Here is a 56,758-nt window from a genome sequence, read left to right on the forward strand (position 1 = left end):
CCGGGCAGCGAGTTCTGGCCGCACTTCGTACGCAACCGCTCCGAGCAGTTCGAAGCGCGCGTGGCGATGGTTCAGGTTCAGGAATCGAACTCGATCTTCCTGCAGGGCATGGCCGGTTCGCGCATGCCGATCGCCATCGCTCACGGTGAAGGCCATGCCGAATTCGAAAGCGAAGAGGCACTGCTCGAAGCCGATCTGTCCGGTTGCGTGGCGATGCGTTTCGTCGACAACCACGGCAAGGTCACCGAAGCCTACCCGGCCAACCCGAACGGTTCGCCGCGCGGGATCACCGGCCTCACCAGCCGCGACGGTCGCGTGACGATCATGATGCCGCACCCGGAGCGCGTGTTCCGCGCCGTGCAGAACTCGTGGCGTTCGGAAGACTGGAACGAAGACGCACCCTGGATGCGTATGTTCCGTAACGCTCGTGTGTGGGTGAACTAAGCGCTGTGTACAAGCTCGCGTTTTTTGTTCCCGACAGTCATGTCGAGGTGGTCAAGGAGGCTGTATTCGCTGCCGGTGGTGGGCGGATCGGTGACTATGACCACTGTGCCTGGCAGGTGCTTGGATCTGGTCAGTTTCGGCCTTTGGACGGGAGTCAGCCGTTCGTGGGTGAGACGGGGCGGGTTGAGCAGGTCGAGGAGTGGAAGGTTGAACTTGTTGTTGGTGATGAGTTGATTCGTGGGGTGGTGGCGGCATTGAAGGCTAGCCATCCTTACGAGACGCCGGCTTATGAGGTTTGGCGGTTGGAGGATTTTTGATCCGGCAGCCGCAAGAAAAAACCGCTGACCTTGACGGGGCAGCGGTTTTTTTTTGTTCAGTATCCGGACTACAGATCTTTGACATAGTCGGCAAGAAACTCCATCCAGCTGATTTTGCCATCGGCGTTGGGGTTCACTTCTTTCATCAGGGCCTTGAGGTCTTCTGGCGTCAGATAGGGCTCTAGGGCTTTTCGAAATTCGGTGGTACTCAATGTGCCGTCACCGTTGGTGTCGTAACGTTCGAAATCTTTCCTCGCGCGCTCCAGTTGTGCTGCAGTCAACTGCTCTTCAAGCGATTTGGTTTTGGCTGACTTTCCCATGGCTACCTCGTCCTGTTTCGTTTCAATGATGAATCGAGAAGGCGACGGCTACGTTCAAAGTACTGCCCTTCCGAGATGAAACTAAATGCAGGTGGATTGACCGTCAACTGTCAGACCTGACAGTTGACGGCACATGCATTTTAGGGAGCATGGGGGGGCGGCTATCGCTCAGACCTTTGCACTCACCTCACTCCGATTAACCAACCCCTCAAGCGCCGCACTCAAACTCTGCGCCCGATCCCCCACCAGCAAGTGCCACACGCCATCCTCCAGCGCGCTCACGCCCAAACATCCAAGCTCTTTCAATCGGCTTTCCGACAGCGCTTTGCCATCGGCCAGTTGCAGGCGAATCCGGCTCATAGCGATGCAGTCGAGTTGTAGCACGTTGTCGCTGCCGCCCAGGGCGGTCAGCCATTGTTGGGCCTGGGGCGCGGAGACGGCGACGAGCTCGCTGGTTTCGACGACGGCGACAGGAGCAGTCGTCGCTGCGGCTCGGCCCAATGCGGGCATCGCCAGGCGGATTTCGTCGGCAATGCTGTCGGCCATCGGCCCGACAACCACCTGCAGGCTCCCGCTCTTGCCCGGACGTACCACGGCCATTGCGCCCAGTGCTTTCAAGTCCGCATCGGAGGCTTTGTTGCGATCAACCATTTCCAGTCGCAGTCGCGTGGTGCAGGCGCCGACGGTGAGCAGATTCTCGGCACCTCCCAAGGCTTTTATGTACGCAGCGGCGCGCTCGTTTTCTGTCAGCACGGATTTCTCGGCAGTGGCGACGTCTTCACGTCCCGGGGTTTTCAGGTTGAAGCGGCGGATGCAGAAATCGAACACCGCGTAGTAGATGACCGCATACGCAAGGCCTACCGGTACCACCAGCCAGCCGTTGGTCGAGCGTCCCCAGCCCAGCACCATGTCGATGAAGCCGCCGGAGAAGGTGAAGCCCAAGTGGATGTTCAGTGCGTTGGTGATTGCCATCGACAGGCCGGTCAGCAGCGCGTGCAGCAAAAACAGCAGCGGTGCGAGGAACATGAAGGCGAATTCGATCGGTTCGGTGACGCCGGTGAGGAACGCGGTCAGGGCCATCGACAGGAAGATCCCGCCCATGACTTTGCGCCGCTCCGGCAGGGCGTTGCGGTACATCGCCAGGCAGGCGGCGGGGAGGCCGAAGATCATGACCGGGAACATGCCGGTCATGAACTGGCCGCCCTTCGGATCGCCGGCGAAGTAGCGGGACAGGTCGCCGGTGACCAGTGCGCCGGTGGTCGGGTCGGTGAAGTTGCCAAACACGAACCACGCCATGTTGTTGAGGATGTGGTGCAGGCCGGTGACGATCAGCAGGCGGTTGAACACGCCGAACACGAAGGCGCCGAAGCTGCCGCTTTCCATCAACAGGGTGCCGAAGCTGTTGATGCCGTGCTGGATCGGCGGCCAGATGTAGCCGAACAGCACGCCCAGGCCGACTGCGCTGAATCCGGTGACGATGGGCACGAAACGCCGGCCGCCGAAGAATGCCAGGTACTCCGGCAGCTTGATGTCCTTGAAGCGGTTGTACAGCGCGCCGGCCATCAGGCCGCTGACGATCCCGGCGAGCATGCCCATGTTGATGCTGGCGTCGAGCACCTTGAGGGTGGAAATCATCACCAGGTAACCGATCACCCCAGCGAGGCCGGCGGTCCCGTTGTTGTCACGGGCGAAACCGACCGCGATGCCGATGGCGAAGATCATCGCCAGGTTGGCGAAGATCACCTGGCCGGCGTCGTGGATGATCGCGATGTTCAGCAGGTCGGTGTCGCCCAGGCGCAGCAGCAGGCCGGCGATCGGCAGGATCGCGATCGGCAGCATCAGCGCGCGGCCGAGGCGTTGCAGGCCTTCGATGAAGAGTTGGTACATGGCGTTTGTCCTTGTTGTTTTTGTTAGCGCAGAGGCCAATGTTGATGACAGGCATGACGCACCGCAGCGGCGCTGCTCAGCTTGAGCAAGTCCCGGGCGAGGCGTTGGCATTCGGCTTCGTGCAACTGGCGCACGCGGTCCTTGATTTCGCCGATCTGTACCGGGCTCACCGACAGTTCGCTCACGCCCAGGCCGATCAACACCGGCGTCGCCAGCGGGTCCGAGGCGAGGGCGCCGCACACGCCGACCCAGCGTTTATGCACCGCCGCGCCTTCGCAGGTCATGGCGATCAGGCGCAGCAGCGCCGGGTGCAAGGCATCGACCCGCGCGGCGAGGCCGGCGTGATCGCGGTCCATGGCCAGGGTGTATTGCGACAGGTCGTTGGTGCCGATGGACAGGAAGTCGGCGTGCTCGGCCAGTTGTTCAGCCTGCAATGCAGCGGCCGGGACTTCGATCATCACGCCGATTTCCGGTCGTTGATTGATGCCCAGCTCCAGACACAGCGCATCGACCTGCTGGCGGATGTGCAGCAGTTCGTCGACTTCGGTGACCATCGGCAGCAGGATCCGGCAGCGCTGCAACGGGCTGACTTGCAGCAGTGCGCGCAGTTGCTGGTCGAGGATTTCCGGGCGGGCCTGGGCCAGGCGAATGCCGCGCAGGCCGAGTACCGGGTTGGCTTCCACGGGCAGCGGCAGGTAGTCGAGTTGTTTGTCGCCGCCGACGTCGATGGTGCGGATGATCACCGACTTGTCGCCCATGGCATCGATCACAGCTTGATAGGCGGCGCGTTGTTCTTCGACGTCCGGCGCAGTGTGGCGATCGACGAACAGGAACTCGGTGCGCAACAGGCCGACGCCGTCGGCGCCGTTGGCAAATGCATCCGCCGCTTCATGGCTGGAGGCGACGTTGGCGACCACTTCGATGGCCACGCCGTTGCGGGTTTCGGCTGGCAGATGGGCCTGAGCTTGCTGGGCGTCGCGCCGTTGTTGGCGGTCGATCTGCGCTTGTTGGACTTCGGCCAGACGCTCGGCATTCGGCGTCAGTTCGAGGCGACCGCCGTCGGCGTCGAGGACCACCGATTGGCCTTGCGCTTGATCGAGCAGCGCCGAGCCCAGTGCAACGATGCACGGCAGGCCTTTGCCCCGGGCCAGAATCGCCACGTGGGAAGTCGCGCCACCTTCGGCCATGCACAAACCGGCGACGCCTTGCGCGCTCAGTTGCAGCAAATCCGAAGGCGTCAGTTCGTGAGCGGCGACGATGGCGCCGGCCGGCACGTCGTAATGCCAGGCTTCGCCGAGCAGGGCGCGCAGCACCCGTTGCTTGAGGTCGCGCAGATCGTTGGCGCGCTCGGCCAGCAGCGGGCTGCCGGTGTTTTGCAGCACTTGGCATTGCGCATCGATGGACTGGCTCCAGGCGTGAGTCGCCGCCGTGCCGGTTTCAATCGATTGCCGGGCGGCGTCGAGCAGGGCCGGGTCTTCCAGCAAGGCCAGGTGCGCAGCGAAGATGGCTTCTTCGTCGGCATTGCGCTGTTTTTTCGCCTGGGCGAGGGTGCCGTCGATTTCGCTGCGAACCTGATTCAGCGCCGTGTCGAGAATCTGTAGTTGTTGCTCGGGCTGATGATTGCTGCTGTCGGCTGGCAGGCTGATCGCGTTCAGGCGAAACAGCGGCCCGCCGACCAGACCCGGTGCGGCGCACACGCCGTGCAACACGCCGGCCTCGGCCGGGCGATTGCGTGGAGTGGCGGCAAGCGGTGCAGCGGCGTGATGATCCTCCGGCAGGGCTGTTGCCAGCGCGGTGAGCAAGGCTTGCAACGCAGCCTGTGCGTCCGGACCCTGGCAACTGACCTGCACTTCGTCCTGTTCGCCAATCGCCAGGCCCATCAAACCGATGAGGCTGTTGCACGGTGCCGATTTGCCGGCGAAATGCAGCTGCGACTGGCTCTTGAACCCTTGCGCTGTCTGGCGGATCAACGCCGCCGGGCGCGCATGCAGACCGCCGCGATGGGCGACCTGCACGTGACCGTGAACTTGCGGGCCGCCGAGTTCTTCTGTGTTCGCCGCTGCGCTGTGACGAGCGACGATGTGCAGCAGCGGTTCGCCGACCTTCACCGTTTTCAGGGTGATGGGGCGCGCCTGGAAATCCTGGCTGTTGGTCAGGATCAGCAGGCTGACCAGGCTTTTGCACTGGCGGCCGACCTTGTCCAGGTCATAGCGCAGCAGCGGCTGGCCATTGCTGACCCGCGCGCCTTCCTTGACCAGCATCGAGAAGCCTTCACCCTGCAACTCCACTGTGTCCAGACCGAGGTGCAGCAACAGCTCGGCACCGTTGTCGGCGCGCACGGTCAGTGCATGGCCGGTGCGGGCGACGTGGATCACCACCCCGGCGCAGGGCGAATACAGGGTGTCGTTCAGCGGATCAATGGCAATGCCGTCGCCCATCGCGCCGCTGGCGAACACCGCGTCCGGGACTTTGGCGAGCGTGAGCACCGGGCCGCTGAGCGGGGCGCTTAAAGTCAGCTCTTTATTGTTGTTGTGCATGGCTCGGTCTCATCAGGAAAACGTTCGGTTCGGACTCAGTGCGTACGGGTGACTTTGCTCAGGTGTCGCGGCTGATCCGGGTCCATGCCACGGGCCACGGCCAAGGCGGCCGCCATCACGTAGAAACTCTGGATCGCCAGGATCGGATCGAGGGCCGGGTGCTCGGCACGGCTGAGGGTCAGGTCGCGTTCGCTGACGTCATCCGGCGCAGCCAACAACACGCGGGCGCCGCGCTGACGCATTTCGGCTGCCAGGCTCAGCAGGCCGGCCTGTTCGGCACCGCGTGGGGCGAACACCAGCAGCGGGTAATGTTCGTCGATCAGGGCCATCGGGCCATGGCGGACTTCGGCGCTGCTGAAGGCTTCGGCCTGGATCGCCGAGGTTTCCTTGAATTTCAGCGCGGCTTCCTGGGCGATGGCAAAACCGGCGCCACGGCCGATCACCATCAACCGCTCGCAATCGCGCAGGGCGTCGATGGCCGGGCTCCAGTCCTGTTGCGCAGCTTCGCGCAGGCCTTCGGGCAGGGCGTTGTGCGCCTCCAGCAATTCGGCGTCTTCTTTCCAGTGCGCGATCAGACGGGCGCTGGCGCTGAGGGTGGCGATGAAACTCTTGGTCGCGGCGACGCTGCTTTCGGTGCCGGCCAGCAATGGCAGGCTGAATTCGCACGCAGCCTCCAGCGGCGAATCGGCGGCGTTGACCATCGACACACTGAGCGCGCCACGCTTGCGCAACAGGCGCAGGCTGTTGACCAGATCCGGGCTCTGGCCCGACTGGGAAAACGCGAACGCAACCTGACCGCTGACCTTCAACGGCGCCTGTTGCATGGTCACCACCGACATCGGCAACGACGCCACCGGTACGCCGAGTTGCTGCATGGTCAGGTAGGCGAAGTAGCTCGCGGCATGGTCGGAGCTGCCACGGGCAACGGTCATCGCCACTTGCGGTGGCTGACGGCGCAGGCGTCCGGCAATCTCGATCATTGAGCCATCGAGCTGTTGCAGTTGGGCTTGCACGGCCTCGAACGAGGACAGCGCCTCCTCAAGCATTTTTGAAGTCAATGTCTTCTCCTTCGACCATGACGGCGGTCAGTGTGAGTGAGCGATCCAGCCGCACGCAGTCGGCCCAGGCGCCGGGTTGCAGGCGCCCGCGTTCGGTGATGCCGAGGTAGTCGGCGGGGAATTGCGAAAGACGTTGCGAAGCCTCGGCGATCGGCAGACCGATTTTCACCAGATTGCGCAGGGCCTGATCCATGGTCAGGGTGCTGCCGGCCAGGGTGCCGTCGGGCAGGCGCACGCCGCCCAGGCATTTGGTGACGGTGTGGCTGCCGAGCTTGTATTCACCGTCTGGCATGCCGGCGGCGGCGGTTGAATCGGTGACGCAATACAGGCACGGGATCGAGCGCAGAGCCACGCGGATCGCGCCGGGGTGTACGTGCAGCAAGTCCGGAATCAGTTCCGCGAATTTGGCGTGGGCGAGGGCCGCGCCGACGATGCCCGGTTCGCGGTGATGCAGCGGACTCATGGCGTTGTACAAGTGGGTGAAACTGGTGGCGCCGGCTTCGAGGGCGGCGACGCCTTCCTCGTAACTGCCGAGGGTATGACCGATCTGCATGCGGATGCCACGGCGGCTCAGTTCACGAATCAATCCGTCATGGCCGGCGATTTCCGGGGCGATGGTGATCACCCGGATTGGCGCGAGTGCCAGATAGTCTTCAACTTCGGCCATCAACGCGGTGTGGGCAAAGTTCGGCTGGGCGCCGAGTTTGCCGGGATTGATGTACGGGCCTTCGAGGTGAACGCCGAGGACTCGGGCGGCGCCTTTCGGACGCTGCTCGCAGAACTCGCCGACCTCCTTGAGCACGCTGGCAATCTCGGCACTCGGCGCGGTCATCGTGGTGGCGAGCAGCGAGGTGGTGCCGAAGCGCACATGGGTCTTGGTGATGGTCTCGAACGCGCTGGCGCCTTCCATGATGTCCTTGCCGCCACCGCCGTGGACGTGCAGGTCGATGAAACCCGGCAGCAGATACGGCAAGTCATTGGTCGCCGGATCGCAAGGCTCGCCTTCGATCGACACGACTCTGCCGTGTTCGTGGATCAGCCGGCCGCGAATCCAGCCGTCAGCGGTGAGGATGTTGTCTTCGGACATTTCGCTTCTCTCGTTTGGCCTGGCTGCTGATCAGCGGCGAAGCTCTGCAACAAAGTCGTAGTAGTCGTTGCGGCAATAGGTGTCGGTGACTTCGATCGGCGTGTTGTCTTCCAGGTAGCCGACCCGGGTCATCAGCAGCATCGCGGTGCCGGGGGCGATGCCGACGAGTGCGGCGAACTCGTCCGAGGCGTTGATCGCCTGGATGTGCTGCAAGGCGCGCACGATCGGTTTGCCGATGCTGTCGAGGTGTTCGTAGAGGGAGTCGCCCACCACCTGTGGCTTGGGCATGATCGAGGCGGGCAGGGTGCTCATCTCGATGGCCATCACCGTGTCGTCGGCTTTGCGCAGGCGTTTCATGCGCGCGACCTTGTCGTTCGGCGACAGGCCGAGGCGGATCAGTTCTTCGTGGGTCGGCAGGGTGATTTCCCGCTCCAGCCATTGCGAGCCGGGCACGAAGCCCTTGAGACGGAGCATTTCGCTGAAACCCGACAGACGCGACAGCGGTTGTTCGAGGCGTGGAGTGATGAAGGTGCCGGAGCCTTGCAGGCGGCGGATCAAACCTTGATCGAGCAGCACTTCCAGCGCTTTGCGCGCGGTGACCCGGGAAATCCCCAGCATCTCGCTGAGATTGCGCTCCGAGGGCATCGCCTGTTCGGCTTTCCACTGGCCGGCATGGATCGCCGCTTCCAGGTTGCGCGCCAGTTGCAGGTACAGCGGCGTCGGCTGGGAGTCGTCAGGGCGCAGGGCGTGGAGATCGTTCATGCAGGCACTTCCGGAGCTGATATTGGAATGTTGTCGCTCGCTGTTTCGGCGAAAACTAATACCACTTGCATACCATGTCAACGCGGCGGAAATGCCTGTAGGCCCATGGCTCAGAAGGTTTCAAGGTGGGTGGTTTCAAGTGGTATTAGAGGTGCGCTGTAAAACGCAAAAAATCGCGGTCTGCGGCAGTTCTGGCGAGTGAAAGTGGTATCACCGTTCAGACGTTGCCGCAGGCGGCGATCTTTTGAATTTATTTTTTACGGGCGACCAATGGTCAGGAGAAAGGGCCGTTTTAAGGCCCCTCGGGAGCGTGCTCCCTGGATGACAGAATCAGGGGCGGATTTCGATCATCGTGCCGTCCGGCACCAGGTTCCAGACTTCGCGCATGTCGACGTTGCGCATGGCGATGCAGCCGTCGGTCCAGTCCAGGGTGTGGAACAGTTGTTCGGGGTTGTCCTCGGAGTCCGGCGTGCCGTGGATCATGATCATTCCGCCAGGCTCGACGCCTTCGCGGCGGGCGCGGGCGGAGTCGCTGATGTTCGGGTAGGAGATGTGCATCGACAGGTTGAATTTTTCGCTGGTCTTGCGCCAGTCGATCCAATAGAAACCTTCCGGTGTGCGTTTGTCGCCTTCAATCAGCTTCGGGCCTTTTTTCGCGCCTTTGCCCAGGGAAATGCGATAGCTCTTGAGGGGCTTGCCGTCGGCGATCAACTGCAGTTGATGGGCCGATTTGAGCACCAGTACTTTTTCGATGAGCGGGGTGTTCGAAGGCGTCACGGTGGTCACGAATGACGCTTGGGAGACGGTGACGAACGACAGGCAGAACAGGGCAAGCAACCAGCGCATTGAAACGATTCCCCAGAAATGAAGCAGATACTTTATTTATAGATAGTGTGCAGGCGCTGTCGCGGTCTGCGTCAGCCGGTTATCGGCCGGCCGCCGTCGAAATCAAGTGATGGCCGGTTGAGCGAGTGGCGGGATCGATTCGGAGCGAACCGGATAAACCTCGACACGCCGGTCAGCGAAGAAGCATTCCAGGGTACGGCCCACCGTGCGGAAAGCCAGTTCGTCCCAAGGAATGTCTTCCTCGTCGAACAGTTGCACTTCCAGGCTTTCGGGGCCGGCGGCGAAGTCCAGATCCGCCAGCTCGGCGCGGAAAAACACATGCACCTGACTGATGTGCGGCACGTCGATCAAGGTATAGATGCTCAGGTTGCGCACCCGGGCGCAGGCTTCCTCGGCGGTTTCGCGGATGGCGGCCTGTTCGATGGTCTCGCCGTTCTCCATGAACCCGGCGGGCAGCGTCCAGTAACCGAGACGTGGCTCGATGGCGCGGCGGCACAGCAGGACTTTGCTGCCCCAGGTCGGTACGCAACCGGCCACGATATTGGGGTTCTGATAGTGAATCGTCTGACAGCTGTCGCAGACGAATCGCAGCCGCGAGTCGCCTTCGGGAATGCGCTGGGTCACCGGGTTGCCGCAGTGGCTGCAAAATTTCATGCTGGGGTTCCTGAATGCTGCGCCTATCTTGGCGTGCAGCGGTGTCAGTCGGCAAGTTGTCGTTTCGCGACATGACCGCCGTTCGGGGCTTGGGCGGTCGCAATGATTGGTGCATGATGCAGGGTAAGGCACCGATCGAGAACACTTATGCTGGACGAGCTACTGCACCGGGTAAGCAATCACACGCCGCGCACGCTGGAGACCGACACGCGTTTCCCCGAGGCCGCTGTCCTGGTGCCGATTACTCGCAGTGACGAACCCGAACTTGTCCTCACCCTGCGCGCCAGCGGGCTCTCGACCCACGGCGGCGAAGTCGCCTTCCCCGGTGGGCGACGCGATCCCGAGGACCCGGATCTGGTGTTCACCGCCCTGCGTGAAGCCGAAGAGGAAATCGGCCTGCCCCCGGGACTGGTCGAAGTGATCGGTCCGCTCAGCCCGCTGATTTCCCTGCATGGCATCAAGGTCACGCCGTATGTCGGGGTGATTCCGGATTTTGTCGAATACCAGGCCAATGATGCCGAGATTGCTGCGGTGTTCAGTGTGCCGCTGGAGTTCTTCCGCAAGGATCCGCGCGAACACACTCATCGCATCGACTACCAGGGTCGCAGTTGGTACGTGCCGAGCTACCGTTACGGCGAATACAAGATCTGGGGGCTGACGGCGATCATGATCGTCGAGTTGATCAACCTGCTCTATGACGCCAAAATCAGCCTGCATCAGCCGCCTAAAAGCTTTATCAACACCTGAAGCCATCGCTCGAATGGCCAGCCATCGTGAGCCCTGAGGAAAACAAGATGAAATACCGCTTGGGCGACGCCCGTGTCGAAACCCATCCGCAGAGCTGGGTCGCCCCCAACGCCGTGCTCGTGGGCAAGGTCAGACTGGAAGAGGGCGCCAACGTCTGGTTCAACGCCGTGCTGCGCGGCGACAATGAACTGATCCTGATCGGCAAGAACAGTAACGTCCAGGATGGCACTGTGATGCACACCGACATGGGCTATCCGCTGACCATCGGCACCGGCGTGACCATCGGCCACAACGCCATGCTCCACGGCTGCACGGTCGGCGACTACAGCCTGATCGGCATCAACGCGGTCATCCTCAACGGCGCGAAGATCGGCAAGAACTGCATCATCGGCGCCAATTCGCTGATCGGCGAAGGCAAGGAAATTCCTGACGGTTCACTGGTGATGGGCTCGCCGGGCAAGGTCGTGCGCGAACTGACCGAGCAACAGAAGAAGATGCTCGAAGCCAGTGCTGCGCACTATGTGCATAACTCTCAGCGCTATGCGCGCGATCTGGTCGAGCAGGAAGAATGACAACCCCGGAAAGACCTGTCGCCTCGCCGTGCGTGAGCATTTGCGCGCTGGACGAAGACGACATTTGCACCGGTTGCCAGCGCACGGTCGAGGAAATTATTCGCTGGAGCCGGATGACCAATGATGAGCGTCGGGTTGTACTTGGGCTGTGTCATGAGCGGGCAAAGGCCAGTGGCCTGGTCTGGATGATCGGCAAAACGCCGGGGCAATAGCCGATTTGATTGGCGTCATCGAAGGGCTGAAGTAACCTGTGCGCCAAATTGACAGGTCACGCCCATGATTTTCCTCATCGCTTACATCAGCAGCGTCGTGCTGATCAACTTCGCCTTCTCTACCGCGCCGCACCTGGACATCATCTGGTCGGCCTGGGGCGGGTTGGTGTTCGTGCTGCGCGACATGGTACAGACCCGTTTCGGTCATGGCGCGATCGTGGCGATGCTGGTGGCACTGGTGCTGTCCTATGTCACATCCGATCCGTCGATTGCGCTGGCCAGTGCCACGGCATTCGCAGTCTCCGAGTGCATCGACTGGCTGGTGTTCACCATCACCAGGCGCCCGTTGCGCGACCGGTTGTGGATCAGCTCGGCGCTGAGCATTCCCCTCGATACCTTCATCTTCTTTGGCATGATCGACCTGCTGACGCCGCCGGTGCTTATCACTGCTCTGGCCTCGAAGTTCGCCGGTGTTACCGCCGTCTGGCTGATCATGGCCTGGCGCGAACGCAAACAGGCTGTCGCCAGCTGAAGCCAAACCCTCAGGTTCATGTAAAATGCCGCGCTTTCTCCCCATGGAAAGCGCGTCTGGCGTTGCTTTCCTCGATGATCCGCTTCTTTGAGGACCTGAGATGACCCGTATCGGAACTCCATTGTCGCCGACCGCGACCCGCGTATTGCTGTGTGGCTGTGGTGAGTTGGGCAAGGAAGTGGTGATCGAGCTGCAACGCCTGGGCGTTGAAGTGATCGCCGTTGACCGTTACGCCAACGCGCCGGCCATGCAGGTTGCCCATCGCAGCCACGTGATCAACATGCTCGATGGTGCCGCCCTTCGTGCAGTGATCGAAGCCGAGAAGCCGCACTTCATCGTGCCGGAAATCGAAGCCATCGCCACTGCCACGCTGGTCGAACTGGAGGCCGAAGGCTTCACCGTGATCCCGACCGCTCGCGCCGCGCAACTGACCATGAACCGCGAAGGCATCCGTCGTCTGGCTGCCGAAGAGCTGGACCTGCCGACTTCGCCGTACCACTTCGCCGATACCTTCGAGGACTACAGCAAAGCCGTTGAAGACCTGGGTTTCCCGTGCGTCGTCAAACCGGTGATGAGTTCGTCGGGCAAGGGCCAGAGCCTGCTGCGCAGCGTCGATGACGTGCAGAAAGCCTGGGATTACGCCCAAGAGGGCGGTCGCGCCGGCAAAGGTCGCGTGATCATCGAAGGTTTCATCGATTTCGACTACGAAATCACTCTGTTGACCGTGCGTCACGTCGGCGGCACGACGTTCTGTGCGCCGGTCGGCCACCGTCAGGAGAAGGGCGACTATCAGGAATCCTGGCAGCCACAGGCCATGAGCCCGGTGGCGCTGGCTGAATCCGAGCGTGTAGCCAAAGCCGTGACCGAAGCATTGGGCGGTCGTGGTCTGTTCGGCGTCGAGCTGTTCATTAAAGGCGATCAGGTGTGGTTCAGTGAAGTGTCGCCACGTCCACACGACACCGGTCTGGTAACCCTGATTTCCCAGGACCTGTCGCAGTTCGCCCTGCACGCCCGAGCCATCCTCGGCCTGCCTGTGCCACTGATCCGTCAGTTCGGCCCATCGGCTTCGGCGGTGATTCTTGTGGAAGGTCAGTCGACCCAGACTGCATTCGCCAATCTTGGCGCTGCGCTGAGTGAACCGGATACCGCTCTGCGTCTGTTCGGCAAGCCTGAAGTCAACGGTCAGCGCCGCATGGGTGTGGCACTGGCCCGTGACGAATCGATCGAAGCCGCTCGCGCCAAGGCGACCCGTGCTTCCCAGGCGGTCGTTGTAGAGCTGTAATCTCGCAACCTGATCGCTCCCGCCTGTGCGGGAGCGATCATTGCGCTTACGACACCTGATTCAAATCGTTATTGCGCGTTTCCTTCAGGCACAGCACAGCGATCAAGCTGAGCACCGCGGCCGCAGACACATACCCGCCGACGTAACTCAAACCACCCATCGCCACCAGTTTCTGCGCGAAGAACGGCGCCGCCGAGGCCCCGACAATCCCGCCGAGGTTGTAGGCTGCCGATGCGCCGGTATACCGAACGTGTGTCGGAAACAGCTCCGGCAGCAGCGCGCCCATTGGGGCGAATGTCACCCCCATCAGAAACAGCTCGATGCACAGGAACAGGGCCACGCCCCAGGTCGAACCCTGAGTCAGCAGCGGCTCCATCAGAAACCCGGAAAGAATCGCCAGCACACCGCCGACGATCAGCACCGGCTTGCGCCCGTAACGATCGCTTGCCCACGCCGACAACGGTGTCGCGGCTGCCATGAACAGTACTGCGAAGCACAGCAGCCCGAGGAACGTCTCACGGCTGTAGCCCAATGTGGATACGCCGTAGCTCAGGGAAAACACCGTTGAGATGTAGAACAGTGCGTAGCACACCACCATGGCAGCGGCGCCAAGCAATGTCGGTGCCCAGTATTGGCTGAACAGCTCGACCAGCGGCACTTTCACACGCTCCTGACGGGCGATGGCGTTGGCGAACACCGGGGTCTCGTGCAGCTTGAGGCGCACGTACAGCCCGACCATCACCAGCACGGCGCTGAGCAGGAACGGAATGCGCCAGCCCCAACTGCGGAACTGATCGTCGCTCAGGCTCATGGCAAGGGTCAGGAATAGACCGTTGGCGGCCAGAAAACCAATCGAAGGCCCGAGTTGCGGGAACATGCCGAACCACGCCCGTTTGCCTTTCGGCGCGTTTTCGGTCGCCAGCAGCGCTGCACCGCCCCATTCGCCACCCAATCCCAGGCCCTGGCCGAAGCGCAGCACGCAAAGCAGGATCGGCGCCCACGCCCCGATGCTGTCGTAGCCCGGCAGCACGCCGATCAGCGTGGTGCAGACGCCCATCAGCAGCAGCGAAGCGACCAAAGTCGATTTGCGCCCGATCCGGTCGCCGAAATGGCCGAACAGCGCCGAGCCCAGCGGTCGGGCCAGGAAGGCGATGCCGAAGGTAAGAAATGCCGAAAGCATCTGCGCCGTGCCGGAAGTCTGCGGGAAGAACACCGGCCCGATCACCAGCGCAGCAGCGGTGGCGTAGACATAGAAATCGTAGAACTCGATGGCCGTGCCGATGAAGCTTGCCGTGGCCACGCGGGTGGCGGAGTTGGTCGGTTGGGCAGGCGTGGTGTCGCTGTAAGCGGTACTGGTCGTCATGCGGTGATCCCTGACAGTCATGAGCTCCGTTGGAGCGAATTATTATGGTCGAACACCCAGGGATGTGGGATGAGGCGCGATCGCTGCTTCAGGTAGGAACAGTCGTCGGTGTGATGCGGATATTGCCGATGAACCGGCCGGAACTTGTCGGGTGCGGGGTAAGCACACGGTTCGGCGGGGCTTGGGTAAGCACCGCGATTATAGGAAGGTGGCTAACGATTGAACAAGGGCCTGTCTAGCGGGCCGTGCCCAGCGTCGGGGTCGAAGTGGTGTGCCAGATCAGGACCTTGCTGACGCGGTTCTCTTCGGTTTCGAGAATCTCCAGCCGGTAGCGGCCGATCTTCAGGCAGACCGCGCTTTCCGGGATGGTTTCCAGCGCTTCGGTCACCAGGCCATTGAGGGTCCGGGGGCCGTCGCTGGGCAGGTGCCAGCCCAGGCATTTGTTCAGTTCGCGGATCGACGCCGCGCCATCGATCACCATGCGGCCATCGGCCTGCGGGTGGATGTGCGGATTGTCGAGGCTGTGCTCGCTTTCGAATTCGCCGACGATTTCTTCGAGAATGTCTTCCAGGGTGACGATGCCGAGCACTTCGCCGTATTCGTCCACCACCATGCCCAGACGCCGTTGCTGCTTGTGGAAGTTCAGCAGTTGCAGTTGCAGCGGGGTGCTTTCAGGGACGAAATACGGCTCGTAACTGGCCGCCAGCAAGGCTTCGCGGGTCAGGCTGCCGTTGTCGAGCAGGTGACGAATCTGCCTGGTATTGAGCACCGCTTCGACCTGATTGATATCGCTGTGGAAGACCGGCAGGCGAGTGCGTTGGTTCTTGCGTAATTGCTCGATGATTTCCTCGATCGGGTCGTCGAGGTTGATGCCGTCGACATCGCTGCGCGGCACCAGAATGTCGTTGACCGTGATGTTGTCCAGCGCATGGATGCCTGAAACCGGGTGCGGGCGCACCGGATGATCCGGGTCGTCATGACGCTCCGCCGGCACATCGTCTTCGCTCTGTTGCACCACCTGGGCCTTGCGGATGAACGGTTGCATCAGCAAACCACTGGTGCGGCTGAGTAGCCAGGCAAGCGGGTAAACGACCTTCAGCGGGACCGCCAGCAGCGTATTGCCGAACGACAACACCGCATCCGGATAACGCTGGGCGAGGGCGCGGGGGAAATAGTCGGCAAAAACCAGCAGCAGGGCGCCGGCGCCGAGGCAGGCGGCCCAGGGGCCATTTTCTTCACAGAGAAAGATTGCCAGCAGGGTGGCCAGAATGACGGCGAGGGCGCGGCACAGGGTATTGCAGAGGATCAGGCTGTCGAGCGGGAAGTTGAGCTTCGCCAGCGGCTTGTCGCTGGCGCGGGATGCGGTGCGTTGCGCGAGCAGGTACTGTTGCGCCGCTTCGACGGCGGTAAACAGCCCTGACCAGAGAATCAGCAGGACAAATACCGCGAGCATCGGCCCTATGGGCAAACCGTCCATTTATGCCGCCCGTCAGATATGCAGGATGTATTCACGAACCAGTTTGCTGCCGAAATACGCGAGCATCAGCAGGCAGAAACCGGCGAGAGTCCAGCGGATTGCCTTGTGGCCGCGCCAGCCGAGGCGGTTACGGCCCCACAGCAGGACGCTGAACACGATCCAGGCCAGGCAGGCCAGCAGGGTTTTATGCACCAGGTGCTGGGCAAACAGGTTCTCGACGAACAGCCAGCCGGAAATCAGCGACAGCGACAGCAAAGTCCAGCCGGCCCAAAGGAAGCCGAACAGCAGGCTTTCCATGGTTTGCAGTGGCGGGAAGTTCTTGATCAGCCCGGACGGGTGCTTGTGCTTGAGCTGATGATCCTGCACCAGCAGCAACAGGGCCTGGAACACCGCGATGGTGAACATGCCGTAGGCGAGGATCGACAACAGGATGTGTGCGAGGATGCCCGGTTCTTCATCGATGATCTGCACCGTGCCGGCCGGCGCGAATTGCGCCAGCAGTACGGTGATCGCACCCAGCGGGAACAGCAGCACCAGCAGGTTTTCCACCGGGATCCGCGAGCAGGCCAGCAGGGTCAGAGCGATGACGGCCGCAGCAATCAGGCTCGAGGCGCTGAAAAAATCCAGGCCCAGACCGATCGGCGTCAATAAATGAGTGAGCAGGCTGGCGCTGTGGGCCAGCACGGCGAGGACGCCGAGCGAGACCAGCAGGCGCTTGTTGGCCTTGGCGCCAGTGGCCAGGCGGGTGCCCTGATAGAGAGTCGCAGCGGCGTAAAGAAGGGCGGCGGCGAGGGTGGTCAGCAAACTCGGTGACAAGGGGAGCATAAATCCTGTTAGGCAAGCCCGAAAGGCGCTGAGTTTGGCATAGAACCGCCGTTGCACGAAAGACCGGCAAGCTGACAGCGAGGTGTCCGCCAGTCGCAGTCTTCGCTATAATCCGCGACCTGCCCACGCCGCAGGCTCGCCGAGCACATGTTGATTCCGGTCTGGGCCGCCATTATCCCGGTCTACACAGGGCCTGAAAGGATCGCGCAATGTTTGAAAACTTAACCGACCGTCTCTCGCAGACGCTGCGCCATGTCACCGGCAAGGCGAAACTGACCGAGGACAACATCAAAGACACCCTGCGCGAAGTGCGCATGGCGTTGCTCGAAGCCGACGTGGCCCTGCCTGTGGTCAAGGACTTCGTCAATTCGGTCAAGGAGCGTGCTGTCGGCACCGAGGTGTCGCGCAGCCTGACGCCGGGCCAGGCGTTCGTGAAGATCGTCCAGGCCGAACTCGAAAGCCTGATGGGCGCGGCCAACGAAGACTTGAACCTGAGCGCCGTGCCGCCTGCCGTCATTCTGATGGCCGGTCTGCAGGGTGCGGGTAAAACCACCACCGCCGGCAAACTGGCGCGCTTCCTTAAAGAGCGCAAGAAGAAGTCGGTCATGGTCGTGTCGGCGGACATCTACCGCCCTGCTGCTATTAAACAGCTGGAAACCCTGGCCAACGACATCGGTGTGACGTTCTTCCCGTCCGACCTGAGCCAGAAGCCGGTCGACATCGCCAGCGCGGCTATTAAAGAAGCAAAACTTAAATTCATCGACGTGGTCATCGTCGACACCGCCGGTCGTCTGCACATCGACGAAGAGATGATGGGCGAGATCAAGGCGCTGCACGCCGCGATCAACCCGGTCGAAACCCTGTTCGTGGTGGATGCCATGACCGGTCAGGACGCGGCCAACACGGCCAAGGCCTTCGGTGATGCGCTGCCGCTGACCGGTGTGATCCTGACCAAGGTCGACGGTGATGCCCGTGGCGGTGCCGCGCTGTCCGTTCGTGCGATTACCGGCAAGCCGATCAAGTTCATCGGTATGGGCGAGAAGAGCGAAGCGCTCGATCCGTTCCATCCTGAGCGTATCGCTTCGCGGATCCTCGGCATGGGCGACGTGCTCAGCCTGATCGAACAGGCTGAAGCGACTCTCGACAAGGACAAGGCCGACAAACTTGCCAAGAAGCTGAAGAAGGGCAAGGGCTTCGACCTCGAAGACTTCCGCGATCAGCTGCAACAGATGAAGAACATGGGCGGCCTCGGCGGGCTCATGGACAAACTGCCGAGCATCGGCGGCGTCAATCTCTCGCAAATGGGCAACGCTCAGAACGCTGCAGAGAAGCAATTCAAACAGATGGAAGCCATCATCAACTCCATGACCCCGGCCGAGCGCCGCGACCCTGAGCTGATCAGCGGTTCGCGCAAGCGCCGGATCGCCATGGGTTCCGGCACCCAGGTGCAGGACATCGGTCGCTTGATCAAGCAGCACAAGCAGATGCAGAAGATGATGAAGAAATTCTCCGCCAAGGGCGGAATGGCGAAAATGATGCGCGGCATGGGCGGAATGTTGCCCGGCGGCGGCATGCCAAAGATGTAAAAGAACTCGCCGGTCGTCGCACCGGCGCAGTCCCGCAAGGAAGCGGGATCCACAGCAAACCCGCACTCGGCGGGAGCTGACCGGCCGTGTTAAACGACGGCCCCATATGCAAATCTGCACGGCATGCCACAGGCGCCGGAAAAAGTCATTTGCAAAAGTCCGGATATTCCTTAGAATATGCGGCCTTTCGGGCACCCATGCCCGCTGTGCATTTAGATTTGCAGCACCGACTACAGGAACGATGTTCACATGCTAACAATCCGTCTTGCCCTTGGCGGCTCCAAAAAGCGCCCGTTTTACCACCTGACCGTAACCGACTCCCGCAACCCGCGTGACGGTTCCCACAAAGAACAGGTTGGTTTCTTCAACCCTGTTGCCCGTGGTCAGGAAATCCGTCTGTCCGTGAACCAAGAGCGCGTTGCCTACTGGCTGAGCGTTGGTGCACAGCCTTCTGAGCGTGTTGCTCAGTTGCTGAAGGAATCTGCCAAGGCTGCAGCCTGAGCAGTATGAGCGCGACGCCAGAAAAAGCTGATGACCTGATCGTTGTCGGCAAGATTTTTTCGGTTCACGGCGTTCGCGGCGAGGTGAAGGTCTTTTCCTTTACCGATCCGATTGAAAACCTGTTGGGCTATCGCAACTGGACGCTTCGGCGCGAAGGCGTGGTGAAACAGGTCGAGCTGGTCAGCGGCCGATCCACTCAAAAGGATCTGGTTGTAAAGCTCAAAGGCCTCGACGATCGCGATGAAGCCCGTCTTCTGAGCGGTTACGAGATTTGCATCCCGCGAAGCCTTTTGCCCGACCTGACTGCCGACGAGTACTACTGGTACCAGTTGGAGGGTCTGAGCGTCATCAACCAGGACGAACAATTGTTCGGCAAGGTTGATCACCTGTTGGAGACCGGCGCGAACGATGTATTGGTGGTCAAACCCTGCGTTGGCAGCCTGGATGATCGCGAGCGGTTGTTGCCCTATACGGAGCAATGCGTGCTGGCAATCGACCTGGAAGCAGGCGTGATGAGGGTGGAATGGGACGCGGACTTCTAAGCAATGGCCAGCCTGCGCGTAGACGTCATTACGCTGTTCCCCGAGATGTTCTCGGCCATCAGTGAGTACGGCATTACCAGTCGTGCGGTCAAACAGGGGCTCTTGCAGCTGACCTGTTGGAATCCGCGGGATTACACGACGGATCGACATCACACTGTGGACGATCGCCCGTTTGGCGGTGGTCCGGGCATGGTGATGAAGATCAAGCCCCTGGAAGATGCTCTGGTTCAGGCCAAGGCAGCAGCCGGGGAGGCGGCGAAGGTGATTTACCTGTCCCCCCAAGGCCGTCAACTGACTCAGTCGGCGGTACGCGAACTGGCGAAATCGGATGCATTGATCCTGATTGCCGGTCGCTATGAAGGCATTGACGAGCGCTTTATTGAGGCTCATGTCGATGAAGAGTGGTCGATTGGTGACTATGTGTTGTCTGGCGGCGAGCTGCCGGCCATGGTCATGATCGATGCGGTTACACGACTGCTGCCCGGAGCTTTAGGGCATGCGGATTCCGCTGAGGAAGATTCCTTTACGGATGGTCTGCTGGATTGCCCGCACTACACCCGACCTGAGGTGTATGCGGATCAGCGTGTTCCCGACGTGTTGCTGAGTGGCAATCACGCGCATATCCGGCGTTGGCGTTTACAGCAGTCCCTTGGTCGGACCTATGAACGACGCGCCGATCTTCTGGAAAGCCGCTCGCTTTCTGGAGAAGAGAAGAAGCTGCTCGAGGAATACATCCGCGAGCGGGACGATAGTTAACAACGTATCGATGGTAGATCAGACGATTTACCTTAGGAGCACAGCATGACCAACAAAATCATCCTTGCACTCGAAGCAGAGCAGATGACCAAAGAAATCCCTACCTTTGCCCCAGGCGACACCATCGTCGTTCAGGTGAAAGTGAAGGAAGGCGATCGTTCCCGTCTGCAAGCGTTCGAAGGCGTTGTAATCGCCAAGCGTAACCGCGGCGTGAACAGTGCGTTCACCGTTCGTAAAATCTCCAACGGTGTTGGCGTAGAACGTACTTTCCAGACCTACTCCCCGCAGATCGACAGCATGGCTGTCAAACGTCGCGGTGACGTACGTAAAGCCAAGCTGTACTACCTGCGCGACCTGTCGGGTAAAGCAGCTCGCATCAAGGAAAAACTGGCTTAAGTCCAGCTTCCGATGCAGAAAAAAGCAGCCTACGGGCTGCTTTTTTGTTGCCCGCAATTTATCCACCGTATTTCTGTTTCAGGCCTGACCCATGACCCCTCGCGAGCAAGAAATCGAACGCCGCACCGAGCTCTCGGTGACCCGCGTGACCAAGGCGGTTTTCCCGCCGACCACCAACCACCACAACACCCTGTTCGGCGGCACTGCGCTGGCCTGGATGGACGAAGTGTCGTTCATCACCGCCACACGGTTTTGCCGTTTGCCGCTGGTGACCGTGTCCACCGATCGCATCGACTTCAATCACGCGATTCCGGCAGGCTCCATCGTCGAACTGGTCGGGCGAGTGATCAAGGTCGGCAACACCAGCCTCAAGGTCGAGGTGGAAGTGTTCGTGGAAAGCATGAGCTGCGACGGGCGCGAGAAGGCCATTCATGGGCAGTTCAGCTTTGTAGCGATTGATGATGACAAGCGTCCGGTACCGGTGCTGCCGGGTTTCGCGGCCTGATCCAGCACCGAGTCGCGGCATTCGCGGGCTTGCCCGCTCCCACAGATTTTGTGTTGTCCGCTGATGTTGTGTTCGACATGGACACTGTGGGAGCGGGCTTGCCCGCGATTTGATCTGTCAGGCGCTGACGCTCTCAGGCTGAATCAGCGCCAGCAACGTCCATCCCGAGCCCGGTTTCAGCGTGGTCTCCGGCGTCACCACGTGCACCCAACCACTGTCATCGCGCATGAACAGCAGCGTCGCGCGGTTGCCATGCAGCGCCCGGTAATCGTCCCAGCCAAACCCGTCCGTCAGAGTCGTGCTGTACAGCTCGGCGCCCTGGCTCAGTTGGCTGGCCAGTCTGGCGTAAGTCAGCGCCTCGCTCCCCAGTTGATTGCCGCGATGTTCGAGGCTGGCGCGGTGCTTGTCGCTGCGCCGGCTTTCCTGACCACTGGCCAGGCCGAGCAGGCGTTGATGGCCGAAGTCATGACGAAAGCGCATGGCTGCCAGCGTATTGAGTTCGCCGGACGGTGACAGCGCCAGCAGATGCCCCAGCCCGACCAGGTCCAGATGCGCATCGGCGTGCTGCGAGGCCGGATTGCCAAAGTAGGTCGGCAAGCCTTCCATGCGCGCCGCGCGGATGTTTTCCCAGCTTGAATCCGTCAGCAGCACCCGGCTGCCCAGCTGTTGCAGCGACTTGCCGAGCAGGCGCGCAGGCCCGTTCGCACCGACGATCAGGAACCCGCTCGGCGCTGGTTCCGCAACCTTCAACAGACGCGCCAGAGGCCGGGCAGTCGCACTTTGCAGCACGACGGTGCCGATGATCACGGCGAAGGTCAGCGGCACCAGTAACAGCGCGCCTTCATGGCCCGCTTCATCCAGGCGAATCGCAAAGATCGCCGAGACCGCCGCCGCGACGATCCCGCGTGGGGCAATCCAGCACAACAGTGCACGCTCACGCCAACTCAGACTCGAACCGGCGGTACTCAGCACCACGTTCAGCGGCCGGGCGATCAACTGGATTACCAGCAATAGAACCAGCACCAGCGGTCCGAGGCCGATCAACGCCTTCAGATCCAGTCGCGCCGCCAGCAAAATGAACAACCCGGAAATCAGCAGCACGCTGAGGTTTTCCTTGAAGTGCAGGATGTGCCGCACATCCACGTTTTTCATGTTCGCCAGCCACATGCCCATCAGCGTCACCGCCAGCAGACCGGATTCGTGCATGACCTGGTTGGCGGCAATGAATATCCCCAGCACCGCGGCGAGCGATGCCAGGTTGTGTAGATACTCCGGCAACCATTGGCGCCGAATGATCGTACCGAGCAGCCAGCCGCCGGCAACGCCGAATGCACTGCCGCAGGCAATCACCCCGCCGAATGTCAGCAGGCTCTGTTCCAGGCCATTTCCTTCGGACCGAGCAATGATGAAGCTGTAGACCACCACCGCCAGCAGTGCGCCGATCGGGTCGATCACAATCCCTTCCCAGCGCAGGATGTTGGCGATCGAAGCCTTTGGCCGCACCACGCGCAGCATTGGCACGATCACGGTCGGGCCAGTCACCAGGGTCAGGCTGCCGAACAGGATGGCGAGCAGCCAGTCGAAGCCCAGCAGCCAGTGGGTCGCGACCGCAATCACTATCCAGGTCGAGAGCGCTCCGATGGTGACCAGCCGATGCACGACGCTGCCGATCTCGCGCCATTCCGACAAATGCAGGGTCAGGCTGCCTTCAAAAAGAATCAGCGCCACTGCCAGCGACACCAATGGCATCAGTAGCGGGCCGAACATTTCCTGCGGGTCGAGCCAGCCCAGCACGGGGCCCGCCAGAATACCGGTCAGCAGCAGAAACAGAATCGCCGGCAGCTTCAGGCGCCAGGCGAGCCATTGGCAGCCCAGCGCGGCGGCACCGATACCACCGAAAGCCAACAGAATTTGCTGCTCGTTCATTGAAGCTCCCTGTTCCTTGAAATAGCGGGCTATGAAAGACTAGCGGCCATTTCAACCGTTCACTCTTTATTTGCGCGCAGTTCCAAGCCTGCGTGTCTTGAGCGCCCATGCCTGCCATCGACCACCCACTGATCGACCAGTTTCTCGACGCCCTCTGGCTGGAAAAAGGTCTCTCCGACAACACTCGCGACGCTTATCGCAGTGACCTCGCGCTGTTCAACGGCTGGTTGCAGGACAAAGGTCTCGAACTGATCAATGCCGGTCGTGAACTGATCCTTGACCACCTGGCCTGGCGTCTGGAACAGAACTACAAACCCCGCTCCACCGCGCGATTTCTCTCCGGTGTACGTGGCTTTTATCGCTACCTGCTGCGGGAAAAACTGATTTCGGTCGATCCGACCTTACGCGTGGATATGCCGCAGCTCGGTCGGCCATTGCCCAAATCCCTGTCGGAAGCCGACGTCGAAGCGCTGCTGAAGGCGCCAGACCTGAGCGAAGCCATCGGCCAGCGTGACCGCGCCATGCTCGAAGTCTTGTATGCCTGCGGTCTTCGTGTCACCGAGCTGATCAGCCTGACGCTGGAACAGGTCAACCTGCGTCAGGGTGTGTTGCGGTTGATGGGCAAGGGCAGCAAGGAGCGGCTGGTGCCTATGGGCGAGGAGGCGATTGTCTGGGTCGAGCGCTACCTGCGCGACGGTCGCGGCGAGCTGCTGGGCGGGCGTCCCAGCGATGTGTTGTTTCCCAGTCAGCGCGGCGAGCAGATGACTCGGCAGACCTTCTGGCACCGCATCAAGCATCAGGCCAAGGTCGCCGGCATCAGTAAATCGCTGTCGCCGCACACCTTGCGTCACGCGTTTGCCACCCACTTGCTCAACCATGGCGCCGACTTGCGGGTGGTGCAGATGCTGTTGGGCCACAGCGACCTGTCGACCACGCAGATCTACACCCACGTCGCCCGGGCGCGTTTGCAGGATCTGCATGCCAAACATCACCCCCGTGGCTGAGCCCGTTTTGTCTTGCGACAGGCGCATTCGGCCACGCCAGCCTTATGTGGTAGGCTTTGCCGGTTTGCACGATGGGCGGTTATGACCCGGTGTTCCGGCACGGGCGTTCTGATCGTTCCATTTGTCCGCCTTCAGGAGTTCTCATGCGTCTGACCCAGATTTTCGCCGCCGCAGCCATTGCGTTGGTCAGCACCTTTGCCGCCGCCGATGAAGCGGCCGACAAAGCGATTCGCCAAAGCCTGGAAAATCTCCAGCTCGACGTGCCGGTCGATACCATCACCGCCAGCCCGCTGCCCGGTCTTTACGAAGTCAAGCTCAAGGGCAGCCGGGTGCTCTACGCCAGCGCCGACGGCCAGTACATCGTTCAGGGCTATATGTTCCAGCTCAAGGACGGCAAGCCGGTCAACCTGACCGAGAAGACCGAGCGCCTGGGCATTTCCAAACTGATCAATGCGATCCCGGTGGCCGAGACCGTGGTTTACCCGGCCGTGGGTGAAACCAAGTCGCACATCACCGTTTTCACCGATACCACGTGCCCGTACTGCCACAAGCTGCACGCTGAAGTGCCCGAGCTGAACAAGCGCGGCATCGAAGTGCGCTACGTGGCGTTCCCGCGTCAGGGCCTCGGCTCGCCGGGTGACGAGCAACTGCAAGCCGTGTGGTGCTCGAAAGACAAGAAAGCGGCCATGGACAAAATGGTCGACGGCAAGGAAATCAAGGCCGCCAAGTGCGAGAACCCGGTTTCCAAACAGTTCGCCCTCGGTCAGTCGATCGGCGTGAACGGTACACCGGCCATCGTTTTGGCTGACGGACAAGTCATTCCGGGCTACCAGCCTGCGCCACAAGTCGCCAAACTGGCGCTGGGCGCGAAGTAATTCGCATCGTCACGCTCAGGTGTTGACGAGCGTGGTCCGGCGGCAGGATTGCCGGGCCATCAACAGAGAGCCGCGAACCTGCGGTTGTTTTCACGGCCGGCCTCGCGTCGGCCGTTTTATGGGGAGTTCACAGTGAAACCGGTCAAAGTAGGCATCTGTGGGTTAGGGACCGTCGGTGGCGGAACCTTCAACGTACTTCAGCGCAACGCCGAGGAAATTGCTCGTCGTGCCGGGCGTGGAATCGAAGTGGCACAAATTGCCATGCGCACGCCAAAGCCTCAGTTCCAGACGACCGGTATTGCGATTACCAACGATGTCTTCGAAGTGGCCACGAACCCTGAGATCGACATCGTCATAGAGCTGATGGGCGGCTATACCGTTGCCCGCGAGCTGGTACTCAAGGCCATCGAGAATGGCAAGCATGTGGTCACCGCGAACAAGGCTCTGATTGCCGTTCACGGTAATGAAATTTTCGCCAAGGCACGCGAGAAAGGCGTGATCGTGGCGTTCGAAGCGGCGGTAGCCGGTGGCATTCCAGTGATCAAGGCGATCCGTGAAGGCCTGTCCGCCAACCGTATCAACTGGGTCGCCGGGATCATCAACGGCACCGGTAACTTCATCCTCACCGAAATGCGCGAGAAGGGTCGCACCTTCGAAGACGTGCTGGCCGAGGCGCAAGCGCTGGGCTACGCCGAAGCCGACCCGACCTTCGACGTCGAGGGCATCGACGCCGCGCACAAGCTGACGATCCTGGCCTCGATCGCATTCGGTGTTCCGCTGCAGTTCGACAAGGCTTACACCGAAGGCATCACCAAGCTGACCACCGCCGACGTGAACTACGCCGAAGCGCTGGGCTACCGCATCAAGCACCTGGGCGTGGCACGCAGCACCGCCGCCGGTATCGAGCTGCGCGTACACCCGACGCTGATCCCGGCCGATCGCCTGATCGCCAACGTCAACGGCGTGATGAACGCGGTGATGGTCAACGGTGACGCTGCCGGTTCAACCCTGTTCTACGGCGCTGGCGCCGGCATGGAGCCGACCGCTTCGTCGGTGATCGCGGATCTGGTGGACGTGGTTCGCGCCATGACCTCCGACCCGGAAAACCGCGTGCCGCACCTGGCCTTCCAGCCGGACTCGCTGTCGGCTCATCCGATCCTGCCGATCGAAGCCTGCGAAAGCGCCTACTACCTGCGCATTCAGGCCAAGGACCATCCGGGCGTATTGGCTCAGGTGGCAAGCATCCTCTCGGAGCGCGGCATCAACATCGAGTCGATCATGCAGAAGGAAGTCGAGGAACACGACGGCCTGGTGCCGATGATCCTGCTGACCCACCGCGTGCTGGAGCAGCACATCAACGACGCGATCGCCGCCCTCGAAGCGCTGGCGGGCGTGGTCGGTCCGGTTGTGCGGATCCGTGTCGAGCACTTGAACTAAACAGAAACAGCTGCAAGCTTCGAGCTGCAAGCGACAAGAGAAAAGCAGTCCGGCTTTTACTTGAAGCTTGTAACTCGTAGCTTGAAGCTCAAACCGAAGGTTTGCCCCTATGCGTTACATCAGTACCCGCGGCCAGGCACCGGCCCTGAATTTCGAAGACGTCCTGCTGGCCGGTCTCGCCACCGACGGCGGTCTGTACGTCCCGGAAAACCTGCCACGTTTCACCCAGGAAGAAATCGCTTCCTGGGCCGGCCTGCCGTATCACGAGCTGGCTTTCCGCGTGATGCGCCCGTTCGTCACCGGCAGCATTCCGGACGCCGATTTCAAAAAGATTCTTGAAGAAACCTACGGTGTGTTTGCCCACAACGCCGTTGCGCCGCTGCGTCAGCTGAACGGCAACGAATGGGTGCTGGAGCTGTTCCACGGCCCGACCCTGGCGTTCAAGGACTTCGCCCTGCAACTGCTCGGTCGCCTGCTCGACTACGTGCTGGAAAAGCGCGGCGAGCGCGTGGTGATCGTCGGCGCCACTTCCGGTGACACCGGTTCGGCCGCCATCGAAGGCTGCAAGCATTGCGAAAACGTCGACATCTTTATCCTGCACCCGCACAACCGTGTGTCCGAAGTGCAACGTCGGCAGATGACCACCATCCTCGGTGAGAACATCCACAACATCGCCATCGAAGGCAACTTCGATGACTGCCAGGAAATGGTCAAGGCCAGCTTCGCCGACCAGAGCTTCCTCAAGGGCACTCGCCTGGTTGCAGTGAACTCGATCAACTGGGCGCGGATCATGGCCCAGATCGTCTACTACTTCCACGCGGCCCTGCAATTGGGTGGCCCGGCGCGTTCGGTGTCGTTCTCGGTGCCGACCGGTAACTTCGGCGACATCTTCGCCGGTTACCTGGCGCGCAACATGGGCCTGCCGATCAACCAGTTGATCGTCGCCACCAACCGCAATGACATCCTGCACCGCTTCATGAGCGGCAACCAGTACGTCAAGGAAACCCTGCACGCCACGCTGTCGCCGTCGATGGACATCATGGTCTCGTCGAACTTCGAACGCCTGCTGTTCGACCTGCACGGTCGCAACGGCGCGGCGATTGCCGGCTTGATGGATTCGTTCAAGCAGGGCGGCGGTTTCAGCGTCGAACAGGAACGCTGGACCGAGGCTCGCAAGTTGTTCGATTCGCTGGCCGTGGACGATGCGCAAACCTGCGAAACCATCGCCGAAGTCTACGAACAGACCGGTGAAGTACTGGATCCGCACACCGCGATTGGCGTGAAAGCCGCTCGCGAATGCCGTCGCAGCCTGGACATTCCGATGGTGATTCTGGGCACGGCGCATCCGGTCAAGTTCCCGGACGCGGTGGAGAAAGCCGGTGTAGGAAAAGCTCTCGAACTACCTGCACATCTTTCTGATTTGTTTGAGAGAGAAGAGCGCTGCACTGTGCTGCCGAATGAGCTCAAAGCCGTGCAGGCCTTTGTCAGTCAGCATGGCAACCGCGGCAAGCCTCTTTAAGCGCGCAAAGCTGTCACATTTTGAAGCCCGTCTCCTGACGGGCTTTCTTGTTTTTGCATGCCACACTGCGCGCGTTTCGCCTACGAAGGACGGGCGAGTCGATGATGAAGGATGTGGCAATGCGGTTTTTTTCAGGATTGAAACCAGGGCTGTGCTGGTTGGTTTTATTGGGGGGCTTCGGGCTGTCGCAGTGGAGCGAATCAGCCCATCTGGCGAAGCATGCCGATGCGGTGGAGGCTGTTAAGCCCATCGAACTGGATGAGCATGAGCGTCAGTGGATTCGAGATAACCCCCGGGTGACTGTGGCGTCGGTGCAATACCCGCTGTATCTGTTTCAGGATGAACATGGCCAATGGAGCGGTTTGAACAACGATGTGCTCAAACACATCAGCGCCATGACCGGACTGCAGTTCGTCCATCAGGAGTCGTTCTCCACCGATCACATGCTCGAACGGCTTCAAAGTGGTGTCGCGGACATCAGCACGACACTGGCGATGAACGAAGAGCGCCGGGCATTTCTGGACTTCAGTCATGCGTTCGGTGGGGCGGGGTGGGTGTTTGTCGGGCATGCGGGCGAGCCTGCAATTCAGTCGCTTGAAACCCTGGCCAAGCGTGTTCTGGTGCTGCCGGCCAGGCATGCGCTGGAGGAAGGTATCCGGCGCGACTACCCGTCGATTGAAATCCGCTCCGTCAAGACCTATGCCGAAGCGCGCGCGCTGGTCGAGAGTGGAGAGGCCTACGCCACCATCGAAAACGAGATAGGTGCTCAGCTGTTTCCCTCCGGCCTGCTCAAGGTCGGTGGTCTGGTGGAGGGCAAGTGGGAGGCTGATCATCTGGCCGTGCGCAAGGGAATGCCAGAGCTTCTGAGCATCCTCAACAAGGCTTTGGGCGCTTTCTCGGTGGCTGAGCTGCGGTCCATGCGTCTTAAATGGCTGGCAGGCGTTTCCCCTTTGCCCGCCCCCTCGATCGGCGCACGAATGATCGAGTGGGGCTGCTGGGCAATGGGCGTTCTGGGCCTGTTTGGCCTGCTGTCGATAGTGTGGAACCGTCGACTGGCGGCCCAAGTGAAGCAGCGACGTGAGGCGGAAAAGGACCTGGGCGATCAACTGGCCTTTCAGCACGCATTGATCGATGCGATGCCCGACCCGGTGTTCGTTCGTGACCTGCAGGGCCGATTGCTCATGTGCAACCGAAGTTATGAGGATGCGCTTTCGGTCCGGCAGGAGCAGGTGCTGGGACGCATGCTGTTCGAGTTTGATGCACTGCCACAGGCTACCGCATTGATGCTGCACGACGAGTTCATGTTGCAAATGCATACGCGCAAGACGCGCTTCTGCAAGCGGCATTTATTGTTCAAGGGTGGCCTGCGGCAGATTTACCAATGGACGGTGCCCTTTTACAGTGCTGACGGAAAGCTGCGCGGTCTGCTGGGTGGCTGGACGGATATCACCCAGCGGCGGAAGGAAAACGGTTGTCGGTGTCCGCATTGAAGTTGGGAAAAGTCCTATAAAACCTGATTACTTTTCCGATGGGAGGCTTAGGACGACTGCCCTAGAGTGACAGGCCACTGCGGCGAGAATCCGCCCTTGTCGCTTCAGAGGTCGTCCCATGCGCTCGCTCAAAATACTGCTGCTTGAACCCGATCCGTTCCAGTTGATGGCGTTGCACCAGATGCTCAACGCCATCGGCATCTACGATGTATTGACCGCCCCTACGCTGGATTCGGCAAAGCGTTCACTTGAACGACGCGGCGCGGTCGATATCGCCATATGCAATCCCCAGCTCAAGGGCGGTGACGGACTGGCCCTGATCACCCATCTGGTCGTTCGACAAAGGGCACGAGCATTGATTTTGCTGGGGACGGTAGCCCCCAGCCTGCTGGCCGATCTGGAGAGCCTCGTGGAGGACGACGGGGTGAGGCTTCTGGGCAAGCTGCCTACGCCGGTTTCGGCGGTGCTGATGCGCAAGTTGCTGGACACCTACCTGTCGCCACCCCGACATCCGCTCAGTGCATGAGGCGGACGGTTATTTTTCTGTCATCTTCAGCCTGCATGCTTCGTCAGGCCGGGTGACGCTCCGGGAGAGGCCGGTGACCGGCAGAACTTTCCTCTCGGGCCGGTGGTCATTTACAGTGAACACGCCCCAGACACTGTGTTTTCGGACTATTGAGTGGAGATCGAGATGGAAAGTATCAGTCTATTGCTCGGTGAGGCTCTGAGCCCGTATCAGGTGACGTTGACCCCTCGGGGGCGCCACGGCGAATGCCTGGTGACCTTGAAGAATGGCAGCGGCGCGATCGTGGTGGAGCGAGAATTCAATCAGGCGCAACTGAGCGACAAGCGCCAGCTGACGGATGTGGTTGACGGCCTGCACCGTGACATCCTGATTGCCGAAGGCCGGCTGGAACCCTGTGTGATCGCCGCGTTGCGAAACGCAGCCCTCGACAAGCACCCGGCCCTCTGAAACTGATTATTCATTTGTGGGAACCTTCCTGCATCCAGATCAGTCAGACCCCGTAACAGCAGGAGCAAGCATTGTGCTCCGGTGTTTGTCGCTTGCTGCTACGGGTCTTTGATACAGACCACGTTTAACCCCGAGTCGTCTCCCCACTTCTCGGGGTTTCTTTTTGCCCGGATTTCACTGCGCGGCTTGTTGCTGAAAGAAAATCCGCGCCTGTTCCAGATAGTCCTGACGCCTCTCGGGGTCAAGCCAGTCGGCGTAGAGCCGGTCAAGATGCTCGTGGGGCAGGGTGCGCAACAGTTGATTGATCTCGGTAATCGCCTGTCGACCCGCCGTCGTGTCGGTACAGCCGACATGGCCGGACAGGTACTTGTCTGTGCCGCGAATTGCAAAGAACAGCAATTCGTCCTCGGCTATCTCGGCCTGCCGCGCCTGATAACGGATTTCCGGCCAGTAACCCAGGACCACCTGTAAACGCCCCAGGCGCTGCATCGACAACAGGCTGCTGAGTGCGTCGTTACCGTAATGGGGTGTCAACGCGCCATTCGGCGCCTGGCGCAGCAGTGCATCGATGTACTCGCCATAGCTGCGCTCGGCTACCACGCCGACTTTTCGCTCGCCGTTGGCCAGAAATGCCGACAGGTCGACTTCATCGTCGACCAGAAACGGCTCCAGCACTTCGCGATCTTTCCGACGCACCACAAGCCCATTGCTGACAGCGCGAAACGCGGGGATGGAGAAGGCGATCCATTGCGCCCGTTCCTTGTTCCAGATCAGCGACGGATCGCAGGCGAAGGGATGTTCATGCAGCATTTGAGTGCCACGGGCGCGATTGACCCGCATCAAGGTGTGTTCGTATTGCGGCATGCCGGCAATCAGCATCGGCATCAATTGATCGATAACGCCCTGGCCCTTTTTCGGACCCTCGAAGATCGTCAGCGGCGGCAGGTCGCGCAGCAGCCAGATCAGCGTTGGCTTGGCCTGCGCCCACGCCGGCAGCACCAGCAGGAATAGCAGGCCGAACAACCGCCAGGTCCACCAATGGTGGGCGCGGTTCGAGGCCGAGGGCATCAGGCGATTCAGCTCAGATGGCTCCGTCTTCGCGCAGCCGGGCGATCTGCTTCTCGTCGTAGCCAAGATCGTGGAGTACCTGCGCATTGTGTTCACCGAGCTGCGGTCCGACCCATTCGGACGAGCCGGGTGTCTCAGAGAGTTTCGGCACGATGCCTGGCATCTTGAAGGGTTTGCCGTCCGGTAGTTTGGCCTGCAGGAACATTTCCCGGGCCAGGTACTGCGGATCGTTGAACATGTCTTCGGCGCTGAAGATCCGGCTGGCGGGCACTTCCGCCTCGTTCAGCAGGTCCAGCACGGTTTGCAGCGGCAGCGAATTGACCCAGCGGTCGATCACGCCGTATAGCTCGTCGCGGCGAGTGTCGCGCCCGTCATTGCTGGCCAGCGCCGCGTCATTGGCCAGATCTTCACGGCCGATGATCAGCATGAAGCGCTTGAAGATTGCATCACCGTTGGCGCCGATCTGCACGTGTTTGCCGTCGGCGCTGGTGTGGATCGAGGAGGGTGTGATGCCCGGCATGATGTTGCCGGTACGCTCGCGAATGAATCCGAACACATCGAACTCCGGGACCATGCTTTCCATCATGGCGAAGATGGCTTCGTACAACGCCACATCGACCACCTGACCGAGACCGCCGTTGACCTCGCGATGACGCAAGGCCATCAACGCGCCGATCACGCCCCACAAAGCCGCAATCGAATCGCCGATGGAAATCCCGGTGCGTACCGGCGGGCGGTCTTCGAAACCGGTGATGTAGCGCAGGCCGCCCATGGATTCGCCGACCGCACCGAAACCTGGCTGATCTTTCATCGGCCCGGTCTGGCCGAAACCGGACAGGCGCACCATCACCAGTTTCGGGTTCAGCGCGTGCAGGGTTTCCCAGCTCAGGCCGAGTTTTTCCAGTACGCCGGGGCGGAAGTTCTCGATCAGAATGTCGGCTTCACCGAGCAGTTTTTTCAGAATCGCCAGGCCGTCAGGGTGTTTCAGGTTCAGCGTCAGGGACTTTTTGTTGCGCGCCTGGACGAACCACCACAGCGATGTGCCTTCGTACAATTTGCGCCATTTGCGCAATGGATCACCGCCATCCGGCGACTCGATCTTGATCACTTCGGCGCCGAACTCGCCGCAGATGCGCGAGGCAAACGGCCCGGCAATCAAAGTACCCAATTCAATGACTTTCAGACCGCTGAGCGGTTTGTTGGCGAACGGCATGCGAGATCCTGTAGGACAAGGCTGAGCAGATACAGCGTTTTAACATAGCCGGCTGTCAGTCGCGCAAGGTTGATCGCCATCAATTCGTGGATTGCCTACAGCATCGGTTAGACTTGCCGACTTTCCTCGTATCAAGAAGCCCGTTCATGGCCCAGCCGTCCACTACCTACAAATTCGAACTGAACCTCACCGACCTCGACCGTAGCGTCTACGAGAACGTGAAGCAGACTATCGCCCGCCATCCTTCGGAAACCGAAGAACGCATGACCGTGCGGCTGTTGGCCTACGCGCTCTGGTACAACGAGCAACTGTCGTTCGGTCGTGGTCTGTCGGACGTGGATGAACCTGCGCTGTGGGAAAAGAGCCTGGACGACCGTGTCCTGCACTGGATCGAAGTCGGCCAACCGGACGCCGATCGCTTGACCTGGTGCTCCCGTCGCACCGAGCGCACCAGTCTGCTGGCCTACGGCAGCCTGCGCGTCTGGGAAGGCAAAGTGATTCCGGCAATCAAGAACCTGAAGAACGTCAACATTGCCGCAGTCCCGCAGGAAGTGCTGGAAACCCTGGCCAAGGACATGCCCCGCGTCATCAAGTGGGACGTAATGATCAGCGAAGGCACGATCTTCGTCACCGATGACCGTGGCCAACACGAAGTCCAGCTCACCTGGCTGCAGGGTGAGCGCGGTTAAGTCCGCGCTACTCCGGAAAAATCCCACGTATTCAAGAGAAGCTCCTGTCACCCCATGCGTATCGATCCTCGCCCGTTGCCCGCCACTCTGCCGTTTCTCGGTGAACTGCCACCCCTGCTGACCCGCCTGTATGCGGCGCGGGGCGTGCAGTCCGAGGCGGAGCTGGACAAGAGCCTGGCGCGGCTGATTCCGTTCCAGCAGCTCAAAGGGATCGATGCGGCGGTTGACCTGCTGGTGACAGCGCTGGAGCAGCGGCAGCGGATCCTGATCGTCGGCGACTTCGACGCCGACGGCGCGACGGCCAGCACCGTGGGCGTGCTCGGTTTGCGCCTGCTGGGCGCGGCGCACGTCGATTATCTGGTGCCAAACCGCTTCGAATACGGGTACGGCCTGACCCCGGAAATCGTCGAAGTCGCGATGACCCGCGAGCCGCAGTTGCTGATCACCGTCGACAACGGTATTTCCAGCGTTGAAGGTGTCGCGGCCGCGAAGCGCCATGGCCTGAAGGTCTTGATTACTGACCACCACTTGCCCGGCGATGAACTGCCGCAGGCCGATGCACTGGTCAATCCGAACCAGCCCGGCTGCGAGTTCCCGAGCAAGGCGCTGGCCGGGGTCGGGGTGATTTTCTACGTGTTGATGGCTTTGCGTGCACGTCTGCGCAGCCTTGGCTGGTACGAGAACAAGCCGCAGCCAAACATCGGCGAACTGCTGGATCTGGTGGCGCTGGGCAGCGTTGCCGACGTGGTGCCGTTGGATGCCAACAACCGGATTCTGGTGCACCAGGGTCTGGAGCGAATTCGCGCCGGACGTGCGCGGCCGGGGATCAAGGCGATCCTGGAAGTGGCCAAGCGTGAGGCTTCGCGCATTACGTCTACCGACCTCGGATTTATCGTCGGCCCGCGCCTGAACGCGGCGGGACGTCTGGATGACATGAGCCTGGGCATCGAATGCCTGCTGACCCACGACCCTGCGCTGGCCCGGGAAATGGCCGCACAACTGGACGGCATGAATCAGGACCGCAAATCCATCGAGCAAGGCATGCAGCGTGAAGCGCTGGCCCAGCTCAAGGACTTGCCGGTCGAGTCGATGCCGTTCGGTTTGTGCCTGTTCGATCCGGAATGGCACCAGGGCGTCATCGGTATCCTGGCTTCGCGGATGAAGGAGCGGTATTTCCGCCCGACCATCGCCTTCGCCGATGCCGGCGACGGCCTGCTCAAGGGCTCGGGCCGTTCGGTGCAGGGTTTCCATATTCGTGATGCGCTGAGCGTGGTCGCGGCACAACATCCGGATCTGATCAGCAAGTACGGTGGCCATGCGATGGCGGCCGGTCTGACCTTGCCGCAGGAGAATTTTTCGTTGTTTGCCGAGGCCTTCGACGCCGAGGTGCGTAGGCAACTTCGCGAAGAGGACCTGACCGGGCGCCTGCTGTCGGACGGCACGCTGGCGGTCGAGGAGTTTCATCTGGAGCTGGCTCGTGCCCTGCGCCACGCCGGGCCATGGGGCCAGCATTTTCCAGAACCGCTGTTTCACGGGGTGTTCCAGTTGGTCGAGCAGCGGGTTGTGGGTGAGCGGCACCTGAAAGTGGTGCTGAAAACCGAATGCGGTTCGGTGAAGCTTGATGGCATCGCGTTCGGGATTGATCGCGATATCTGGCCGAACCCGACGATCAAATGGGTCGAACTGGCTTACAAGCTCGACCTCAACGAGTTTCGCGGCAATGAGACCGTGCAGTTGATGATTGCTCATATCGAGCCGCGCTAAAGATCATTGCGCCCTTTACTGAAGGGCGCAGGCATCTTCAATTGTGCTGTTTCATTTCGGAACCCTCCCTCATCCCCGGATGTCGACTAGGCTCTAAGCACTGCTTGATTGGCCTTGTGACGTCTTGTCGAATTTTTTGCCCGCGGGGGCGGGTGCTGCACCTTTTTCCTGTCACTCGTCGACTTTTCAAACAGAACCCTGGAGCCTGCCCACTGATTTGAGAGGTGCCCCATGAGTCTGCTGCTTGAACCCTTTACCCTTCGCCAACTGACCCTGTCCAACCGCATCGCCGTGTCGCCCATGTGCCAGTATTCCAGCGTCGATGGCCTGGCCAATGACTGGCATCTGGTGCACCTCGGCAGTCGTGCCGTGGGGGGCGCTGGCCTGGTGTTTACCGAAGCCACGGCAATCACGGCCGACGGGCGGATCACCGCCGAAGACCTGGGCCTGTGGAACGACGAACAGATCCTACCCCTGCAACGCATCACCCGTTTCATCAACGCACAGGGCGCAGTGGCCGGCATTCAATTGGCCCACGCCGGGCGCAAGGCCAGCACCCATCGGCCGTGGATCGGCAAACATGGCAGCGTCAAACCGGAGGACGGTGGCTGGATCCCGGTGGGGCCTTCGCCGATTGCCTTTGACCCGCAACACACCCAACCGAAACAGCTGGATGAAGGGCAGATCGCCCAGGTCATTCAGGATTTCGTGGCCGCAGCCAAACGTGCGCTGACCGCCGGTTTCAGTGTGGTCGAGGTGCATGCGGCGCACGGTTATCTGCTGCACCAGTTTCTATCACCGCTGAGTAATCAGCGCCGCGACCAGTATGGCGGTTCGTTCGAAAACCGTATTCGCCTGGTGCTGCAAGTGACCGAGGCGGTACGCGCGGTGTGGCCGGAAGAACTGCCGGTGTTCGTGCGCCTTTCGGCTACCGATTGGGTGGAAGACGGCTGGAATCCCGATGAAACCGTGGAGCTGGCGCGACGCCTGAAAGCCTTGGGGGCTGATCTGATCGATGTGTCATCGGGCGGCACGGCAGTCAACGCGGAAATCCCCGTGGGGCCGGGATATCAGACGCGCTTCGCCGAACGAGTGCGCAAGGAGTCAGGTATCGCCACCGGCACCGTGGGAATGATTACCGAGCCGGCCCAGGCCGAGCACATTCTGCGGACCTGTCAGGCCGACATCATCTTCCTCGCCCGTGAGCTGCTGCGTGATCCGTACTGGCCGCTGCACGCCGACGATGACCTGGGGGGACGCAAAGCGGTGTGGCCGGCGCAGTATCAGCGTGCGACCCATCGGGATCAGCCGATTCACGAGTCTGATCTGCGGGATTGATTCCGACCCGCCGCAAAGCCTATAAAACCCGCCATTGAACTGGCGGGTTTTTTTCTTGCCTGCCGTACGGAATTGCAAAGGAATGGAACGCGATGTTGATCGAACGTGAGCTGACTGAGTCTGACTTGCCGCTGCTGGCGCTGATCGACCGCAGCGAGTTGGTCGAAGAATGCTATCGCGTGGAAAACGGTGAGTTGATTCTGTATCCGGCGCGTTTCGACATGCGCGGCTGGCCCGAAGGGGAGGCGGAGGAAAATGCGCGGGTATTGGAAAAATGCTGGCGCAGCGGTGGGTGGCTACACGGGATTTTCGATGGCGAGACGCTGGTGGCGGCAGTGGTTGTGGATAACCGGGTTATTCACAATCAGGGTTTGAAGATGCGGCAGTTGAAGTTTCTGCACATCAGCCGCGGCTGGCGTGGACAGGGGCTGGGCGGGCGGTTGTTTGCCTTGGCCTGCGCCCATGGTCGGAGGATCGGCGCCGAGGCGCTGTACGTCTCGGCGACCGAGTCGCGCAATACCGTGGAGTTCTATCAGCGCCAGGGTTGCCGGTTGCTGGCGCAACCGGATCCCGAGCTGTTTGCACTCGAACCTCACGATATCCACTTTTACTGTCGCCTGGAGTGACGCCATCGCGAGCAAGCTCGCTCCCACAGGTTTTCGGTTGTACACAAACTCTGTGATCAATCGATATCCATGTGGGAGCTGGCTTGCCAGCGATGAGGCCCGATCCGACGTCAGAGAATCATCAAGGGTATTTGCGCTTGTCCGGCGCCGGTGGGAAGTACTGGTACAACCAGGTCTCGCTCAGCGTGCGGTCGTTGGTGCGGATGAACAGACGCAGTTCAACCGGCTCCACGCTGTCATTGGTCGGGTACCAGTCGAACAGGATCCGGTAGCCCTTGATGTCATCCAGCACCAGCACGCTGAAGTCCTGCACCTTGCCGTTGGAGCAAGTGACCACCGGTTCGATCCCGGTGCCCTGTGGCAGGCGATCAAGCCCACCACCGGTGAAGTCCACGGCAAAACGACGGGCCCAGACCGGCGGATAATGCTCGCCTGGAGCCCAGCCTTCGACGAAGCCCCCCATGCCGGAACGGGTCGCATGTACCCGCGCCAGTGGTGTGCCGACCGGTGGCAGGGCACTCCAGTAGAGCTTGTAGCCGTAGTTCAGCGAATCGCCGGCGGCTACCGGTTTCTTTGGCGTCCAGAACGCAACGATGTTATCGAGTGTCTCGCCGGTTGTAGGAATTTCCAGCAGATCGATAGAGCCTTCGCCCCACGCGGTTGTAGGTTCTACCCACAGGCTCGGGCGCTTGCTGTACCAGTCGACGGTGTCCTGATAGTTGGCGAATTCGTGGTCGGTCTGCACCAGACCGAAACCTTTCGGATCGGTGTCGGCGAAGGCGTTGAATTGCAGGGTTGCCGGGTTGTTCAGCGGGCGGCAGATCCACTCGCCGTTGCCGCGCCACATGGCCAGACGATCCGAGTCATGGATTTGCGGGTGGATGGTGTCGCACATCCGGCGCTCGTGGGTGCCGCAACTGAACATGCTGGTCATCGGCGCGATGCCCAGTTGTTCGATGGCGGTGCGGGCGTTGATGTGAGCATCGACTTCCATCACCACGCGCTCAGCCTGGCAATCGATGTCGAAGCGATAGGCGCCGGTCGCGCTCGGCGAGTCGAGCAGGGCGTAGACCACAAAGCGGGTCGCGTTCTGATCCGGCGTCTCGAACCAGAACTTGGTGAAGTCAGGGAATTCTTCGCGTTTCCTGGCGTAGGTGTCCACGGCCAGGCCACGGGCGGAGAGGCCATATTGGCCAGTGGCATCCACCGCGCGGAAGTAGCTGGCGCCGAGGAACGACACCACGTCATGCCGATCCAGTTCCGGCGCCTTGAACAGCTTGAAACCGGCAAACCCCAGATCGCCCTTGAGCTGCTGGGTGTCGACCGAGGTGTTCTCATAGTTGAACAGCTGAGGGCGGAAATGCACCTCGCGGGCCGTGCGGGTCTTTGGATCGACGCTGTACATGCGCACCGGCTGACGGAAACCCATGCCGACGTGGAAGAACTGCACATCGAGCTGACCCTTGTTCTCCTTCCACAGCGAATGCTCGCCGTCGTAGCGGATCGCATTGAAGTTCTGCGGGGTCATGGTCGCCAGGGTCGGCGGCAGCACCTGTTTGGTGTCCTGATAGGCGTTGCCGGCCAGTTGTTTGGCCTGACGCTTCAGCGTTTCGAAGTCGAAAGCCTGTGCTTCACCGTCGGCGGCACCGCCAGAGGCGGCCCAGGCGCGTGCGGCGAGCAGGCCGGAGGCGGAAAGGCCGGTGTAAGCCGCAATGGCCATGGACGCTTTGAGCAAATTCCTGCGGTGCATAAATACAACCTGTCGTGGACAATCCCGCGCCGTTCCTGGCACGTACTGGATCAGAAATTACGGTTCGGACAAGCCTTCGGCCAAACGCTACGGACTAGTAACAGATGCCCGCTAGCTTAATCGGTTCGCCGATTTTGCAAAATTCATTGATATCACGGCGACAGCGTCTCAATGAAACAAGACGTTACGGTTACTTATCCCACAGTCTTTTCTGATTTATAGGGCATATCTGCTTTTTTCGACTAATTACTCTAAAAACCACTTTTCAGCGCCGATTTAATTTCTATTCTATGGGCATCGCCGGTCACGACTCATCCGACCGGCAGGGCTCAAATCGCTGCTTAAAGGAGCAGGGCGATGCGGTTTTCGAAAATTTCTGACGTACTGGAAAAGGACATCGTCCATGACAAAAGGACAAGGCATCACCGAAATGTTGGGCATCTTTCCCTGCCTCACCAACGTCCGGCGAAGACGCCGGCTCAGTCCCGATGAACTGAAACTGGTGGAGCGTTATCGGGAGTTGTCGGAAAGCGACCGGATTGCGATGCGGTATCTGGTGGATGCGATGAGGAGTGTTTCGCGGTTTTGAAGTGAAAAACCAAAGGGGCGGACTGTGAAGTCCGTCCCTTTTTCATTCTTGAGGTTTACCGTGGACGCTGTGCCTGCATCAACTCAGGCATGTCCCGCCATTTCACCCAGGCCTGTTGTTGCCAGTGCAGCAGCGGCACAGTGACGCCCGCCCAATGCATCGAGCTCAGGCTCGGGCAGTTTTCCGCTATTGCTGAGCTGGTTTCCCGCAGGATGGGAATCACCTCATTGCTCAGCCATTGGCGCAGATTGCGGTTTTCCGGGATGAAATGATGAACCAGCAGCGCATACATGCCGGATTCGCTGACCATCGGTGTCTCGACAACTTTGCCGTACTTGCGCAGCCGAACGGTGCGGCGTTGGTCGGGGTCGAGTTTGAGCGTGACGCGTGGGTTCAAGGGATGGCCCATCATGCGGCCCAGATCTTGAGCGCAGAACCAGGCTTGATGATCAAGCAGGAGGGCGTGGAGGAAGCGGTTGTGGCGGGTGAAGACCGTAGGGATAAAGTGCGTCTGGGTCTCTGGTGAATTTGGCGCGTGCATAGTCAATTTCTACTCCATGTTGAAATGAGAGCCGCCACTAATCCTTCGACAGATTTGGGTGGCGAACCGTGCGGCGTTCGAAGTCGGAACATTCTCGATCAACATGGAAGCCGAGAGGCCCGCGCCACACGGTCCGCCATAACGCGAATCCGAAAGGCAAAAAAGCCTCGGTTTCTATGGAGGACGCAGTTGCGCCATGTTGATGATGTACCGGCTTCGACCCCGGGCCGCTGATTGGGCAGCGACGGGATAAAGCCTATCGGTCAGGCGCTAGCGGCTCCAAGTCTACGCTGTGGACGCGTAGCGTAGGAAATGTGGCTTCTTCTTGAAGCCTGCATCTGTAGGAAATGCCTGTTTTTGTATGGCCGCCAGCCAGACTGCACCTGAAGCGTGATTTTTCCTTTATGAATCTCCGGCATCCCCCGTGGGGGGCGGCAGCTCAAAGGATTCTTCCGAAGGTGGGGAAGATCTACGTAGCGGCGCTAACCTGGAAGTGAATTCAATGACGACTGTATTTATTGCTGGCTCTATCAATATCAAGAACCTTGATCCGAAGGTTAAGGAGCGTATCAGTAATATCGTTGCGTCTGAATTCGAGGTGGTCGTTGGTGATGCAGGTGGTGCCGATACCTCCATTCAGGAATATCTGCTGAGTCTTGAGCGATCCAAAACTACAGTGTTCTGTAGTGGTCCAGCACCGCGGAACAACCTCGGACAGTGGCCCGCCAGAACAGTGGACTCCAAACACTCCAAAGGATCGAGGGCCTTCTTCACCGAGAAAGACGTGGTGATGGCCGAAGCCGCTGACTACGGCTTGATGATATGGGATGCGAAGAGCACCGGTACGCTCAGCAACGTCATAGAACTGTTGTCGAGAAAGAAGAAGTCCCTTGTCTTCGTCAACAAGGAGAAGGAATTCAAAGTGGTGGGTGACGTCAATCAGCTCGAAGAGTTGATTGCATTCATGTCTGACCACGCCAAGCAAAAAGCCAACGAAAAAATCAAACTGTTCGATCGTATTTCTTCGCTGAAATACGATCAGTCCGAGCTTTTCTTTTGATGTTTTGCGTCGGCTTTCTTGAACCCCGGCACTCTATCGGTGCCGGGGCCAAAATCTTTTACCGACCCACCTTCCAAGCATCCCCAGCCGGCGCCTTCCCATGGTCATACGGCTTGCCAATCCACATATAAACCAGCCCCAGCCCAATCACGATCGCGGTGCTCAGCACCATCGCGTAGTTGATGTACCACGCCGCATCCGGGGTGCGGGGCCAGGCCATGTTGATGATTGCGCCGACGCCGTACACCAGCGCGCCGATGTTCACCGGCCAGCCCCAGGCGCCGAGGGTGAACTTGCCGCTGGGTTTCCAGCCTTTGCTGCGGGCGTACAGGGCGGCGAGGACGATCATCTGGAACGCGAGGTAGATGCCGATGGCGGCGAAGCTGACGATGGTGGCCACGGCGTCTTGCAGGAATAAGCCGAGGGCGATGATCAGGCCGGGCAGGACGCCGGACACGAACAGGGCGGCAACCGGCACCTGGGTCGTAGGAGAAATCTTTTTCAGCAGTCGGCTGCCGATGACCATTTCATCGCGAGCGTAGGAATACAGCAGACGACTTGCCGCCGCTTGCAGGCTGATGACGCAGGAGATGAAGGAAATCATCACCACGCCCATCACCACTTTCGAACCCACCGGGCCGAAGGCATTGTTGAGGATGGTGGTGACCGGGTCTTTGTCGGTGCCGTTGATCACCGCTTGCATGTCCGGCACGGCGAGGATCAGCGCCAGGCAAGCGAACATTGCCGCGATGCCGCCGATGTAGATGGTCATGCGCATGGCCACCGGGATTTTTGCGCTCGGGTTCGGGGTTTCTTCGGCGACGTCGCCGCAGGCTTCGAAGCCGTAGTAGAGGAACATCCCCGCCAATGAAGCGGTGAGGAATGCCGGCAGGTAGGAGCCGTCGACGCTGATATCGAAGGTGTTGAACAGCACGCTGATCGGTTGGTGACGCTCGAAAATCAGCAGGTACACGCCGACGATCACCGCGCCCACCAGTTCGCAGAGGAAGCCGAACATGGCGATCCGCGCCAGCACTTTGGTGCCGCTGAGATTCACCAGGGTGGCGAACAGCGTCAGCACCAGGGCGATGACGATGTTGGTGTTGTTGCTCGGCTCAAAACCCAGCATGGCGGCGAGGTACGGGCCGGCACCGACCGCAACGGCGGCGATGGTCACGCACAGGGCGATGGAGTAGATCCAGCCGACCATCCATGCCCATTTCTTGCCCACCAAGCGACGCGCCCAAGGATAGACACCGCCGGAAATCGGGAACTGCGACACCACTTCGCCGAAGATCAGGCACACCAGCAACTGACCGCAGCCGACCAGCAAATAAGCCCAGAACATCGGTGGCCCGCCAGCGGCCAGACACAGGCCGAACAGGGTATAAACCCCTACAACCGGTGACAGATAAGTGAAGCCCAGTGCGAAGTTTTCCCACAGGCTCATGCTGCGGTTGAAGTTGGAGGTGTAGCCCAGTTGACGCAGTTGTTCGGCATCGCTGTCGGCAACGGCGGCTGAGAGTTCGGGTGATGCACTCATGTGTGTTTGCTCCGTGAAATCGGCAGATTTCGGATGGCCGAAACCGTGGCGGGGCTTGGTGAGCGCCGCCCGGATCGGTAGTTATTGTTTTGAATGCCTGGTGGTGCGTAATGCCGGTTTTCTTCCTGAAACCGGAGTGACGCCATCGCTGGCAAGCCAGCTCCCACTAGAGCTGCACTGAACCCTGTGGGAGCTGGCTTGCCAGCGATGCTTTTAGTGCTTGAACATCACATGCCGAACCGTGGTGTAGTCCTCCAGCCCGTACATGGACATGTCCTTGCCGTAGCCGGACAGTTTCTGACCGCCATGAGGCATTTCGCTGACAAGCATGAAGTGGGTATTCACCCAGGTGCAGCCGTACTGCAACCGCGCGGACAGGCGATGGGCGCGTCCTACATCCGCCGTCCACACCGAAGACGCCAGGCCGTAGTCCGAATCGTTGACCCATTCCAGCGCCTGGGCTTCATCGGTGAATTTGGTCACCGACACCACCGGCCCGAACACTTCGCGGCGGACGATCTCATCGTCCTGCTGGGCGTCGGCCAGCACCGTTGGTTCGAAGAAGAAACCGTTGCCTTCGACAGCCTTGCCGCCAGTGATCAAGCGAATGTGCGGTTGCGCCACGGCGCGTTCGACAAACCCGGCCACGCGGTCGCGATGTTGGGCGGTGATCAGCGGCCCGAGTTCGGTCGACGGATCATCCTGTAAGCCGTACTTGATGCTGCTGACCGCCGCGCCGAGCTTCTCGACGAACTTGTCGTAGATGCCTTGCTGGGCGTAGATCCGGCACGCCGCGGTGCAGTCCTGGCCAGCGTTGTAGAAACCGAAGGTGCGAATGCCTTCGACCGCCGCATCAATGTCGGCGTCGTCGAAGATGATCACCGGCGCCTTGCCGCCCAATTCCATGTGCATGCGTTTGACGCTGTCGGCGGTGCTGGAAATGATGTTCGAACCGGTGGCGATGGAGCCGGTCAGCGACACCATGCGCACTTTCGGATGAGTTACCAACGGGCTGCCCACGCTCGGTCCACGCCCGAACACCAGATTGAGTACACCCGCCGGGAAAATGTCCGACGCCAGTTCGGCCAGACGCAACGCGGTCAGCGGGGTTTGTTCCGACGGCTTGAGTACCACGGTATTACCGGCGGCGAGGGCCGGGGCGATTTTCCAGGCGACCATCATCAGCGGGTAGTTCCACGGCGCGATGGAGGCGATCACGCCCACCGGGTCACGGCGGATCATCGAGGTGTGGCCGGGCAGGTATTCGCCACCGGCCGAACCACTCATGCAACGGCTGGCACCGGCGAAGAAACGGAACACGTCGGCAATTGCCGGGATCTCGTCGTTCAGCGCGGCACTGTAGGGTTTTCCGCAGTTGTCCGATTCCAGTTTCGCCAGTTCTTCGCCGTGGGCTTCGATGGCGTCGGCGAGTTTGAGCAGCAACAGCGAACGGTCTTTCGGCGTGGTCTGCGACCATTCGGCGAAGGCACTGTCGGCGGCGCGCACGGCGGCATCGACCTGGGCCTCGGTGGCCTCGTTGATTTCCAACAGCACGTCACCGCGCGCCGGGTTGAGCACCGGTTGCGCCGGGCCTTCGCCGTTGACCAGTTGGCCGTTGATCAAGAGTTTGGTTTGCATGTTGTTGTCCTCACTAGCACTTTTATTTTTCTGGCCGAATCGAGAATCCTGTGGGAGCGGGCTTGCCCGCGATGAGGCCATCCCGTTCAAAATTGATGGCGGCTGACACACCGTCATCGCTGGCAAGCCAGCTCCCACAGGGAGTTGTGGTGTTTGTTAGATATTCATTTGCCGCCGCTGCCGGCCACGCTCTCGCCACCCCGGGTCAGGTAGTAGGCGCCGAGGATCGGCAGCATGGTCACCAGCATCACGAGCATCGCCACGACGTTGGTCACCGGCACGTCCCGAGGGCGGCTCAACTGGTTGAGCAACCACAGCGGCAAGGTGCGTTCATGGCCGGCGGTGAAGGTGGTGACGATGATTTCATCGAACGACAGCGCAAACGCGAGCATGCCCCCGGCGAGCAGCGCCGAGCCGAGGTTCGGCAGGATGATGTAGCGAAAGGTCTGCCAGCCGTCGGCGCCGAGATCCATCGACGCCTCGATCAGACTGTGCGAGGTACGGCGCAGACGGGCGATGACGTTGTTGTAGACGATCACCACGCAGAAGGTCGCGTGGCCGACGATGATGGTGAACATTCCCGGCTCGATCCCCAACGTCTTGAAAGTCGCCAGCAACGCGATCCCGGTGATGATCCCCGGCAGTGCGATAGGCAGGATCAGCATCAGCGAAATGCCCTGCTTGCCGAAGAAATCCCGGCGATAAAGCGCAGCGGAAGCGAGGGTGCCGAGCACCATCGCGATCAGTGTGGCGATGGCCGCGATCTGCAACGACAGCTTGATCGCTTCCAGCACGTCAGGCCGCGAAAACGCCACACTGAACCAGTGCAGCGTGAAGCCTTTCGGTGGAAAGCTGAACGCCGCGTCTTCGGTGTTGAAGGCGTAGAGGAAGATGATCAGGATCGGGAAGTGCAGAAACACCAGCCCGCCCCAGGCTGCAATGCGCAAGCCTATTGAAGCCTTTTCAGAGTGCATCGAAGGCCCCCAGTCGTTTGACGATGGACAGGTAGATTGCGATCAGCACGATCGGCACCAGCGTGAACGCTGCGGCCATCGGCATGTTGCCGATTGCGCCCTGTTGCGCGTAGACCATGCTGCCGACGAAGTAGCCCGGCGGGCCCACCAGTTGCGGCACGATGAAGTCGCCCAAGGTCAGCGAAAACGTGAAGATCGAACCGGCAGCAATCCCCGGCACCGACAGCGGCAGAATCACCTGCATGAAAGTCTGGCGCGGCTTGGCCCCGAGATCGGCGGAGGCTTGCAGCAACGACGGCGGCAGGCGCTCCAGCGAGGCCTGGATCGGCAGGATCATGAACGGCAGCCAGATGTAGACGAACACCATGAACCGCCCCAGGTGCGAGGTCGACAAGGTGCTGCCGCCGACACCGGGAATCCCCAGAATGAACTGCAGAACCGGCTCCAGCCCCAGGTGCTGAACGAACCACTGCGCCACGCCGCCCTTGGCCAGCAGCAGCGTCCAGGCGTAGGCCTTGACGATGTAACTGGCCCACATCGGCATCATCACCGCGATGTAGAAAAATGCCTTGGTCTTGCCGCTGGTGTAGCGCGCCATGTAGTAGGCAATCGGGAATGCGACGATGGCGCTGGCGATCGACACCACGACGGCCATGCTCAGGGTGCGCAGGATGATGTCGAAGTTCGACGGCTGGAAAAGCGCCGCGAAGTTGGCCAGGGTCAGGTCGGGCGTGACCGCCATGGTGAAGTCGTCGAAGGTGTAGAAACCTTGCCACAACAGCACCAGCAGCGAGCCCAGATAGATCGCGCCGAACCACAACAGCGGCGGCACCAGCAGCATCGACAGATACAGATTCGGCTTGCGATAGAGCAGGTTGGAAAACCTGCGCAACGGCGCCGATTGAGGGAGGGCGAGGGCGGTCATGTCACACCCCGCTCGCAACGGTGTCGTGCAACGGAATCATCGCTTCCCGCGCCCAGCGAGCGCTGATGCGCTGACCGGTCTGGTGCTGCGCGCTGCTGTCGATCCACTGATTGTTGGCCTGGCTGATGCTCAGGGTCTGGCCGTTTTCCAGGGTCAGTTCATAGCGTGTGGCGCTGCCCTGATATTGAATGTCGTGGAGCAGACCACTGACTTCGATCTCGTGGCTGGCCAGCGGACCTTCGGCGAAACGCACGTGTTCCGGGCGGATCGAAAACGGCTGCGGATGACCGCTGAGCTGGCGCGCCAGATCGCCGCGAATCACGTTCGAGGTGCCGACGAATTCGGCGACGAAAGTCGTGGTGGGTTTCATGTACAGATTGCGCGGCGTATCGACCTGCTCGATGCGACCCTTGTTGAACACGGCCACGCGGTCGGACATCGACAACGCTTCGGTCTGATCGTGGGTGACGAAGATGAAGGTGATGCCGAGCTGACGTTGGAGCTTCTTCAGCTCGCTTTGCATCTGTTCGCGCAGCTTCAGGTCGAGAGCGCCCAACGGTTCGTCGAGCAGCAGCACTCGCGGGCGATTGACCAGCGCGCGGGCGAGGGCGACACGCTGGCGCTGACCGCCGGACAACTGCACCGGTTTACGGGCACCGTAGCCGCCGAGGGCGACCATGTCCAACGCTTCTTCGGCGCGTTTGTGGCGTTCGGTTTTGTTTACGCCTTTGACTTTCAATCCGTAGGCGACGTTGTCCAGCACGTTCATGTGCGGGAACAGCGCGTAATCCTGAAACACGGTGTTGACGTCGCGTTGATAGGGCGGCAGACCGGCGGCTTCGGCACCGTGAATGCGGATCGAGCCCGCGCTCGGTTGCTCAAACCCGGCGATCAGGCGCAGGCATGTGGTCTTGCCCGAACCGGAAGGGCCGAGCATGGAAAAGAACTCGCCGTCCTGGATGTCGATGGAAACCCGGTCAACGGCCTTCACCTCGCCGAACTGCCGGGAAACGTTGGTGAACTGGACTGCAAGCGTCATGATGCGGTGCTCCGAAAAGGCGAAGGCCGTCGCAGCGGCCCTGCCTGGACTTCTGAAAAACAGTATTCGAATTGATCGTTCCCACGCTCTGCGTGGGAATGCAGCCCGTGACGCTCTGCGTCAGCTCTTGCGAATGGACGCGGAGCGTCCGGTGATGCATTCCCACGCAGAGCGTGGGAACGATCGGGCTAGAGCGGCGTGTCAGCGACCGCCCATAATCGCAATGTAGTCCTGCGTCCACCGGCTATACGGCACAAACTTCCCACCCTCAGCCTGCGGTGTTTTCCAGAAAGCGATCTTGTCGAACTGATCAAACCCGTTGGTCTTGCACCCCTCGGCACCCAGCAGCTCGCTACCCTGGCAAGCCGCCGGAACCGCCGGCAACGAACCGAACCATGCCGCCACATCACCCTGGACTTTCGGCTGCAGCGACCAGTCCATCCACTTGTAGGCGCAGTTCGGGTGCTTGGCTTCGGCGTGCAGCATGGTGGTATCGGCCCAACCGGTGGCGCCTTCTTTCGGCACGGTCGACGCGATCGGCTGTTTCTCGTTGATCAAGCCGTTGACCTGGTACGGCCAGGCGCTGGACGCGACCACGCCTTCGTTCTTGAAGTCGCTCATCTGCACCGTGGTGTCGTGCCAGTAGCGGTGAATCAGTTTCTGCTGGGCGCGCAACAGTTCCAGCACAGCCTTGTACTGATCTTCGGTGAGCTGGTACGGATCCTTGATCCCCAGCTCAGGCTTGGTGGATTTCAGGTACAGCGCCGCATCGGCGATGTAGATCGGGCCGTCGTAGGCCTGCACGCGACCCTTGTTCGGCTTGCCGTCGGGCAGGTTCTGCGCGTCGAACACCACGTTCCAGCTGGTCGGCGCGGTCTTGAACACGTTGGTGTTGTACATCAGCACGTTCGGGCCCCACTGGTACGGGGTGCCGTAGGTCTGGTTGTTGACCACGTACCACGGCGCGTCTTTCAGGCGTGGGTCGAGGGATTTCCAGTTCGGGATCAACGCAGTGTTGATCGGCTGCACACGCTTGCCGACGATCAACCGCAACGAGGCATCGCCCGACGCCGTCACCAGGTCGTAACCGCCCTTGGCCATCAGGCTGACCATTTCGTCAGAGGTGGCGGCGGTTTTCACATTGACCTTGCAACCGGTTTCCTTCTCGAAACCGGTCACCCAGTCGTAGGCCTTGTCGCTTTCACCGCGTTCGATGTAGCCGGGCCAGGCGACGATATCCAGCTGGCCTTCGCCGGCGCCGACGGCTTTCAGCGGCTCGGCGGCCTGCAGGCTGGCGCTGGCCAGCAGGGCCGTGGTGATTGCACTGAGCAGTGCGGTCTTGTGCACGAACATGGTGAACCCTCTTCTTTAAATTATGGTCGGGGCAGTTGTGAACGCGGTGAAGCATGCCGTTAGCGGCTTGTTATTAACGTAGTCAGAGATGCTGGCCGTGGCGGGCCATGATGTGCCGCACCACGCTGTAGTCCTGTAGCGAATCGCTGGATAAGTCTTTGCCGTAGCCGGAGCGTTTCAGCCCGCCGTGGGGCATTTCGCTGACCAGCATGAAATGGCTGTTGATCCAGGTGCAGCCGTATTGCAGGCGTGCGGCGACCTGCATCGCCTTGTCCAGGTTCTGGGTCCACACCGACGAAGCGAGGCCGTATTCCGAGTCGTTGGCCCAGTCCACCGCCTGCGCGAGTTCATCGAAGCGGGTCACGGTGACCACCGGGCCGAACACTTCGCGCTGGACGATTTCATCGCTCTGTTTGCAACCGGCCAGCAGGGTTGGCTGATAGAAGAACCCTGCGCCGGAATGCACCGCTGCGCCGGTCACCCGTTCGATGTGCGGCTGACCGAGGGCGCGTTCGACGAAACTGGCCACGCGGTCGCGCTGGCGGGTGCTGATCAGCGGGCCGATTTCGTTATCTGCATCGCGTTTGCCGGCAAAGCGCAAGCTGCTGACCGCCGCACCGAGCTCGGCGACCAATTTGTCGTGAATCCCGGCTTGGGCGTAGATCCGGCAAGCCGCCGTGCAGTCCTGCCCGGCGTTGTAGTAGCCATAAGTACGCACGCCTTTGACCACGGCTTTCAGATCGGCGTCATTGCAGACGATCACTGGCGCCTTGCCACCGAGTTCGAGGTGGGTGCGTTTCAGGGTTTTGGCAGCGGCCTGGAGGATTTTCTGGCCGGTGACGATATCGCCGGTCAGCGACACCATGCGCACTTTCGGATGCCCGACCAAGTGACTGCCAACCCCTTCGCCGCCACCGCAAACGATGTTGATCACCCCGCGCGGCAGGATTTCGGCCAGCGCCGGAGCCAGCGCCAGAATCGACAGCGGCGTGTGCTCGGACGGTTTGAACACCAGCGTATTGCCGGCGGCGAGGGCCGGGGCGATCTTCCACGCGGCCATCATGATCGGGTAGTTCCACGGTGCAATCGAGGCGACGACGCCAATCGGATCGCGGCGCACCATGCTGGTGTAGCCCGGAACGTATTCACCGCTGAGCTGACCGGTCTGGCAGCGCACGGCGCCGGCGAAGAAGCGAAACACATCGACCGTGGCGGTCAAATCGTCCTGCCGCGCCAGATGCAGCGGCTTGCCGCAGTTCAGGGCTTCGAGACGGGCGAGGTGATCGGCGTGTTTTTCGACGGCGTTGGCGATTTCCAGCAGCAGGTTCGAACGTTGTTGCGGGGTGGTGCGCGACCACTCGGCAAAGGCGCTGTGGGCGGCAAGGATGGCGGCTTCGACTTGCTCGGTGCTGGCTTCGGCGATCTGAGTCAGGACTTCGCCGGTGGCCGGTTTGAGGATCGGTTCGACAAAACCCTGGCCAGCGACCAGTTCGCCGTCGATCAGCAACGCGGTGTGCATGTGGGTCTGCGCGCCAGCCATTTTCCGTGATCTCTTTTCTTGTATGGCCATGTTGCTCCCTGTTCCGGGAGCCGACCGTCTTATAGATGCAGCAAGACTAGTGCGCGGCTCCGGGGTCGACAAATTCTAAATACTGAAGGTGGCATTCGATTAAATAGATGGCTTGCGTCCGCCGTGCGGCTGCTCGCGGGCCACAGTCAGGAACGGATCGACCAGCGCGGGGCGGGCGGTGCCGCGACGCCAGGCCAGACCGACGTCGAGGGTCTGGTTGAGGTCGGCAATTGGTCGCGCCTCGATGATGTCGCCTTCCAGCGACCACGGTCGGTAGGTCATGTCCGGCTGGATCGACACGCCGAGCCCCGCTGCCACCAGACTTCGTACTGCTTCGGTGGACGCGGTTCTGAGGGTGATCTTCGGTTGTAGTCCGGCGCCGCGCCACAGGCGTTGGGCGTTGCGATCCATCTCGTCGACGTTCAGTTGAATCAACGGCTCCCGGGCGACATCGGCAAGGTTGATACTGTCGTGTTCCAGCAGCGGATGCTGGGCCGGCAGCCACAAACGATGTGGTGAGTGGGTCAGCACTTCGGTCTGCAACGCGTGGCGGTCTTCGAGGTTGGAGAGGATCAGCACCCCTACATCGATCTCGCCGCTGACCAGCAGATGCTCGATGTACGGCCGCTCGTCCTCCATCACCCGGATCTCGACATTGGGATAGGCGCGCTGAAAACGGGTGAGCAAATCCGCCAGGTAATAACCGGCCACCAGACTGGTCACCCCGACGATCAACTGCCCGGCGACCTGATCGGTACTCTGTTGCAGGCTGCGTTTGGCGTTGTCCACGGTCGCCAGAATCAGGTGCGCCTGGCGCAGGAACTGGTGGCCCTGATGGGTGAGCGTCATACCCTTGGCGTGGCGATTGAACAGGCTGACGCCGATCTCTTCCTCCAGTTGCTGGATGGCCAGGGTCAGGGTCGATTGGGAAATGAACGCGGTTTGCGCAGCGGCGGAGATCGAGCCGGTCTCGGCCACGGCGATGAAATGGCGGATCTGACGCAAGGTCATCATGGAAGGTTTACCCGGTGGGCGGTTTTTATAGATTGCCTCGAGTGTATATCTATTTTCGCGAAGGGCTGCGGTGGGCCAGGCAACATCTGGAAGCACACTCGCACCCAAGTGACGGGCACTTTCGAACTAGGCTGAGGGCCTTATTGATCCGGATAACCCCCTGCTTGGAGACGGAACATGAACACCCGTGGATTGCTCGATCAACTCCTCAAGTCCGGCCAGGATCTGCTGCAGAACAAGGCGGGCGGGGCGCAGAACAAACCGGCTGCCGGTGGTTTGGGCGGCTTGCTGGGCGGATCTTCCAGTAACGGCGCACTCGGCGGCTTGCTGTCAGGCGCAGGCGGCGGTGCCTTGGCGGCCGGGGCCATGGGCCTGCTGCTGGGCAGTAAAAAGGCCCGCAAGGTCGGCGGTAAAGTCGCCCTCTACGGCGGCCTCGCCGCACTGGGCGTGATCGCCTACAAAGCCTACGGCAACTGGAACGCCCAAAAAGGCACTGCCCCACAAAGCCAACCGCAAACCGTCGATCGCCTGCCACCGGCGCAAGTCGAACAACACAGCCAGGCGATCCTCAAAGCCCTGGTCGCCGCCGCCAAGGCCGACGGCCACATCGACGACCGCGAACGCCAACTGATCGAAGGCGAGTTCACCAAACTCGACAACGATCAGGAGCTCAAACACTGGCTCCACGCCGAACTCAACAAACCCCTCGACCCCACCGACGTCGCCCGCGCGGCAAGCACACCGGAAATGGCCGCCGAGATGTACGTGGCGAGCGTGATGATGGTGGATGAGGAGAACTTCATGGAGAAGAGCTATCTGGATGAACTGGCGCGGCAGTTGAAGCTGGAGCCGGGGTTGAAGGTGGAGCTGGAGAGGCAGGTGAGGGTGGCGGTTGCGTAATCAAAAGGTTTGACGAGTCCCCGGCGAGGATCGAGCATCGCTCGCCGGATGTTCATCAGTGCAACACTACGGTCTTGCGGGCCTCTATAAAGGTCGCGACTTTCTTGCCCCTGGCGCTTTGACCAACTTATTGGCTTTCACCAGTGCGGCACTGGGTTTCGCCCAGTGCTCCGTGGAGGGGCTGAGCAAATAAATCTGTAACCCATACTTCAGTAGCCGTAAGGTGGGAAAAAATAAGATAGAGCAGGATGCTCTGTTTCCCACTCTCTTGCGAAAGAAATTCCTTTGTTAATTTCTTCTGGAGTCATTTTTTCTGCTATTTCTGGGAGGCTTCTGCGAGCATCTTCCGGAGCGACTCCACCACCCTCTAGTTTCGAGATAAGGTAGGTTATTCCGTAAGCTTTCACTAAATCCAATGGAAAACCGTAGCTGTCAGGAAGATGGGCTACCGTCAAAGCATACCCACCCGCAGCATCGATATGGCCCATCTCAGCAGCCTTCTCAATCCAGTATCCAACTTCTTCTTTACTTGCGTTGTGTTCATACAAGAAGTTTGCATAAAGATACATGCCAGGCGCATAACCACTCTCGGCTGAGGCTTTAAACCATTTCTCAACAGCTTTCTCGCGACTACCTGGAGTCAGGAACCATCCGCCACCGTCTTGGTAAACCCCTGCAAGGACTTTCTGGGCAAACCCGTTACCAGCGTTTGCCGCTCTTTCCAGCCACTCCAAACCTTGCTTCGCTGTGAATAAAACAGTCATTGCTTCAGAATCACCTTTTTCGGCACGTTCTTTTGCAATCCTCAAAGCATGCTCTCGCCACTCTTCACCACTTTTCCCGGCACAGCTACCCATTTCTTTACATAGATCATCTGTATTGCTTAGACGTAGCATTGCGTAAAGGTCACCTTGGCTGGCTGCTGCCTCGTACCATTTCTTTGCGTCTTCTGTTATGTAGCGTTTACTAAGACGAATGGCTTCTCCTAGATAGTACTGTGCAACACTATCTCCACTCTCTGCCGCAATTTTGAGTAGCGGTTGGGAGTCGTACCAGTCACTTTGTTGGTGAAGTAAAATGCCTTTTTCTTTTGCGGCCTCTTGCTCAGTAGTTAGTTTGGCAAAAACTGAGTCGGGAAATAAAATTGAGCATGAAATTATGGCGAGAATTTTCTGAATCAAAGTTAAATCTGTCACCTCTTTTTCTGTTGGGAGTATATTGCTTTTTGAAAATGGCCAGCTTTAGGGGGGGCGCTGGCCTTTCTTGTGTTTGCTAGGTCTTAATAGCCGTATATAGGATCGAAATAGGAGAGTGGCGGGTGTGTTTTTTCCCATTCCTTTGCAAAGGAAATTCCAAGTTCAATTTCCTTGGGTTGCATTTTTTTTGCTATTTCTGGAAGGTTGAGTCTTGCCTCTTCAGGAGAAGTCGCCCCACCTTTAAGGTTTGATATTAAATATGTAAATCCGTAGGCTTTAACTAAGTCTAGAGGGAATCCATAACTATCTGGTAAGTGTGCGATGTTTAAGGCGTACCCTCCTAGTGCCTCAATATGACCGGATTCGGCCGTTTTTTTAAGCCAACGTCCTACTTCCTCTTTGCTTCCATTGTGTTCATACAGATAGTTTGCATAGAGGTACATGCCCGGAGGGTAGCCGCCTTCAGCCGATGCTTTAAACCACTTTTCTATTGCTTTCTCGCGACTGCCTGGAATCAGGAACCAGCCCTGTCCTCTTTTATAGGCACTGGCGAGTAATTGCTGAGCATAGCTATCACCAGATTCCGCAGCCCTTTCTAGCCATTCCAATCCTTGTTTGGCCGTAAACAGCACGATCATTGCCTCTGTGTCACCTTTGTCTGCACGCTCACGAGCGACTTTTATCGCATGCGCCCTCCATTCTTCACTATTTTTACCTGTGCACTCTTCCAATACCGTGCACAGATCATTTTTATTGCTGAGACGTAGCATGGCGTAAAGGTCGCCCTGCTCGGCGGCGGCCTCATACCATTTTTTGGCTTCGTCCGTCATGTAACGATTACTCAGTCGTATCGCCTCGCCTAAAAAATACTGAGCGTTACGGTCGCCAGCTTCAGCGGCGGTTTTTAAAAATGGTTGTGAGGAAGTCCATGCGCTTTGTTGGTAAAGAGCAATACCCTTATTTCTGGCTGCCGTCTGAGTTTCTGTCAACTGTCCGGCAGAAGCACAGGATAGGAACATTAAAATTAGACAGCCTAAAGTAGCTCGCTTAATCAATGTTTGGTCCTTTATAAGTGACGTTTATACCTTGGACTGGCGCGAAAGCAGGCCCTTTATATACGGTGCTATAGTCGCAATGTTTATTTAAACGAAGTCCGAGCTTCGATACCCGATCTTTGTATCTGGCTCGCATTACATTGTTGGTTTCGGTGAGTCCAAGTACTCGCTCGGCCATGAACAAATCAAGTTTTGCTTTGTTTTTACAGTATGCGAGCCCAGCTTGGCCAGGTCGTGCACCGTCTCGATTCATGCAGATAATTGCTTCTTCAAACTGTTGATTTGCATCAGGCTTACTAGATATCCACCCTAGGCATCGTTCAATTGCCTGTTGCTGCAACAGGTGTGCTTGGTCTTCATTGAAGCTCTGTTCTTCCTTTGAATCTTCTTCAACGGTAAATGGTTTTGGTGGGGCACTCAATGCCAGCAAAAGTGGCCCAAAAGCCTGTGGCTGCAGGTTGTAAACCCAATCCTGCATTTCTTGCCTATTTTCATTTCTACCGAGCGTATAAGCAATCTGCCCCCCACGATCCCCCGCAGTAAGAGCATCAAAAATCTCTTTAACAATTGCATACCCACGCACATACGCAAACGCCACATCAATTCCCGTGGCGCCGAGGAAGCTCAGTTTTTTCACGTAGGCCAAGGCTTCGGTTTCCACCCACTCCAGATCCTTGTATTGGTTCGCGGCCATTTCCTGTCGCACCAGTTCCGTCAGGGCTACGATGCTTTCGTATCCGACCTCAAAGGTCAAATAGCCTTTGACCCCAGCGCCCCAAACGAGCGCGCCTTTGATCGACAGCAAAAGACGTCCGTCGTGCACTCGCAGGTTCAGGTCTCCCGAAATACCGGCACCGACCGCCACCGCCATTTCGACTTCCAGTTTTGCCAACGGGCGCCATTGGTTGGCTGCCAGACGGTTCGGCACTGGCGCAGGCGGGAGAACGCCGGGAGGCGGGCACCAGAACAATTTGCCCGTCACCTTGCATCCAGCCTGAGCGCCAGCAAACACTTCGTACTTGCCCACCTCGCCGGTTTTCTCGGCAACGTCCACGCCAACAAGGCTGGTGTAACCGGTTTTTTGATCCAAAGACAGATCGCGTGACAGCATCAGGCTGGCGCCGGCGAAGCCCCAGGCCTTGGCTTCCAGATCCAAAGACAACTTGCCGAAATTGACGCTGCGGATACTGCCATCGTGAGCCTTGTATTTGGCGGTCCAGGGTTCAGCCTTGACCCGTTTTGGCAACTCGACCTTCAGCAGGGTCACTTCTCCGCGCCATGCGGTTACATCCAGAGCGACTTCAACGTTGGCAATTTGCGGGGCGCCATTTTTCCAGGTGGGGCCTTCCATTTTGACTTCTGTCAGCAGGTTGGCGCCTTCTGGGAGTAAGCATCTGACCAGTTGGGCCTGCGGGCTGTTGTCAAAAAGCATGAGATTACGAAGCTGTTTGTCTTCGAACACCATCGCTTTGAGGTTTTCACCCCAACGTTTGCGCTTGTCTTCAGCCTTGATGCTTTCAACTCTGTAGCCTTTGGCCTCCAGCGCAGCGAAGAATTTGTCGGGCACGAACAAGCCATGCTCGTCGAACCACGGACCTTTTTCATCGAATTGAAGTGCGCCCTCCTGATTGAGCCAGTCACTGAAAACACGATCGTCGTCGGCCTCTTTGGCGATTGACTTGGGCAAGCTGGTGGCAAGCTCTTTCAGTTGCCCCTTGAATGCATTGCCGCTGACCTGAGCCAAGTGCTTGAGGCTGATGTGGTTCAGGATCGTTGTCGACGACGCGCTGCTGAGTTCGCGCAAAGGAATGTTGGTCTTGGCAAGGCGCTCAATCGGTTTTGGCTTATAGGTTTCGGGTTCCCAGAGAAACATGCGAGGGGGCCGGATTTCCCGCACGCGGGCTTCGGCGGTCGTCTGAATCCGCTCTGCTTCGGTATTCAGCTCGTACCACTGATCTCTCAACTTGGCGAAGAGCACGCCGGGTGGCGCGGATTTGCCTCCAGTGGCCGAGACCCACTGGGAATAGCGGTCTTCAATTTTTTTTTCGAGTTCATCTCGCTTGGTGGTCAGCTCTACGAAGGCTTGGAAGTCTTCTGTACCCGCATACTGGTCGTCGGGGCTGAGGGCGAACTCGGGAACCGCGATCCCGCATTCAGCGAGTTCCACGATGGAGTTGATGTACTTGGACATCAAGTCTTTCAACGCAAGGATGTTGAGTTGTACACCCCTCAACGCCTTCCTATCGACTTCACCGGTTTCAATCAGTTTTTTGTATAGCGCCTTGTAGTCTTTCAAGTGCTCCCAGGCGGAAGCGATTTTCTTGGTGCCTGGGTCGAACATTTTGTAGCCATGGGCTTTGGCCTTGTCACGCTCTTCAATGTACTTGTCGATGGCGTCACGAGCCTTTAGCGCACGCGGGGTATAGAAGATCCCATTTTCTCGTTTGTACCCCAACGTTTTTGCTTTCGCGTCGGATACTT

Annotated in this window: 54 protein-coding genes (2 of these 54 only partly in view); 27 read left to right on the top strand and 27 right to left on the bottom strand. The window is 59.9% G+C overall.

From position 1 onward, the window contains the following. On the top strand, nucleotides 1-444 hold the 3' end of the coding sequence (gene purL, locus CAF77_RS13290; protein WP_085654697.1) for a phosphoribosylformylglycinamidine synthase. Its footprint begins 3,453 nt before the window's first position; 444 of the gene's 3,897 nt are visible here — the last part of the coding sequence; the start codon falls outside the window, past its left edge; it ends in the stop codon at nucleotides 442-444. 5 nt (nucleotides 445-449) lie between these two features. Next, entirely contained in the window at nucleotides 450-761 is a 312-nt protein-coding gene (locus tag CAF77_RS13295; protein WP_085654728.1) for a YqfO family protein, read from the top strand. Nucleotides 762-829: 68 nt separating this feature from the next. On the opposite strand, the gene CAF77_RS13300 is transcribed toward CAF77_RS13295, so the two are convergent. The 8 genes from CAF77_RS13300 to CAF77_RS13335 form a co-directional block, all read right to left on the bottom strand. Then, a complete protein-coding gene (locus CAF77_RS13300; protein ID WP_085654699.1) occupies nucleotides 830-1,081 on the bottom strand; it encodes an EF-hand domain-containing protein in 252 nt (83 codons plus the stop codon). A gap of 168 nt (nucleotides 1,082-1,249) precedes the next feature. Next, nucleotides 1,250-2,968, bottom strand: a complete 1,719-nt coding sequence (nagE, locus tag CAF77_RS13305) for an N-acetylglucosamine-specific PTS transporter subunit IIBC (RefSeq protein WP_085654701.1) — start codon at nucleotides 2,966-2,968, stop codon at nucleotides 1,250-1,252. Nucleotides 2,969-2,991: 23 nt separating this feature from the next. Further along, on the bottom strand, nucleotides 2,992-5,505 hold the full coding sequence (gene ptsP / locus CAF77_RS13310) for a phosphoenolpyruvate--protein phosphotransferase (RefSeq protein WP_085654703.1): 2,514 nt from the start codon (nucleotides 5,503-5,505) through the stop codon (nucleotides 2,992-2,994). Nucleotides 5,506-5,540: 35 nt separating this feature from the next. Then, nucleotides 5,541-6,563 carry an SIS domain-containing protein gene (locus CAF77_RS13315; protein ID WP_139831595.1) on the bottom strand — a complete coding sequence of 341 codons (1,023 nt, stop codon included), beginning with the start codon at nucleotides 6,561-6,563 and terminating at the stop codon, nucleotides 5,541-5,543. Beyond that, entirely contained in the window at nucleotides 6,544-7,650 is a 1,107-nt protein-coding gene (gene nagA, locus CAF77_RS13320) for an N-acetylglucosamine-6-phosphate deacetylase (protein ID WP_085654707.1), read from the bottom strand. Before nagA ends, CAF77_RS13315 begins: the two co-directional genes overlap by 20 nt. A gap of 30 nt (nucleotides 7,651-7,680) precedes the next feature. Next, entirely contained in the window at nucleotides 7,681-8,412 is a 732-nt protein-coding gene (locus CAF77_RS13325; protein ID WP_085654709.1) for a GntR family transcriptional regulator, read from the bottom strand. Nucleotides 8,413-8,742: 330 nt separating this feature from the next. Next, nucleotides 8,743-9,258 (bottom strand): murein L,D-transpeptidase family protein, encoded by a 516-nt coding sequence (locus CAF77_RS13330; RefSeq protein ID WP_011332603.1) that lies wholly within the window; start codon nucleotides 9,256-9,258, stop codon nucleotides 8,743-8,745. Nucleotides 9,259-9,360: 102 nt separating this feature from the next. Further along, nucleotides 9,361-9,912 (bottom strand): NUDIX hydrolase, encoded by a 552-nt coding sequence (locus CAF77_RS13335; RefSeq protein WP_011332604.1) that lies wholly within the window; start codon nucleotides 9,910-9,912, stop codon nucleotides 9,361-9,363. A 147-nt stretch (nucleotides 9,913-10,059) separates the two neighbouring features. Here CAF77_RS13335 and CAF77_RS13340 point away from each other — a divergent pair, with 147 nt between their 5' ends. From CAF77_RS13340 to purT, 5 genes are all read left to right on the top strand, one after another. Next, the gene (locus CAF77_RS13340) at nucleotides 10,060-10,659 is read left to right on the top strand and encodes a CoA pyrophosphatase (RefSeq protein ID WP_064382420.1); all 600 of its coding nucleotides are present in this window, start codon (nucleotides 10,060-10,062) and stop codon (nucleotides 10,657-10,659) included. Nucleotides 10,660-10,706: 47 nt separating this feature from the next. Next, complete coding sequence (locus CAF77_RS13345; protein ID WP_011332606.1) at nucleotides 10,707-11,231, top strand: gamma carbonic anhydrase family protein; 525 nt, start codon at nucleotides 10,707-10,709, stop codon at nucleotides 11,229-11,231. Beyond that, on the top strand, nucleotides 11,228-11,443 hold the full coding sequence (locus tag CAF77_RS13350) for a DUF1289 domain-containing protein (protein WP_085654711.1): 216 nt from the start codon (nucleotides 11,228-11,230) through the stop codon (nucleotides 11,441-11,443). Before CAF77_RS13345 ends, CAF77_RS13350 begins: the two co-directional genes overlap by 4 nt. 64 nt (nucleotides 11,444-11,507) lie before the next feature. Further along, the gene (locus tag CAF77_RS13355; protein WP_085654713.1) at nucleotides 11,508-11,975 is read left to right on the top strand and encodes a preQ0 transporter; all 468 of its coding nucleotides are present in this window, start codon (nucleotides 11,508-11,510) and stop codon (nucleotides 11,973-11,975) included. A 100-nt stretch (nucleotides 11,976-12,075) separates the two neighbouring features. Continuing rightward, complete coding sequence (purT, locus tag CAF77_RS13360; RefSeq protein WP_064382418.1) at nucleotides 12,076-13,257, top strand: formate-dependent phosphoribosylglycinamide formyltransferase; 1,182 nt, start codon at nucleotides 12,076-12,078, stop codon at nucleotides 13,255-13,257. A gap of 46 nt (nucleotides 13,258-13,303) precedes the next feature. Here the strand turns inward: purT and CAF77_RS13365 are convergent, their stop codons facing one another. The 3 genes from CAF77_RS13365 to CAF77_RS13380 form a co-directional block, all read right to left on the bottom strand. Beyond that, on the bottom strand, nucleotides 13,304-14,620 hold the full coding sequence (locus CAF77_RS13365; RefSeq protein ID WP_064382417.1) for an MFS transporter: 1,317 nt from the start codon (nucleotides 14,618-14,620) through the stop codon (nucleotides 13,304-13,306). A 235-nt stretch (nucleotides 14,621-14,855) separates the two neighbouring features. Further along, entirely contained in the window at nucleotides 14,856-16,097 is a 1,242-nt protein-coding gene (locus tag CAF77_RS13375) for a transporter associated domain-containing protein (protein ID WP_064382416.1), read from the bottom strand. Between the two features lie 12 nt (nucleotides 16,098-16,109). Next, nucleotides 16,110-16,922: an inner membrane protein YpjD gene (locus CAF77_RS13380; protein ID WP_039769548.1), complete on the bottom strand. Its 813-nt coding sequence runs from the start codon at nucleotides 16,920-16,922 to the stop codon at nucleotides 16,110-16,112. Nucleotides 16,923-17,131: 209 nt separating this feature from the next. Between CAF77_RS13380 and ffh the strand changes: the two genes are divergently transcribed. From ffh to CAF77_RS13410, 6 genes are all read left to right on the top strand, one after another. After that, a complete protein-coding gene (ffh, locus tag CAF77_RS13385) occupies nucleotides 17,132-18,508 on the top strand; it encodes a signal recognition particle protein (protein ID WP_064382415.1) in 1,377 nt (458 codons plus the stop codon). A 249-nt stretch (nucleotides 18,509-18,757) separates the two neighbouring features. Continuing rightward, a complete protein-coding gene (gene rpsP, locus CAF77_RS13390) occupies nucleotides 18,758-19,009 on the top strand; it encodes a 30S ribosomal protein S16 (protein WP_003185073.1) in 252 nt (83 codons plus the stop codon). A gap of 5 nt (nucleotides 19,010-19,014) precedes the next feature. Continuing rightward, complete coding sequence (gene rimM, locus CAF77_RS13395) at nucleotides 19,015-19,551, top strand: ribosome maturation factor RimM (RefSeq protein ID WP_011332613.1); 537 nt, start codon at nucleotides 19,015-19,017, stop codon at nucleotides 19,549-19,551. A 3-nt stretch (nucleotides 19,552-19,554) separates the two neighbouring features. Beyond that, entirely contained in the window at nucleotides 19,555-20,307 is a 753-nt protein-coding gene (trmD, locus tag CAF77_RS13400; RefSeq protein WP_003221981.1) for a tRNA (guanosine(37)-N1)-methyltransferase TrmD, read from the top strand. 45 nt (nucleotides 20,308-20,352) lie between these two features. Continuing rightward, the gene (rplS, locus tag CAF77_RS13405) at nucleotides 20,353-20,703 is read left to right on the top strand and encodes a 50S ribosomal protein L19 (RefSeq protein WP_003175895.1); all 351 of its coding nucleotides are present in this window, start codon (nucleotides 20,353-20,355) and stop codon (nucleotides 20,701-20,703) included. A gap of 91 nt (nucleotides 20,704-20,794) precedes the next feature. Then, the gene (locus tag CAF77_RS13410; protein ID WP_011332614.1) at nucleotides 20,795-21,208 is read left to right on the top strand and encodes an acyl-CoA thioesterase; all 414 of its coding nucleotides are present in this window, start codon (nucleotides 20,795-20,797) and stop codon (nucleotides 21,206-21,208) included. Between the two features lie 117 nt (nucleotides 21,209-21,325). Here the strand turns inward: CAF77_RS13410 and CAF77_RS13415 are convergent, their stop codons facing one another. After that, complete coding sequence (locus tag CAF77_RS13415; protein ID WP_064382414.1) at nucleotides 21,326-23,134, bottom strand: sodium:proton antiporter; 1,809 nt, start codon at nucleotides 23,132-23,134, stop codon at nucleotides 21,326-21,328. 107 nt (nucleotides 23,135-23,241) lie between these two features. Between CAF77_RS13415 and xerD the strand changes: the two genes are divergently transcribed. The 7 genes from xerD to CAF77_RS13450 all read left to right on the top strand — a co-directional run bounded on the left by xerD (nucleotide 23,242) and on the right by CAF77_RS13450 (nucleotide 30,432). Further along, the gene (gene xerD / locus CAF77_RS13420; protein ID WP_085654715.1) at nucleotides 23,242-24,138 is read left to right on the top strand and encodes a site-specific tyrosine recombinase XerD; all 897 of its coding nucleotides are present in this window, start codon (nucleotides 23,242-23,244) and stop codon (nucleotides 24,136-24,138) included. 143 nt (nucleotides 24,139-24,281) lie between these two features. Further along, nucleotides 24,282-25,013, top strand: coding sequence for a bifunctional protein-disulfide isomerase/oxidoreductase DsbC (gene dsbC / locus CAF77_RS13425; RefSeq protein ID WP_064382413.1), 732 nt, complete (start codon nucleotides 24,282-24,284; stop codon nucleotides 25,011-25,013). Between the two features lie 132 nt (nucleotides 25,014-25,145). Continuing rightward, nucleotides 25,146-26,450 (top strand): homoserine dehydrogenase, encoded by a 1,305-nt coding sequence (locus CAF77_RS13430; protein WP_011332618.1) that lies wholly within the window; start codon nucleotides 25,146-25,148, stop codon nucleotides 26,448-26,450. A 109-nt stretch (nucleotides 26,451-26,559) separates the two neighbouring features. After that, nucleotides 26,560-27,969: a threonine synthase gene (gene thrC / locus CAF77_RS13435; RefSeq protein WP_064382412.1), complete on the top strand. Its 1,410-nt coding sequence runs from the start codon at nucleotides 26,560-26,562 to the stop codon at nucleotides 27,967-27,969. A 119-nt stretch (nucleotides 27,970-28,088) separates the two neighbouring features. Then, entirely contained in the window at nucleotides 28,089-29,459 is a 1,371-nt protein-coding gene (locus tag CAF77_RS13440) for a transporter substrate-binding domain-containing protein (protein ID WP_064382411.1), read from the top strand. Between the two features lie 118 nt (nucleotides 29,460-29,577). Next, on the top strand, nucleotides 29,578-29,985 hold the full coding sequence (locus CAF77_RS13445) for a response regulator (RefSeq protein WP_064382410.1): 408 nt from the start codon (nucleotides 29,578-29,580) through the stop codon (nucleotides 29,983-29,985). Nucleotides 29,986-30,150: 165 nt separating this feature from the next. Then, the gene (locus CAF77_RS13450) at nucleotides 30,151-30,432 is read left to right on the top strand and encodes a DUF3509 domain-containing protein (RefSeq protein ID WP_064382409.1); all 282 of its coding nucleotides are present in this window, start codon (nucleotides 30,151-30,153) and stop codon (nucleotides 30,430-30,432) included. Nucleotides 30,433-30,606: 174 nt separating this feature from the next. On the opposite strand, the gene CAF77_RS13455 is transcribed toward CAF77_RS13450, so the two are convergent. Both CAF77_RS13455 and CAF77_RS13460 read right to left on the bottom strand, forming a co-directional pair. Further along, nucleotides 30,607-31,500, bottom strand: coding sequence for a TIGR02285 family protein (locus CAF77_RS13455; protein WP_170928953.1), 894 nt, complete (start codon nucleotides 31,498-31,500; stop codon nucleotides 30,607-30,609). Nucleotides 31,501-31,513: 13 nt separating this feature from the next. Continuing rightward, nucleotides 31,514-32,713 carry a CaiB/BaiF CoA-transferase family protein gene (locus tag CAF77_RS13460; protein ID WP_064382408.1) on the bottom strand — a complete coding sequence of 400 codons (1,200 nt, stop codon included), beginning with the start codon at nucleotides 32,711-32,713 and terminating at the stop codon, nucleotides 31,514-31,516. Between the two features lie 146 nt (nucleotides 32,714-32,859). On the opposite strand from CAF77_RS13460, the gene CAF77_RS13465 reads away from it, so the two are divergent. From CAF77_RS13465 to CAF77_RS13480, 4 genes are all read left to right on the top strand, one after another. Continuing rightward, nucleotides 32,860-33,402 carry a YaeQ family protein gene (locus CAF77_RS13465; protein ID WP_011332624.1) on the top strand — a complete coding sequence of 181 codons (543 nt, stop codon included), beginning with the start codon at nucleotides 32,860-32,862 and terminating at the stop codon, nucleotides 33,400-33,402. Between the two features lie 54 nt (nucleotides 33,403-33,456). Continuing rightward, complete coding sequence (gene recJ, locus CAF77_RS13470) at nucleotides 33,457-35,166, top strand: single-stranded-DNA-specific exonuclease RecJ (RefSeq protein ID WP_064382407.1); 1,710 nt, start codon at nucleotides 33,457-33,459, stop codon at nucleotides 35,164-35,166. Nucleotides 35,167-35,397: 231 nt separating this feature from the next. Beyond that, nucleotides 35,398-36,504: an NADH:flavin oxidoreductase/NADH oxidase gene (locus tag CAF77_RS13475; protein ID WP_011332626.1), complete on the top strand. Its 1,107-nt coding sequence runs from the start codon at nucleotides 35,398-35,400 to the stop codon at nucleotides 36,502-36,504. Nucleotides 36,505-36,596: 92 nt separating this feature from the next. Continuing rightward, nucleotides 36,597-37,130 carry a GNAT family N-acetyltransferase gene (locus CAF77_RS13480; protein ID WP_064382406.1) on the top strand — a complete coding sequence of 178 codons (534 nt, stop codon included), beginning with the start codon at nucleotides 36,597-36,599 and terminating at the stop codon, nucleotides 37,128-37,130. 121 nt (nucleotides 37,131-37,251) lie between these two features. Here CAF77_RS13480 and CAF77_RS13485 read toward each other — a convergent pair whose 3' ends face one another. After that, entirely contained in the window at nucleotides 37,252-38,880 is a 1,629-nt protein-coding gene (locus CAF77_RS13485) for a glucan biosynthesis protein D (protein WP_064382405.1), read from the bottom strand. 403 nt (nucleotides 38,881-39,283) lie between these two features. Between CAF77_RS13485 and CAF77_RS13490 the strand changes: the two genes are divergently transcribed. Then, entirely contained in the window at nucleotides 39,284-39,469 is a 186-nt protein-coding gene (locus tag CAF77_RS13490; RefSeq protein ID WP_007954656.1) for a hypothetical protein, read from the top strand. 55 nt (nucleotides 39,470-39,524) lie between these two features. On the opposite strand, the gene CAF77_RS13495 is transcribed toward CAF77_RS13490, so the two are convergent. Next, complete coding sequence (locus CAF77_RS13495) at nucleotides 39,525-40,010, bottom strand: Bro-N domain-containing protein (RefSeq protein ID WP_064382404.1); 486 nt, start codon at nucleotides 40,008-40,010, stop codon at nucleotides 39,525-39,527. A gap of 502 nt (nucleotides 40,011-40,512) precedes the next feature. Between CAF77_RS13495 and CAF77_RS13500 the strand changes: the two genes are divergently transcribed. Beyond that, nucleotides 40,513-41,070 (top strand): hypothetical protein, encoded by a 558-nt coding sequence (locus CAF77_RS13500; protein WP_064382403.1) that lies wholly within the window; start codon nucleotides 40,513-40,515, stop codon nucleotides 41,068-41,070. A 58-nt stretch (nucleotides 41,071-41,128) separates the two neighbouring features. Here the strand turns inward: CAF77_RS13500 and CAF77_RS13505 are convergent, their stop codons facing one another. The 8 genes from CAF77_RS13505 to CAF77_RS13540 all read right to left on the bottom strand — a co-directional run bounded on the left by CAF77_RS13505 (nucleotide 41,129) and on the right by CAF77_RS13540 (nucleotide 51,126). Beyond that, nucleotides 41,129-42,613 (bottom strand): APC family permease, encoded by a 1,485-nt coding sequence (locus CAF77_RS13505; protein WP_064382402.1) that lies wholly within the window; start codon nucleotides 42,611-42,613, stop codon nucleotides 41,129-41,131. Nucleotides 42,614-42,826: 213 nt separating this feature from the next. Next, entirely contained in the window at nucleotides 42,827-44,251 is a 1,425-nt protein-coding gene (locus CAF77_RS13510; protein WP_064382401.1) for a gamma-aminobutyraldehyde dehydrogenase, read from the bottom strand. A 164-nt stretch (nucleotides 44,252-44,415) separates the two neighbouring features. Continuing rightward, complete coding sequence (locus CAF77_RS13515) at nucleotides 44,416-45,225, bottom strand: ABC transporter permease (protein WP_007954663.1); 810 nt, start codon at nucleotides 45,223-45,225, stop codon at nucleotides 44,416-44,418. Then, nucleotides 45,215-46,150 carry an ABC transporter permease gene (locus tag CAF77_RS13520; protein ID WP_085654717.1) on the bottom strand — a complete coding sequence of 312 codons (936 nt, stop codon included), beginning with the start codon at nucleotides 46,148-46,150 and terminating at the stop codon, nucleotides 45,215-45,217. Before CAF77_RS13520 ends, CAF77_RS13515 begins: the two co-directional genes overlap by 11 nt. A 1-nt stretch (nucleotide 46,151) precedes the next feature. After that, nucleotides 46,152-47,189 carry an ABC transporter ATP-binding protein gene (locus CAF77_RS13525; protein ID WP_074691239.1) on the bottom strand — a complete coding sequence of 346 codons (1,038 nt, stop codon included), beginning with the start codon at nucleotides 47,187-47,189 and terminating at the stop codon, nucleotides 46,152-46,154. A gap of 201 nt (nucleotides 47,190-47,390) precedes the next feature. Continuing rightward, complete coding sequence (gene ydcS / locus CAF77_RS13530; RefSeq protein WP_085609162.1) at nucleotides 47,391-48,542, bottom strand: putative ABC transporter substrate-binding protein YdcS; 1,152 nt, start codon at nucleotides 48,540-48,542, stop codon at nucleotides 47,391-47,393. Between the two features lie 82 nt (nucleotides 48,543-48,624). Beyond that, nucleotides 48,625-50,112 carry a gamma-aminobutyraldehyde dehydrogenase gene (locus tag CAF77_RS13535; RefSeq protein WP_085654719.1) on the bottom strand — a complete coding sequence of 496 codons (1,488 nt, stop codon included), beginning with the start codon at nucleotides 50,110-50,112 and terminating at the stop codon, nucleotides 48,625-48,627. Nucleotides 50,113-50,211: 99 nt separating this feature from the next. After that, the gene (locus CAF77_RS13540; protein WP_007954670.1) at nucleotides 50,212-51,126 is read right to left on the bottom strand and encodes a LysR family transcriptional regulator; all 915 of its coding nucleotides are present in this window, start codon (nucleotides 51,124-51,126) and stop codon (nucleotides 50,212-50,214) included. 177 nt (nucleotides 51,127-51,303) lie between these two features. On the opposite strand from CAF77_RS13540, the gene CAF77_RS13545 reads away from it, so the two are divergent. Next, on the top strand, nucleotides 51,304-52,026 hold the full coding sequence (locus CAF77_RS13545; protein WP_064382396.1) for a tellurite resistance TerB family protein: 723 nt from the start codon (nucleotides 51,304-51,306) through the stop codon (nucleotides 52,024-52,026). Between the two features lie 209 nt (nucleotides 52,027-52,235). On the opposite strand, the gene CAF77_RS13550 is transcribed toward CAF77_RS13545, so the two are convergent. The 3 genes from CAF77_RS13550 to CAF77_RS13560 form a co-directional block, all read right to left on the bottom strand. Further along, nucleotides 52,236-53,222: a tetratricopeptide repeat protein gene (locus CAF77_RS13550; RefSeq protein WP_223290637.1), complete on the bottom strand. Its 987-nt coding sequence runs from the start codon at nucleotides 53,220-53,222 to the stop codon at nucleotides 52,236-52,238. Between the two features lie 83 nt (nucleotides 53,223-53,305). Further along, nucleotides 53,306-54,277, bottom strand: coding sequence for a tetratricopeptide repeat protein (locus CAF77_RS13555; RefSeq protein WP_064382395.1), 972 nt, complete (start codon nucleotides 54,275-54,277; stop codon nucleotides 53,306-53,308). Beyond that, nucleotides 54,270-56,758, bottom strand: partial view of a type II toxin-antitoxin system RelE/ParE family toxin gene (locus CAF77_RS13560; RefSeq protein WP_064382394.1) — the 3' portion only. The gene runs 523 nt beyond the window's last position; 2,489 of the gene's 3,012 nt are visible here — the last part of the coding sequence; the start codon falls outside the window, past its right edge; the stop codon is at nucleotides 54,270-54,272. Before CAF77_RS13560 ends, CAF77_RS13555 begins: the two co-directional genes overlap by 8 nt.

Source organism: Pseudomonas sp. R15(2017) (assembly GCF_002112685.1).
Lineage (GTDB): Bacteria > Pseudomonadota > Gammaproteobacteria > Pseudomonadales > Pseudomonadaceae > Aquipseudomonas > Aquipseudomonas glycinae.

Coding starts and splice junctions, on each gene's coding strand:
- thrC (WP_064382412.1), top strand. CDS start 26,560: ATGCGTTACATCAGTACCCGCGGCCAGGCACCGGCCCTGAATTTCGAA.
- CAF77_RS13485 (WP_064382405.1), bottom strand. CDS start 38,880: ATGCACCGCAGGAATTTGCTCAAAGCGTCCATGGCCATTGCGGCTTAC.
- rplS (WP_003175895.1), top strand. CDS start 20,353: ATGACCAACAAAATCATCCTTGCACTCGAAGCAGAGCAGATGACCAAA.
- CAF77_RS13300 (WP_085654699.1), bottom strand. CDS start 1,081: ATGGGAAAGTCAGCCAAAACCAAATCGCTTGAAGAGCAGTTGACTGCA.
- ffh (WP_064382415.1), top strand. CDS start 17,132: ATGTTTGAAAACTTAACCGACCGTCTCTCGCAGACGCTGCGCCATGTC.
- CAF77_RS13525 (WP_074691239.1), bottom strand. CDS start 47,189: ATGACGCTTGCAGTCCAGTTCACCAACGTTTCCCGGCAGTTCGGCGAG.
- CAF77_RS13475 (WP_011332626.1), top strand. CDS start 35,398: ATGAGTCTGCTGCTTGAACCCTTTACCCTTCGCCAACTGACCCTGTCC.
- dsbC (WP_064382413.1), top strand. CDS start 24,282: ATGCGTCTGACCCAGATTTTCGCCGCCGCAGCCATTGCGTTGGTCAGC.
- CAF77_RS13450 (WP_064382409.1), top strand. CDS start 30,151: ATGGAAAGTATCAGTCTATTGCTCGGTGAGGCTCTGAGCCCGTATCAG.
- CAF77_RS13335 (WP_011332604.1), bottom strand. CDS start 9,912: ATGAAATTTTGCAGCCACTGCGGCAACCCGGTGACCCAGCGCATTCCC.
- recJ (WP_064382407.1), top strand. CDS start 33,457: ATGCGTATCGATCCTCGCCCGTTGCCCGCCACTCTGCCGTTTCTCGGT.
- CAF77_RS13355 (WP_085654713.1), top strand. CDS start 11,508: ATGATTTTCCTCATCGCTTACATCAGCAGCGTCGTGCTGATCAACTTC.
- CAF77_RS13330 (WP_011332603.1), bottom strand. CDS start 9,258: ATGCGCTGGTTGCTTGCCCTGTTCTGCCTGTCGTTCGTCACCGTCTCC.
- CAF77_RS13480 (WP_064382406.1), top strand. CDS start 36,597: ATGTTGATCGAACGTGAGCTGACTGAGTCTGACTTGCCGCTGCTGGCG.
- CAF77_RS13415 (WP_064382414.1), bottom strand. CDS start 23,134: ATGAACGAGCAGCAAATTCTGTTGGCTTTCGGTGGTATCGGTGCCGCC.
- xerD (WP_085654715.1), top strand. CDS start 23,242: ATGCCTGCCATCGACCACCCACTGATCGACCAGTTTCTCGACGCCCTC.
- CAF77_RS13350 (WP_085654711.1), top strand. CDS start 11,228: ATGACAACCCCGGAAAGACCTGTCGCCTCGCCGTGCGTGAGCATTTGC.
- nagE (WP_085654701.1), bottom strand. CDS start 2,968: ATGTACCAACTCTTCATCGAAGGCCTGCAACGCCTCGGCCGCGCGCTG.
- CAF77_RS13375 (WP_064382416.1), bottom strand. CDS start 16,097: ATGGACGGTTTGCCCATAGGGCCGATGCTCGCGGTATTTGTCCTGCTG.
- CAF77_RS13380 (WP_039769548.1), bottom strand. CDS start 16,922: ATGCTCCCCTTGTCACCGAGTTTGCTGACCACCCTCGCCGCCGCCCTT.
- CAF77_RS13520 (WP_085654717.1), bottom strand. CDS start 46,150: ATGACCGCCCTCGCCCTCCCTCAATCGGCGCCGTTGCGCAGGTTTTCC.
- CAF77_RS13325 (WP_085654709.1), bottom strand. CDS start 8,412: ATGAACGATCTCCACGCCCTGCGCCCTGACGACTCCCAGCCGACGCCG.
- CAF77_RS13410 (WP_011332614.1), top strand. CDS start 20,795: ATGACCCCTCGCGAGCAAGAAATCGAACGCCGCACCGAGCTCTCGGTG.
- rpsP (WP_003185073.1), top strand. CDS start 18,758: ATGCTAACAATCCGTCTTGCCCTTGGCGGCTCCAAAAAGCGCCCGTTT.
- ydcS (WP_085609162.1), bottom strand. CDS start 48,542: ATGTTCGTGCACAAGACCGCACTGCTCAGTGCAATCACCACGGCCCTG.
- CAF77_RS13465 (WP_011332624.1), top strand. CDS start 32,860: ATGGCCCAGCCGTCCACTACCTACAAATTCGAACTGAACCTCACCGAC.
- CAF77_RS13460 (WP_064382408.1), bottom strand. CDS start 32,713: ATGCCGTTCGCCAACAAACCGCTCAGCGGTCTGAAAGTCATTGAATTG.
- purT (WP_064382418.1), top strand. CDS start 12,076: ATGACCCGTATCGGAACTCCATTGTCGCCGACCGCGACCCGCGTATTG.
- CAF77_RS13510 (WP_064382401.1), bottom strand. CDS start 44,251: ATGCAAACCAAACTCTTGATCAACGGCCAACTGGTCAACGGCGAAGGC.
- ptsP (WP_085654703.1), bottom strand. CDS start 5,505: ATGCACAACAACAATAAAGAGCTGACTTTAAGCGCCCCGCTCAGCGGC.
- CAF77_RS13540 (WP_007954670.1), bottom strand. CDS start 51,126: ATGATGACCTTGCGTCAGATCCGCCATTTCATCGCCGTGGCCGAGACC.
- CAF77_RS13445 (WP_064382410.1), top strand. CDS start 29,578: ATGCGCTCGCTCAAAATACTGCTGCTTGAACCCGATCCGTTCCAGTTG.
- CAF77_RS13535 (WP_085654719.1), bottom strand. CDS start 50,112: ATGGCCATACAAGAAAAGAGATCACGGAAAATGGCTGGCGCGCAGACC.
- trmD (WP_003221981.1), top strand. CDS start 19,555: ATGGCCAGCCTGCGCGTAGACGTCATTACGCTGTTCCCCGAGATGTTC.
- CAF77_RS13495 (WP_064382404.1), bottom strand. CDS start 40,010: ATGCACGCGCCAAATTCACCAGAGACCCAGACGCACTTTATCCCTACG.
- CAF77_RS13365 (WP_064382417.1), bottom strand. CDS start 14,620: ATGACGACCAGTACCGCTTACAGCGACACCACGCCTGCCCAACCGACC.
- nagA (WP_085654707.1), bottom strand. CDS start 7,650: ATGTCCGAAGACAACATCCTCACCGCTGACGGCTGGATTCGCGGCCGG.
- CAF77_RS13340 (WP_064382420.1), top strand. CDS start 10,060: ATGCTGGACGAGCTACTGCACCGGGTAAGCAATCACACGCCGCGCACG.
- rimM (WP_011332613.1), top strand. CDS start 19,015: ATGAGCGCGACGCCAGAAAAAGCTGATGACCTGATCGTTGTCGGCAAG.
- CAF77_RS13490 (WP_007954656.1), top strand. CDS start 39,284: ATGACAAAAGGACAAGGCATCACCGAAATGTTGGGCATCTTTCCCTGC.
- CAF77_RS13515 (WP_007954663.1), bottom strand. CDS start 45,225: ATGCACTCTGAAAAGGCTTCAATAGGCTTGCGCATTGCAGCCTGGGGC.
- CAF77_RS13505 (WP_064382402.1), bottom strand. CDS start 42,613: ATGAGTGCATCACCCGAACTCTCAGCCGCCGTTGCCGACAGCGATGCC.
- CAF77_RS13345 (WP_011332606.1), top strand. CDS start 10,707: ATGAAATACCGCTTGGGCGACGCCCGTGTCGAAACCCATCCGCAGAGC.
- CAF77_RS13455 (WP_170928953.1), bottom strand. CDS start 31,500: ATGCCCTCGGCCTCGAACCGCGCCCACCATTGGTGGACCTGGCGGTTG.
- CAF77_RS13545 (WP_064382396.1), top strand. CDS start 51,304: ATGAACACCCGTGGATTGCTCGATCAACTCCTCAAGTCCGGCCAGGAT.
- CAF77_RS13500 (WP_064382403.1), top strand. CDS start 40,513: ATGACGACTGTATTTATTGCTGGCTCTATCAATATCAAGAACCTTGAT.
- CAF77_RS13440 (WP_064382411.1), top strand. CDS start 28,089: ATGCGGTTTTTTTCAGGATTGAAACCAGGGCTGTGCTGGTTGGTTTTA.